General features: G+C 72.3%; 49 protein-coding genes (1 of these 49 cut by a window edge). 34 read left to right on the forward strand and 15 right to left on the reverse strand.

What is annotated here, in order from left to right; genetic code table 11:
* The 3 genes in view from VHW64_RS06915 to alr are tightly spaced (each overlapping or abutting the next) and all read right to left on the reverse strand, a layout consistent with a single transcriptional unit that may run on beyond the window.
* A protein-coding gene (locus VHW64_RS06915) for a sensor histidine kinase (protein ID WP_329649788.1) crosses the window boundary here: on the reverse strand, positions 1-398 show its 5' end (the start). It extends 886 nt beyond the left edge of the window; 398 of the gene's 1284 nt are visible here — the first part of the coding sequence; its start codon is at positions 396-398; its stop codon lies off the left edge, out of view.
* Positions 358-1350: a D-alanine--D-alanine ligase gene (locus VHW64_RS06920; protein ID WP_329649789.1), complete on the reverse strand. Its 993-nt coding sequence runs from the start codon at positions 1348-1350 to the stop codon at positions 358-360. The genes VHW64_RS06915 and VHW64_RS06920 overlap by 41 nt, the downstream gene beginning before the upstream one ends.
* Positions 1347-2516, reverse strand: a complete 1170-nt coding sequence (gene alr, locus VHW64_RS06925; RefSeq protein WP_329649790.1) for an alanine racemase — start codon at positions 2514-2516, stop codon at positions 1347-1349. Before alr ends, VHW64_RS06920 begins: the two co-directional genes overlap by 4 nt.
* A 107-nt stretch (positions 2517-2623) precedes the next feature.
* On the opposite strand from alr, the gene VHW64_RS06930 reads away from it, so the two are divergent.
* The 8 genes from VHW64_RS06930 to VHW64_RS06965 all read left to right on the forward strand — a co-directional run bounded on the left by VHW64_RS06930 (position 2624) and on the right by VHW64_RS06965 (position 7327).
* Positions 2624-3043, forward strand: a complete 420-nt coding sequence (locus tag VHW64_RS06930; RefSeq protein WP_329649791.1) for an HIT family protein — start codon at positions 2624-2626, stop codon at positions 3041-3043.
* Positions 3044-3075: 32 nt separating this feature from the next.
* Complete coding sequence (locus VHW64_RS06935; RefSeq protein WP_329649792.1) at positions 3076-3285, forward strand: RNA polymerase subunit sigma-70; 210 nt, start codon at positions 3076-3078, stop codon at positions 3283-3285.
* A 41-nt stretch (positions 3286-3326) separates the two neighbouring features.
* Positions 3327-4043 (forward strand): Clp protease N-terminal domain-containing protein, encoded by a 717-nt coding sequence (locus tag VHW64_RS06940; protein ID WP_329649793.1) that lies wholly within the window; start codon positions 3327-3329, stop codon positions 4041-4043.
* Between the two features lie 396 nt (positions 4044-4439).
* Positions 4440-4565, forward strand: coding sequence for a hypothetical protein (locus VHW64_RS06945; RefSeq protein ID WP_329649794.1), 126 nt, complete (start codon positions 4440-4442; stop codon positions 4563-4565).
* Positions 4565-4843, forward strand: coding sequence for a hypothetical protein (locus VHW64_RS06950; RefSeq protein WP_329649795.1), 279 nt, complete (start codon positions 4565-4567; stop codon positions 4841-4843). The genes VHW64_RS06945 and VHW64_RS06950 overlap by 1 nt, the downstream gene beginning before the upstream one ends.
* 134 nt (positions 4844-4977) lie before the next feature.
* On the forward strand, positions 4978-5748 hold the full coding sequence (gene fabG, locus VHW64_RS06955) for a 3-oxoacyl-ACP reductase FabG (RefSeq protein WP_329649796.1): 771 nt from the start codon (positions 4978-4980) through the stop codon (positions 5746-5748).
* Positions 5738-6223 carry a hypothetical protein gene (locus VHW64_RS06960; protein WP_329649797.1) on the forward strand — a complete coding sequence of 162 codons (486 nt, stop codon included), beginning with the start codon at positions 5738-5740 and terminating at the stop codon, positions 6221-6223. Before fabG ends, VHW64_RS06960 begins: the two co-directional genes overlap by 11 nt.
* 96 nt (positions 6224-6319) lie before the next feature.
* Entirely contained in the window at positions 6320-7327 is a 1008-nt protein-coding gene (locus VHW64_RS06965; RefSeq protein WP_329649798.1) for a DUF3048 domain-containing protein, read from the forward strand.
* On the opposite strand, the gene VHW64_RS06970 is transcribed toward VHW64_RS06965, so the two are convergent.
* Complete coding sequence (locus VHW64_RS06970) at positions 7317-7943, reverse strand: TetR/AcrR family transcriptional regulator (protein WP_329649799.1); 627 nt, start codon at positions 7941-7943, stop codon at positions 7317-7319. The two genes, VHW64_RS06965 and VHW64_RS06970, sit on opposite strands and share 11 nt — an antisense overlap.
* A 74-nt stretch (positions 7944-8017) precedes the next feature.
* Between VHW64_RS06970 and modA the strand changes: the two genes are divergently transcribed.
* The 8 genes from modA to VHW64_RS07010 are packed head-to-tail and all read left to right on the forward strand — an operon-like array spanning position 8018 to position 14251.
* On the forward strand, positions 8018-8782 hold the full coding sequence (gene modA, locus VHW64_RS06975; RefSeq protein WP_329649800.1) for a molybdate ABC transporter substrate-binding protein: 765 nt from the start codon (positions 8018-8020) through the stop codon (positions 8780-8782).
* Positions 8779-9579, forward strand: coding sequence for an ABC transporter permease (locus VHW64_RS06980; protein WP_329649801.1), 801 nt, complete (start codon positions 8779-8781; stop codon positions 9577-9579). The genes modA and VHW64_RS06980 overlap by 4 nt, the downstream gene beginning before the upstream one ends.
* On the forward strand, positions 9561-10547 hold the full coding sequence (locus VHW64_RS06985) for an ABC transporter ATP-binding protein (RefSeq protein ID WP_329649802.1): 987 nt from the start codon (positions 9561-9563) through the stop codon (positions 10545-10547). Before VHW64_RS06980 ends, VHW64_RS06985 begins: the two co-directional genes overlap by 19 nt.
* A 41-nt stretch (positions 10548-10588) precedes the next feature.
* The gene (locus tag VHW64_RS06990) at positions 10589-10966 is read left to right on the forward strand and encodes a TOBE domain-containing protein (RefSeq protein WP_329649803.1); all 378 of its coding nucleotides are present in this window, start codon (positions 10589-10591) and stop codon (positions 10964-10966) included.
* Positions 10967-10987: 21 nt separating this feature from the next.
* The gene (locus tag VHW64_RS06995) at positions 10988-11563 is read left to right on the forward strand and encodes an HAD family acid phosphatase (RefSeq protein WP_329649804.1); all 576 of its coding nucleotides are present in this window, start codon (positions 10988-10990) and stop codon (positions 11561-11563) included.
* A gap of 31 nt (positions 11564-11594) precedes the next feature.
* On the forward strand, positions 11595-12152 hold the full coding sequence (locus VHW64_RS07000) for a YqgE/AlgH family protein (RefSeq protein WP_329649805.1): 558 nt from the start codon (positions 11595-11597) through the stop codon (positions 12150-12152).
* A gap of 30 nt (positions 12153-12182) precedes the next feature.
* Positions 12183-12458 carry a DUF3039 domain-containing protein gene (locus tag VHW64_RS07005; RefSeq protein ID WP_329649806.1) on the forward strand — a complete coding sequence of 92 codons (276 nt, stop codon included), beginning with the start codon at positions 12183-12185 and terminating at the stop codon, positions 12456-12458.
* Positions 12455-14251, forward strand: coding sequence for a DEAD/DEAH box helicase (locus VHW64_RS07010; protein WP_414690466.1), 1797 nt, complete (start codon positions 12455-12457; stop codon positions 14249-14251). Before VHW64_RS07005 ends, VHW64_RS07010 begins: the two co-directional genes overlap by 4 nt.
* A 145-nt stretch (positions 14252-14396) precedes the next feature.
* Here VHW64_RS07010 and VHW64_RS07015 read toward each other — a convergent pair whose 3' ends face one another.
* Positions 14397-14864: an Lrp/AsnC family transcriptional regulator gene (locus VHW64_RS07015; protein ID WP_329649807.1), complete on the reverse strand. Its 468-nt coding sequence runs from the start codon at positions 14862-14864 to the stop codon at positions 14397-14399.
* 81 nt (positions 14865-14945) lie between these two features.
* On the opposite strand from VHW64_RS07015, the gene hppD reads away from it, so the two are divergent.
* Positions 14946-16187 (forward strand): 4-hydroxyphenylpyruvate dioxygenase, encoded by a 1242-nt coding sequence (hppD, locus tag VHW64_RS07020; RefSeq protein ID WP_329649808.1) that lies wholly within the window; start codon positions 14946-14948, stop codon positions 16185-16187.
* 19 nt (positions 16188-16206) lie between these two features.
* Here the strand turns inward: hppD and VHW64_RS07025 are convergent, their stop codons facing one another.
* The 4 genes from VHW64_RS07025 to VHW64_RS07040 all read right to left on the reverse strand — a co-directional run bounded on the left by VHW64_RS07025 (position 16207) and on the right by VHW64_RS07040 (position 19493).
* Positions 16207-17484, reverse strand: coding sequence for a metal-dependent hydrolase family protein (locus tag VHW64_RS07025; protein ID WP_329649809.1), 1278 nt, complete (start codon positions 17482-17484; stop codon positions 16207-16209).
* A gap of 10 nt (positions 17485-17494) precedes the next feature.
* Complete coding sequence (locus tag VHW64_RS07030; protein WP_329649810.1) at positions 17495-17635, reverse strand: hypothetical protein; 141 nt, start codon at positions 17633-17635, stop codon at positions 17495-17497.
* Between the two features lie 46 nt (positions 17636-17681).
* The gene (locus VHW64_RS07035; RefSeq protein ID WP_329649811.1) at positions 17682-18968 is read right to left on the reverse strand and encodes an MFS transporter; all 1287 of its coding nucleotides are present in this window, start codon (positions 18966-18968) and stop codon (positions 17682-17684) included.
* A 108-nt stretch (positions 18969-19076) separates the two neighbouring features.
* Positions 19077-19493 (reverse strand): MarR family winged helix-turn-helix transcriptional regulator, encoded by a 417-nt coding sequence (locus VHW64_RS07040; RefSeq protein WP_329649812.1) that lies wholly within the window; start codon positions 19491-19493, stop codon positions 19077-19079.
* A 53-nt stretch (positions 19494-19546) separates the two neighbouring features.
* Between VHW64_RS07040 and VHW64_RS07045 the strand changes: the two genes are divergently transcribed.
* Positions 19547-20086: a DUF1697 domain-containing protein gene (locus VHW64_RS07045; protein ID WP_329649813.1), complete on the forward strand. Its 540-nt coding sequence runs from the start codon at positions 19547-19549 to the stop codon at positions 20084-20086.
* A gap of 26 nt (positions 20087-20112) precedes the next feature.
* On the opposite strand, the gene VHW64_RS07050 is transcribed toward VHW64_RS07045, so the two are convergent.
* Entirely contained in the window at positions 20113-20688 is a 576-nt protein-coding gene (locus tag VHW64_RS07050) for an isochorismatase family protein (RefSeq protein ID WP_329649814.1), read from the reverse strand.
* Between the two features lie 295 nt (positions 20689-20983).
* On the opposite strand from VHW64_RS07050, the gene VHW64_RS07055 reads away from it, so the two are divergent.
* Positions 20984-21919 carry a hypothetical protein gene (locus tag VHW64_RS07055; RefSeq protein ID WP_329649815.1) on the forward strand — a complete coding sequence of 312 codons (936 nt, stop codon included), beginning with the start codon at positions 20984-20986 and terminating at the stop codon, positions 21917-21919.
* A 73-nt stretch (positions 21920-21992) separates the two neighbouring features.
* Here VHW64_RS07055 and VHW64_RS07060 read toward each other — a convergent pair whose 3' ends face one another.
* The gene (locus VHW64_RS07060; protein WP_329649816.1) at positions 21993-23276 is read right to left on the reverse strand and encodes a nicotinate phosphoribosyltransferase; all 1284 of its coding nucleotides are present in this window, start codon (positions 23274-23276) and stop codon (positions 21993-21995) included.
* 63 nt (positions 23277-23339) lie between these two features.
* Here VHW64_RS07060 and clpS point away from each other — a divergent pair, with 63 nt between their 5' ends.
* From clpS to VHW64_RS07075, 3 genes are all read left to right on the forward strand, one after another.
* Positions 23340-23636: an ATP-dependent Clp protease adapter ClpS gene (gene clpS / locus VHW64_RS07065; protein WP_329649817.1), complete on the forward strand. Its 297-nt coding sequence runs from the start codon at positions 23340-23342 to the stop codon at positions 23634-23636.
* Positions 23633-24214 carry a DUF2017 domain-containing protein gene (locus tag VHW64_RS07070; RefSeq protein ID WP_329649818.1) on the forward strand — a complete coding sequence of 194 codons (582 nt, stop codon included), beginning with the start codon at positions 23633-23635 and terminating at the stop codon, positions 24212-24214. Before clpS ends, VHW64_RS07070 begins: the two co-directional genes overlap by 4 nt.
* A 76-nt stretch (positions 24215-24290) precedes the next feature.
* The gene (locus VHW64_RS07075; RefSeq protein WP_329649819.1) at positions 24291-25169 is read left to right on the forward strand and encodes an HAD family acid phosphatase; all 879 of its coding nucleotides are present in this window, start codon (positions 24291-24293) and stop codon (positions 25167-25169) included.
* 113 nt (positions 25170-25282) lie between these two features.
* On the opposite strand, the gene cofE is transcribed toward VHW64_RS07075, so the two are convergent.
* Positions 25283-26257: a coenzyme F420-0:L-glutamate ligase gene (gene cofE, locus VHW64_RS07080; RefSeq protein WP_329649820.1), complete on the reverse strand. Its 975-nt coding sequence runs from the start codon at positions 26255-26257 to the stop codon at positions 25283-25285.
* Positions 26258-26275: 18 nt separating this feature from the next.
* Complete coding sequence (cofD, locus tag VHW64_RS07085; protein ID WP_329649821.1) at positions 26276-27286, reverse strand: 2-phospho-L-lactate transferase; 1011 nt, start codon at positions 27284-27286, stop codon at positions 26276-26278.
* Positions 27287-27581: 295 nt separating this feature from the next.
* On the opposite strand from cofD, the gene VHW64_RS07090 reads away from it, so the two are divergent.
* From VHW64_RS07090 to VHW64_RS07100, 3 genes are all read left to right on the forward strand, one after another.
* Positions 27582-27860 carry a WhiB family transcriptional regulator gene (locus tag VHW64_RS07090; protein WP_329649822.1) on the forward strand — a complete coding sequence of 93 codons (279 nt, stop codon included), beginning with the start codon at positions 27582-27584 and terminating at the stop codon, positions 27858-27860.
* 77 nt (positions 27861-27937) lie between these two features.
* Positions 27938-30829 (forward strand): glycosyltransferase family 2 protein, encoded by a 2892-nt coding sequence (locus tag VHW64_RS07095; RefSeq protein ID WP_329649823.1) that lies wholly within the window; start codon positions 27938-27940, stop codon positions 30827-30829.
* A complete protein-coding gene (locus VHW64_RS07100) occupies positions 30826-32283 on the forward strand; it encodes a DUF5719 family protein (protein WP_329649824.1) in 1458 nt (485 codons plus the stop codon). The genes VHW64_RS07095 and VHW64_RS07100 overlap by 4 nt, the downstream gene beginning before the upstream one ends.
* A gap of 30 nt (positions 32284-32313) precedes the next feature.
* On the opposite strand, the gene VHW64_RS07105 is transcribed toward VHW64_RS07100, so the two are convergent.
* Positions 32314-32763: a metallopeptidase family protein gene (locus VHW64_RS07105; RefSeq protein ID WP_329649825.1), complete on the reverse strand. Its 450-nt coding sequence runs from the start codon at positions 32761-32763 to the stop codon at positions 32314-32316.
* A gap of 67 nt (positions 32764-32830) precedes the next feature.
* Between VHW64_RS07105 and VHW64_RS07110 the strand changes: the two genes are divergently transcribed.
* The 7 genes from VHW64_RS07110 to VHW64_RS07140 all read left to right on the forward strand — a co-directional run bounded on the left by VHW64_RS07110 (position 32831) and on the right by VHW64_RS07140 (position 38903).
* A complete protein-coding gene (locus tag VHW64_RS07110; RefSeq protein ID WP_329649826.1) occupies positions 32831-33223 on the forward strand; it encodes a DUF3499 domain-containing protein in 393 nt (130 codons plus the stop codon).
* Positions 33224-33247: 24 nt separating this feature from the next.
* Complete coding sequence (locus tag VHW64_RS07115) at positions 33248-34645, forward strand: phosphomannomutase/phosphoglucomutase (protein WP_329649827.1); 1398 nt, start codon at positions 33248-33250, stop codon at positions 34643-34645.
* A gap of 17 nt (positions 34646-34662) precedes the next feature.
* Positions 34663-34806 carry a Trm112 family protein gene (locus tag VHW64_RS07120; protein ID WP_414690467.1) on the forward strand — a complete coding sequence of 48 codons (144 nt, stop codon included), beginning with the start codon at positions 34663-34665 and terminating at the stop codon, positions 34804-34806.
* Between the two features lie 18 nt (positions 34807-34824).
* Entirely contained in the window at positions 34825-35856 is a 1032-nt protein-coding gene (locus VHW64_RS07125) for an SIS domain-containing protein (protein ID WP_329649829.1), read from the forward strand.
* A 161-nt stretch (positions 35857-36017) separates the two neighbouring features.
* A complete protein-coding gene (locus tag VHW64_RS07130; RefSeq protein WP_329649830.1) occupies positions 36018-37190 on the forward strand; it encodes a hypothetical protein in 1173 nt (390 codons plus the stop codon).
* A 98-nt stretch (positions 37191-37288) separates the two neighbouring features.
* A complete protein-coding gene (locus VHW64_RS07135; protein WP_329649831.1) occupies positions 37289-38239 on the forward strand; it encodes a cation diffusion facilitator family transporter in 951 nt (316 codons plus the stop codon).
* 49 nt (positions 38240-38288) lie between these two features.
* Positions 38289-38903 (forward strand): hypothetical protein, encoded by a 615-nt coding sequence (locus tag VHW64_RS07140; protein ID WP_329649832.1) that lies wholly within the window; start codon positions 38289-38291, stop codon positions 38901-38903.
* Positions 38904-38912: 9 nt separating this feature from the next.
* Here the strand turns inward: VHW64_RS07140 and VHW64_RS07145 are convergent, their stop codons facing one another.
* Entirely contained in the window at positions 38913-40127 is a 1215-nt protein-coding gene (locus VHW64_RS07145; protein ID WP_329649833.1) for a hypothetical protein, read from the reverse strand.
* 208 nt (positions 40128-40335) lie between these two features.
* Here VHW64_RS07145 and VHW64_RS07150 point away from each other — a divergent pair, with 208 nt between their 5' ends.
* Positions 40336-41547, forward strand: a complete 1212-nt coding sequence (locus tag VHW64_RS07150) for an MFS transporter (protein WP_329649834.1) — start codon at positions 40336-40338, stop codon at positions 41545-41547.
* A 52-nt stretch (positions 41548-41599) separates the two neighbouring features.
* The coding region (gene ahcY, locus VHW64_RS07155) for an adenosylhomocysteinase (RefSeq protein WP_329649835.1) at positions 41600-42894 on the forward strand (1295 nt) is incomplete at its 3' end.

The following is a 42894-nucleotide window of genomic DNA, read 5'->3' on the forward strand; positions in this document are numbered from 1 at the left end:
CCGACCGCGCCGCCGACCGGGATGGAGAGGCCGCTCATCGCCACCGTCTCCGGGCGGCCCCAGCGAGCGCAGCCGAACGCCACGATCGTCACCGAGAGCTCGACCGTGATCATCGGCAGACCCGTCACCACCTGGAGCGCGCAGGTGACCCACACCAGGCCGAGTGCCGCCAGCGGAGCCCGCCGGCACAGTCCGCAGGCGACCGCGAAGGCCACGACCACCGGCACCCACCGGGTCGTGGAGTCCCGGGAGACCGGCGCCCGCTCCCAGAGCTCGAGGACGCCCATGCCCAGCACCACCAGGCCGACCAGGATGTCCGGGGCCCACTCCCGTAGCCGATCGGTCACCGGCGGCGGCTCATCGGCGCGCGACGACGCGACGGGATGCCTGGACGCCATGGCGGAAACCTACGACAGCGTCGCGCACCAGCATGTCCACCAGCTCGGGGTAGGAGACGCCCGCCGCGGCGAACATCTTGGGCACCTGGGACTCCTCGGTGAGACCCGGCATGGTGTTGACCTCGTTGAGGACGGGTCCGCCGTCGGTCAGGAAGAAGTCGATGCGCGCGACGCCGGCGCAGCCGAGCGCGTCGTACATCGTCTTCGCCGCGCCGACCAGGGCCTCGTGCTCGTCGTCGGTCAGCAACGCGGGGACCCGGAAGTCGGCCCCGCCGCCGTACTTGGACTCGGTGTCGAAGACCCCGTCCGCCACGATCTCCAGCGCCGGGGCGACCACACGCGCCCCGTCCGGACGGCCGAGCACGGCCAGGTCGATCTCGCGGCCGAGCACGACGTCCTCGACCAGGACGCGCGGGTCCAGGGCGAGGGCGGCCACCAGGGCGGCGGGGAGCTCCGCGGCCCCGCGGACCAGGGTGACGCCGTGGCTGGAGCCCGCGGTCACCGGCTTGACCACCACCGGATGGCTGAAGGTGTACGCCGGCACGGTCGCGGGGGTGAGCAGGACCTCGGGTGCCACCGCGATGCCCAGGCTCCGGGCCACCAGCTTGGTGGCCCACTTGTCCATCGCCAGGGCACCCGCGCCCAGCCCGGAGCCCACGTAGGGCACCCCGGCCAGGTCGCAGAGCGCCGCCAGCGTGCCGTCCTCCCCGTGTGGTCCGTGCAGGACCGGGATCACCACGTCGCAGGCCTGGAGCGTCCGCACCGCACTCGGGAGGGCGAGGCGCTCGTGGTCCTCGTCGCACCAGTCGCCGTCCGGGTCGATGGTGAGCCGCACGACGTCGTAGCGCCCGACGTCGAGGGCGGCGGCGACGCCGGCCGCCGAGGCCAGGGAGATCTCGTGCTCGCTGTTCGCTCCGCCCCCGACCACGGCTACTCGCGTCCTGGTGCTCATCGGGTCCTCGCGCCCAGGCGCGTCACGATCTCGTGCTCGATGGTGTCAGCCCAGCCCGCCCACTCGGCCGTGGTGGGCTCACCCGCGCGTCCGGGGCCGAAGACGACGACGTCGTCGCCGGCCACCGGGCTGTCCGGACCGGCCGGTCCCAGGTCGACCACCGCCATGTCCATGGAGATCGCGCCGACCAGCGGTCGCCGCCGGCCGCCCACGAGCACCTCGGCCCGCCCCGATGCGGCCCGGGGCAGGCCGTCGGCGTATCCCAGCGGCAGCAGGCCGAGAGCGGTGGCCGAGGGGGCCGACCAGGTGTGGCCGTAGCCGACCGGGGTTCCGGCCAGGACCCTGCTCACGCTCACCAGCGGTGCCGTCAGGGTCAGCGCGGGGTGGAGGTGGGTGCTGCCCGAGGGGTCGATGCCGACCAGTCCGGCGCCGACCCGGCACATCGTGTGGTGACTGAGGGGGTCGGTCAGGGTGGCCGCCGTGGCGGCGAGGTGTCGATGCGTGGGCCGCAGACCTGCCGCTCGTGCCGTCATGACGCCCCAGCCGAAGCGCGCGCGTCCGATCGCGTTCGCCGGGTCGCCGGGCACGTCGGCGCACGCCAGGTGACCCATCAGCCCGGTCACGCGCACCAGCCCCAGCCGCTCGGCGCGGCGGGCCGCCCGGCACAGGCCAGCCCACTCCGAGACCGGTGCGCCGTCGCGGGCCAGACCGGTGTCGAGGTGCAGGTGGACGGCGGCACCGGGAGCGGTCGAGGCGATGGCGTCCAGATGTGAGCGCGAGGGTACGGCGAGTTCGATGAGGTGGCTGCGGGCCGCGGCGAAGTCGGCGTCGAGGGGGTTGAGCCAGCTCAGCACCGGCGCGGCGATCCCGTCGGCGCGAAGGGCGAGCGCCTCGGCGAGGGTGGCGACGCCCAGCCGGCTGGCACCGTGGGCCAGCGCGGTCCGGGCGACGGAGGAGGCGCCGTGGCCGAAGCCGTCGGCCTTGACCACCGCCATCAGCTCGCCGGTCGCCCGGCGGGCGAGCAGCTCGACGTTGGCCGCGACCGCGTCGAGGTCGACGCCGAGCCGCGGCCCGGCGCCGGTGCCGCCGGACGGCGGCTGCTGGGCTCGGGCCGGTCGTGAGGCCGGTCGCGAGGCCACGCGCGGGTCGCAGAGCAGGATCGTCATGTCACCCACGGTGCCGGGCGGGCCGGTCCGGCACCTCCGCCTGAGGTGCCGAGCACCTGTCCTCGAGGACGAGACCGCTGGTCGGCACCTCACTAGATTGGGTGCTCGTGGCGGCCGACTGCGTGTTCTGCTCGATCGTCGCGGGGGCGACCCCGGCCGACCTCGTGCTCGACGAGCCCGACGTCGTGGCGTTCCTCGACGCCCGCCCGGTCTTCAAGGGCCACGTTCTGCTGGTGCCGCGCGCGCACGTCGTGACCCTCCTCGACCTGCCCGGCGTCCTGCGCGACCCGTTCCTCGAGGCCGCGCAGCGACTGGCGCGCGCGGTGGTCGAGGGGCTCGGCGCCCAGGGCAGCTTCGTTGCGATGAACAACGTCGTGAGCCAGTCGGTCGCCCACCTGCACCTGCACGTCGTGCCGCGGACCAAGGGCGACGGCCTCCGCGGCTTCTTCTGGCCGCGCACCAGGTACGCCGACGGGGAGGCCGCGAGCTACGCCGACCGGCTCCGGACGTCCGTCAGGAAAAGTTGACAAAAGCGGGCATGTCAGGTTAACTTGACATCGTGAACGACGCTGCCGAGCTCTCCGAGGGTGCGGCGAGCAACGACCCCGAGCAGGGGTTGGCCGCCGTCCGGGCCCTGCGCGCGCTGGCCGACCGTCTCGAGGCGGTGCAGGTCCACAGCGCGCGCGAGCAGGGCTGGAGCTGGCAGGCGATCGCCGACGTGCTCCAGGTGAGCCGGCAGGCCGTTCACCAGAAGCACTCCCGCGACTGACACATCCCAAGACACATCCCAAGAACCTGAGGAGAACACCCATGCACAGCCGATTCGACACCGAATCCAGGATCGCCGTCACCCAGGCGGCAGACATCGCCCGCGAGCTCGGCCACCGGGAGGTCGGCCCCGGCCATCTCCTGGCCGGCCTGCTCGCCAACCCACGGGGGACGGCCTACGCCGCGCTCCGTGACCACGGCCTCGACCTCGACTCCACCCGCGACCTCGTCGCGGCACACCACGTCGACGCGCAGTCGGACCGCGAGACCCAGGCAGACCACTACGAGGAGGACCGCGAGGCCCTCAGGGCCATCGGCATCGACCTCGACCGGGTGCGCGAGGCGGTGCGCAGCAACCTCGGCGCCGACCTGGCCGACGGCTGGGCCGCCCGATCCGAGCGCGGCTCGCGCCGCGAGGGCGGGCGCGGCCGAGGCGGCCGCGGCCGGCACCACCACGGACGGGGCCACGACCGCGGCCGCGGCCGTCGCGGCCCCCGCAGCCGGCGCGAGGACGTGCGGTTCTCGCGCGAGCTGCGCGCGGTGCTGCGCGACGTGCGCCGGTCGGTCCTGCGCGACCAGCTCGACCTCGAGACACGCGAGGAGACGAGGCGCGTGCCCGGCATGACCGGTGCGCGGATGCTCGTGGCGCTGACCCGGTCCGACGACCCGGCCGTGCGGGCCGTGCTCGCCTCCTCGACCGGGGCCGAGGGTCTGCGCGCCCAGGCCGAGGCGGCGGTCAAGCCGGCGGCCGACGCCTGACCCGGCTCCGAACCTCATCTTGCGACGGACATCCGCAACCTGCGGGTGTCCGTTCGCATCGAACCGGCATGACACACACGCGCATCGCCTCCGCCGCGCTGGCGGCCCGAACGGGTCGAGCCACCGGCACCTGACGGACTGGTCGACCGACGGGGACCGGGCGGTCGAGCTCGTCGACACCACCAGCTCCCACCAGAAGGCCGTCGTCGACGACCTCAAGGCGCCGGGACACATCGCAGCACCGGCCTCGGCAGGGGCATCACCGGCGCCACCTTCGCCGACCACGGCTCCCTCTGCCTGACCAAGGCAGGCGGCCGGAAGGGCTCGCCCCTGCTGCGTCTCGACGACGACGGCCCCGCCCAGGTCCTGCTGGCATCGCCGTCGGGACGGCAGGTCGTGACGGGCACCGCCAAGAGCAGCGACCACCGGCTGCTGGTGATCGGGCGCGGCGGAAGCCTCGCCCGCACCCTCCAGACCCCGGCCGAGTGCACGGCCCCGCTGGTGGAGCGGGGGGCGTCGTGATGGCCAGCTGCCTGGTCGGCAGGCGACCGGCGCAGCGGCTGTACGCCGCGCCGCTCGACGGCGGCGCCGGCCACTGGACCACCCTCGCCCATGGGCGCAGGAGCACCGACCCGGGCGACCTCGACGCCCGCAGGCTGCACGGGACGACGCACATCGAGGCGGCCGGGCCGTGCGGCGTGGTGCTCCTGGCCCGTCAGCATCGCAACGGCGCCGCGACGAAGGTCACGCTGCCCAAGGCGACCCAGAAGGTCTACCTGATCGGAGGGCGGGGCGCCTGACGAGGCCTACGCCCGGCCTACGCCAGGTTCCTCGGGCTCGACGAGCACCCGGTCCCGGTCGGCTGACGTCTCCACCCGGCCTCTACAGTGGCGGGTGCCGTAGGGACACCAGTCGAGCCGCGAGGAGTCAGCACATGGGCCGCTTCGACGGGCGCGTCGCCGTCGTGACGGGCGCCGCGCGCGGGATCGGGCTGGCGATCGCCACCCGTCTCGCCGACGAGGGCGCCTCGGTCGCGGTGCTGGACCTCGACGAGGCTCAGGCCGGCGCCGCTGCCGAGCAGCTGCCGGCCGAGGCGGGCCGCCCTCATCTCGGGATCGGGTGCGACGTGAGCGACACCGGGTCGGCGCGGGCCGCGGTCGAGCGCGTGGTCGGCGAGCTCGGAGCCCTGCACATCCTGGTCAACAACGCCGGGGTGACCCGCGACAACCTGCTGTTCAAGATGACCGACGACGACTGGGACACCGTGATCGCCGTGCACCTGCGCGGTGCGTTCGCGATGACCCGCGCCGCCCAGCAGCACTTCGTGCAGCAGAAGTACGGCAAGGTCGTCTGCCTGTCCAGCGTCTCTGCGCTGGGCAATCGAGGGCAGGCCAACTACGCCGCGGCGAAGATGGGCATCCAGGGCTTCGTGCGCACTCTCGGCATCGAGCTGGGCCCCTTCGGCGTCACCGCCAACGCGATCGCACCGGGCTTCATCGCCACCGACATGACCGATGCCACGGCCGCCCGGGTCGGGATGCCGGTCGAGGAGTTCCGGCAGGCCGCCGCGGACCGCAACCCCGTGCGCCGCGTCGGCTACCCCGAGGACATCGCGGCCGCCGCCGCGTTCCTGTGCAGCGAGGAGGCGTCCTACATCACCGGCCAGACGCTGTACGTCGACGGAGGAGCCAAGCTTGTCTCCTGACGCGGCTCCCGCCCCCGACTACATCCACCGCACCGGCGCGCCTCCGGGCTTCAAGACCCGGCACATCTGGATCGGCGCTGTCATCTTCATCGTGTGGTTCGGCGTGCTCGGCTTCGTGCTGACCCACGGCCGCAACGAGGCGTCGTCGGTCGACGTCTACTCCGAGCTGCCCAGCGGCTTCACCGGCAGCCTGGAGGCCCAGGGCCTGACCTACCAGGGGCTGTCGCCGGTCGACCCGACCACGCAGCAGCAGGCGCTGGCCCATGTGCCCTCGACCGGCACCGACAACGGCGGGAAGCCGCTGGTCTTCCGCACGTCGTACACCAAGTCCCATGGGTCGGGGCAGCCCGGCGTCGCCACGCCCGCGCTGATGATCGTCGTCCCCCACACGAATGGGACCGGCTTCCACGTCGACTTCGTCGACCCCACGAGCTACCAGGAGCTCGCCTCCGCGGACATCACCGGGAGCGGGTGACTCGCCTCACAGCCACGGCGTGGCCTTCCCGGAGCGGTTGTGGCCATCCCTCACACTGGAGCCGATCGAAAGTCAACATCATCGATGGAGATTCGCGTGCGACGCTATGCCCTGACCTTGTCCGCCATCACGGCCGCCGGCCTGATGCTCACGGCGTGCGGCGGCTCGACAAGCTCGACCGCCGAGTCCGGCCCGCAGAAGGTCGAGGGCGGCCAGTCGATCCAGCAGTTCTGGCCGCTGACCGGGCTGAAGGTCTCCTCCGGGAAGACGGCGTCACTGGACCACCCGGTGCTGGTGGCGAAGATGGACAACACCGTCGCGAGCCAGCCGCAGGTCGGCCTGTCCAAGGCCGACATGGTGGTCGAGGAGCTGGTCGAGGGCGGTCTGACCCGGCTGGCGGCGTTCTACTACTCCGAGATCCCCGGCAACGTCGGGCCGGTCCGCTCGATGCGCGCCAGCGACATCGACGTGGTCTCGCCGGTGCACGCCTCGATGGTCACCAGCGGCGCGGCTCCGCGCACGATCGCGCTGATCAAGGGCGCCAAGATCCCGTTCTACGGCGAGGGCTCGCCCGGCATGTACCGCTCGACCGAGCGCGCCGCGCCGTACAACCTGTTCGTCCACCTCAACGAGATCGCCAAGGCCACCAAGACCAAGGCCGCGACTCCACCCGAGTACCTCCAGTTCGGCACCGGCAGCGATCTGCCCAAGGGCCGCAAGGTCACCTCGATCGGCGCGCAGTTCTCCGGTGGGCACACCACCGAGTGGCAGTTCGAGAACGGCAGCTACCACAACCTCAACAGCAACGCGCCGGCCGGCGACCAGTTCCCGGCCACCAACGTGCTGGTGCTGCGCGTGCGCGAGGGCAACGCCGGCTACCTCGACCCCGCCGGCAACCCGGTGCCCAAGACGCTGCTGACCGGCAAGGGCAACGCGCTGCTCTTCCACGACGGCCGGATGTACGCCGCCACCTGGCACAAGGGCGCGTCCGCATCGCCGATCACCTTGACCTCCAAGAGCGGCCAGAAGCTCGAGGTCCCCGCCGGCCGCACCTGGATCGAGCTGGTGCCGCAGGTCGGCGGCAACGTCACCTTCAAGAAGTAGGGGCCGGCACGGCCTGGTCGGAGAGCGCGCGCAGCCCGGCCAGGATGAAGCCGATCGCGGCCTCCACCCGCTCGGCCTCCTCGTCGGGGTAGTCCGCGCGGGAGACCGTCGTCCCCGCCGACGACATCGCCCCGAAGAAGATCCGGGCGAACGTGTGCACCATGGCGTCGTCCGGTTCCCAGTCGCCGGCGCCGAAGACCGCGCGCACGATGTCCAGCACGTAGACGAAGGTCGGTCGCTCCTCCTGCTCCCGGAATCGCTCGTAGCCCAGCACCGACGGGCCGTCCTGCACCACGATCCGGCTGTACGCCGGCTGCCGGACGACCTCGAGGAACGCCCGGAGCCCCGCGACCGCCTTCTCCCACGGGTCCGGATGACCCTCCAGGGCCGACCGGATCTGGCGGGCGCCGGCCCACTCGACGTTCTCGAAGGCGGCCTCGAAGAGGGCCTGCTTGCCGGAGAAGTGGTGGTAGAGCGCGCCCTTGGTGACCTCGGCGCCGGCCACGATGGCGTCCAGCGACGTCGCGGCGTAGCCGTGCTCGGCGAAGAGCCGCTCGGCGACCTCGACCAGTGTCCGCCGGGTCGAGGCGGAGAACTCCGCGCGGCTCGTGCCCATCGGCGCAGTGTAAAGCCGCGAGCGCCGGCCGGATCGGAACCTAGAAAATACCTAGGATGTGCTAGAACTGCCGAGTGCTTTCACGAACCAAGGCCCCCGTCGTAGCCGGCGCCGCTCTCGCTCTTCTCGCTCCTCTTCTCGCCGGCTGCGGCGGCGGTGGCGGTGGCGGCAACACCACGATCACCGTGCTGGCGGCGTCCTCGCTGACCGGCTCGTTCACCGATCTGGGCCAGGCCTTCGAGAAGGCGCACCCGGGGGTCGCGGTGAAGTTCGCCTTCGACTCCTCGGCGACTCTCGCCCAGGAAGCCACTCAGGGCGCGCCGGCCGACGTCCTCGCGACCGCCGACACCAAGACGATGGCCAGCGCGAAGGCCGCTCAGGCGGCGAGTCCCCAGGTGTTCGCCACCAACGTGATGGTGCTGGCGACGCCGGCTGCCAATCCCGCCGGCATCACGGGCTTCACCGACCTGGACAAGCCCTCGGTCAAGTTCGTGATGTGCGTCCCGACGGCTCCCTGCGGTGTGGTCGGGCAGGCCTTGCTGGACCAGGACCACATCACCGGTAAGCCGGTCAGCCAAGAGGTCGACGTGAAGTCGGTGCTCGCGACGCTGACCGAGGGCGAGGCCGATGCCGGGATCGTGTACACGACCGACGCCGTCGCGGCCGGCTCCGCCGTCAAGGCCCTGCCGATCCCCGGCAGTGCACGACAGACCACGTCGTACCCGATCGCGCCACTGACCCAGTCCAAGCACTCCTCCCTCGCCCGGGAGTTCATCGACATGGTCCTGTCGACCCGAGGTCAGGCCGTCCTTCGCAAGGCCGGGTTCGGGGCGCCGTGACCCCCGGCTCCGTCCGGCTGGGGCGTCCCCCGGTCGTCCTGCTGGTGCCGGCCCTGGTCGGGTCGGCGCTTCTCGTCGTCCCGCTGGTGTCGCTCGTGCTCGACACGCCCTGGGCCGGCTTCTGGGGCCAGCTGACGTCCTCCGCTGTCCTGGAGGCGCTTCGGCTGACCCTGGTGGCCTCCTTGTCGACGGTCGGACTCTGCATCGTTCTCGGTACGCCGTTGGCCTGGCTGCTCAGCCGTACGTCGTTCCCGGGACGAGCTCTGCTGAGGGCGCTCGTCCTGGTGCCGTTGGTGCTGCCGCCGGTCGTCGCCGGAGTTGCCCTGATCACGGCCCTGGGCAGAACCGGTCTGGTGGGACACCTGCTCTACCAGTGGTGGGGGATCACGATCCCCTACACGACGACGGCCGTGGTCATCTCGCACACCTTCGTGGCCCTGCCGTTCTACGTGCTCAGCGTCGAGGGATCGCTGGGCTCGGTCGGGGACCAGTTCGACACCGTCGCTGCGAGCCTCGGTGCCGATCGCTGGACCACGTTCCGCCGGGTGACGCTCCCCCTGGTGGTCCCCGGGATCGTCGCCGGCGCAGCTCTCGCGTGGGCGCGCTCCCTGGGCGAGTTCGGCGCCACCATCACGTTCGCGGGGAACTACCCGGGGACCACCCAGACGATGCCGTCCAAGATCTACACCGCGCTCCAGGACGATCCCGGCGTTGCGCGCACCCTCAGCATGATCCTGCTCGTCGCCTCGATCGGCGTGCTCGTGGGCCTGCGTAGTCGATGGCTGAGCACATCGTGAGCGGCCTTCGCGCGACGATCTCGGTCAGGGGTCGACTGGAGGCGGAGCTGACGGCCGAGCCGGGTGAGACCGCAGCGGTGATCGGCCCCAACGGCGCGGGGAAGAGCACGCTGCTGGCGGCCCTGGCAGGGCTGGTCGCCTGCACCGCGTCGGTCACGGTGTCGGGCAGGTCTTGGAGCGACCCTCCCCGGCCCGTTCGACAGCGGGACGTGGGGCTCGTCTTTCAGGATCAGCGGCTCTTCCCTCATCTGTCGGCGCTGGACAACGTCGCGTTCGGGCCGCGCGCGCGAGGCGTTGCGCGCGGGGAAGCCGAGCGTCGCGCCCGAGCCTGGCTGGACCGGTTCGGCATCGCCGACCTCGAGGCGAGACGCCCAGGGACACTCTCGGGGGGGCAGGCGCAGCGCGTGGCCCTGTCGCGGGCCCTGGTCCTGGATCCGGCGCTGCTTCTTCTCGACGAGCCGTTCGGCGGGCTCGATGTGGGTGTTGCGACGACCCTGCGCATCGAGCTGGCCCGTCACCTGCGGGCCTTCGCCGGCGTCACGGTCCTGGTGACCCACGACGCCATCGACGTTCTCACGCTGGCCGACCGTGTTGTCGTCCTCGACGCCGGGAGGGTCGTGCAGACCGGAACCCCGCTCGAGGTCGCAGCCCGTCCGCGGTCAGAGCATGTGGCGCGGCTCGTCGGCCTCAACGTCTTGCGCGAGGGGACTCGGTTCGTGGCGTTCAGCCCGACGGTCGTGACGGTGTCCCTACGAGAGCCCGACGGCTCCGCTCGGAGGCGCTGGCCGGGAGTGATCGCCCACGCCGCCCCGCACGGCGAGTCGGTGCGCCTCCTCGTCAACGGAGAGCACGATCTGCTCGCCGACGTCACGCTCGCGTCGACCGTCGAGCTCGGGCTGGTTCCCGGGCGCGATGTCTGGCTCTCGGTCAAGGAGTCGGCGGTCGACACCTACGCCGAGGGCGCTTGAGCGTCAGGGTCGGCCACCAGTGTCAGTCCTATGCTGAGCCCGTGGCTGACTACCTGCGCATCGGCGAGGTCGCCCAGCGTCTCGGGGTCAGCGTCGACACCCTGCGCCGGTGGGAGACCGAGGGCCGGATCACCTTCGAGCGCCGCGGCAACCAGCGGGTCCTGCCGGCCGCGGACCTGGCCGGCTTCCTGCACGCGCTGAGCGGACCGGACCGCACCTCCAGCGCCCGCAACCGGTTCACCGGCGTCGTGGTCTCCGTCGAGCGCGACGGCGTGATGGCCAAGGTCGAGCTGGCCTGCGGCGACTACCGCGTCGTCTCGCTGCTCAGCCGCGAGGCCGCCGACGAGATGGAGCTGGCCCCCGGGGTCGCGGCCACCGCCGTCGTCAAGGCCACCAGTGTCATGGTCGAGCGGGCCTGAGGGATCGCGTACCGTCTGCGCATGCTCTCCTCCGGACCCGTTCGGGCGCGCGCCGGCCTCGCCGCCGTTCTGCTCGCGCTCGTGGTGGGCGCCCTGCCCTCCTCGGCGAACGCCGCACCGCTGCCGTCGCGGCGGCAGTGGCACCATGACGTCGCCGCGGCGATGACCGGCTGGCGCGACTACCTGCGCGCCGCCGTCTCCGTCGCGGGGCCGAGGTACGCGGTCAACCTCGACATCGACAACACCTCGCTCGCGACGCACTACCAGCCCGGGCACCCGGTCAAGCCGGTGCTGCGGCTCGCCACGTGGGCGGCCAACCACGACGTCGCCGTGCTGTTCAACACCGCTCGCTACGGCCCTGGCATCAAGGCCGGCAAGAAGCTGCTGGTGAAGGCGGGGTACGCCGTGACCGAGATGTGCGGCCGGACCGGCGTGCGTGTCGCACTGCGCCGCGGCAAGGTGCGGTGCCGCAGGCACTTCGTCGGCGAGGGGTACACGATCGTCGCCAACATCGGCAACAACCGCACCGACTTCTCCGGGGTGAAGGACTACGGCCGCGCCTTCCGGCTGCCCAACTACGGCGGCCGGCTCGGCTGACGGTCCCCGCGCCGGGGGGCATGATGGGTGCATGGCCGAGATCCGGGCGGGGATGCTGCTGCTGGCGTCGCCCGAGCTGGTCGACCCGAACTTCGTCGATGCGGTCGTCCTCCTGCTGGACACCGACGAGAACGGCGCCATGGGCGTGGTCATCAACCGCCCCTCCCCGGTGCCCGTGGTCTCGGTGCTGGCCGACTGGGGCGAGATCGTGGCCGAGCCCGAGGTGCTGTTCCGCGGCGGTCCGGTCTCCCCGGAAGGGGCCCTGGCCGTCGCGCTCCTGCGCGACCAGGGCGCCGTAGGCCCGGGGCTCCGGCCGGTCACCGAGCGGCTCGCCATCGTCGACCTCGAGGGCACCGCGGACGACATCGACCCCGCGGTCGACGGGGTCCGGATCTTCGCCGGGTACGCCGGGTGGGGGGCGGGCCAGCTCGAGGGCGAGATCGAGGGTGGCGACTGGTACGTGCTGCCGTCGCTGCCGCCGGACGCCTTCCAGGCCGACCCCAGCGACCTGTGGCGCGAGGTCATGCGGCGCCAGCCCGGCGAGCTCGCCTGGCACGTGAACCGACCCGCCGACCCCGAGCTGAACTGAGCGTCCGAGGGCTGTCGTAGGCTTGGCGGCGTGGCTCCCACCGGCTTCTCGCCCCTGACCGACACCGCCGTCGACCAGCGGGTCGACGAGCGCACGGTCCCCACCGACGAGGGTGACCACGAGCGCTTCAGCCACTACGTCGACAAGCACAAGCTGACCGAGGCGATGGTCATGGGGACGCCGGTCGTCGCGCTCTGCGGCAAGGTCTGGGTGCCGAGCCGGGCGCCGGAGAAGTTCCCGGTCTGCCCCGAGTGCAAGGACGCCTGGGAGTCGATGAAGCCCGGAGCCGGAGACGACGGCGAGTGACGGGACGCCAGCTCCCGCCCGCCGATGCTCCCGACAACCTCTCCACTGCACTGACCCCGGCCTGGCCGGAGCGGGCCGCCTGGGGCACGGCGCCGTCCCTGCGCGCCTGGCAGTCGGCGGCCTTGACCGACTACGCCGTGCGGGCGCCGCGCGACTTCCTGCTCGTCGCGACCCCGGGTGCCGGGAAGACGACGTTCGCCCTGTCGGCGGCCGCCGACCTGCTCGGTCGCCGGGTCGTCGACCGCGTCGTCGTGGTCGCGCCCACCGAGCACCTCAAGCTCCAGTGGGCCGAGGCGGCCGCCCGGGCCGGGCTCCCCATCGACCCGGCGTACTCCGCGGGCTCGGGGAAGACCTCGTCCGACTACGTCGGCGTCGCGGTGACCTACGCCGGTGTCGCGGTCAACCCGCTGGCGATGCGGATCCGCACCGAGCGGTTCAAGACGCTGGTGGTCCTCGACGAGATCCACCACGCCGGCGACGCCCTCACCTGGGGCGAGGCGGTCCGCGAGGCCTTCGAGCCGGCGACCCGTCGGATCGGGCTCACCGGCACGCCGTTCCGCTCCGACGTCAACCCGATCCCCTTCGTCACCTACGCGCCGGGCCCGGACGGCGTGCCCCGGTCGATGGCCGACTTCAGCTACGGCTACGCAGACGCGCTGGCCGACCATGTCGTCCGCCCCGTGCTCTTCATGGCCTACTCCGGCGACCTCGCCTGGCGCACCCGCGCCGGGGACGAGATCTCGGCCCGGCTGGGCGAGCCGCTGACCAAGGACCTGACGGCCCAGGCGCTGCGGACCGCGCTGGACCCGGCGGGGGAGTGGATTCCCTCGGTCCTCGCCGCGGCCGACCGGCGGCTGACCGAGGTACGCCGTCACGTGCCCGACGCCGGTGGGCTCGTGATCGCCTCGGACCAGGAGTCGGCCCGCGCGTACGCCGCGCTGTTGAAGAAGGTCAGCGGCGAGACCCCCACGCTCGTGCTCTCCGACGAGAAGGCCTCGTCTCGCCGGATCGCGACGTTCACCGAGTCCGAGAAGCGCTGGATGGTCGCGGTGCGCATGGTCTCGGAGGGCGTCGACGTCCCGCGGCTCGCGGTGGGTGTCTACGCCACCAGCACCTCGACCCCGCTGTTCTTCGCCCAGGCCGTCGGCCGCTTCGTGCGCGCGCGAGCACGCGGCGAGACGGCCTCGGTCTTCGTCCCGTCGGTCGCCACGCTGCTGAGCCATGCCGCGCAGATGGAGCTGGAGCGCGACCACGTCCTGGGCCGGACCATCACCGACGAGGGTGACATCCTCGCCGCCGAGCAGGACCTGGTGGCCCGGGCGAATGCCGACGAGGGAGCCTCCGACGAGCTGCTGGGCAGCTACGAGGCGCTCGGCTCGCAGGCGCGCTTCGACCAGGTGGTCTACGACGGGTCCGCGTTCGGGCATGCCGGCGAGGTGCACGTCGGCTCGGAGGAGGAGATGGACTTCCTGGGCATCCCCGGCCTGCTCGAGCCCGACCAGGTCCGCGAGCTGCTCCACCATCGCCAGCGCTCGCGCCGTACCGCCCCGGCCGGAGAGCGGCACGCCCCGGTCGAGCACGCGCCGTCCACCCACGAGCAGCTTGCCATCCTGCGGCGCGAGCTCAACGGCCTCGTGGCGGCGTGGCACCACCGCACCGGCCAGGCCCACGGGGTGACCCACGCCGCCCTGCGCAAGGAGCTGGGCGGCCCGCCCGCCGCCATCGCGGGCGTCGAGCACCTGCACGCCCGGATCAACCGACTCCGCGAGTGGGCGTCGCGGCCCTTCCGCTGACCTCGATCGGAGTCGCCCCGGCCGGCGAGCCGGTTGCTCAGCACGGCGCGGGCCCAGGCCCGGCTCCACGATGCCGCCGGCCGCCTCGTCGCCCATGCCACCTCCACCTGCATGATCTTCCCCGCCCCGGAACGGTCGACACCGACTAGCCGGAGTGGGCCAACGGCAGGACGCGGTAGGGGATCTGGGTGGCCAGGGCGATCACGGTGGAGGAGCGGACGATCGCGGGATCCTGGAGGACCAGGTCGATGACGCGCTGGAGGTCGGCGTTGGAGCGGGCCACGACGCGTGCCCACAGGTCGCCGGCCCCGGTGATGGTGTGGGCCTCGAGCACCTCCGGAATGGTGGCGAGGTGGCCGGCGACCGCGTCGTGACCGCCGAGCTCCACCCGGTCCTGGCGGATCTCCAGACTCAGGAACGCCGTCACCGGAAAGCCCAGCGCCTCCGGCGACAGGTCCGGCCCCCACCCGGTCACGACCCCGCTGTCGGCCAGCTTGTCCAGGCGCGCCTGCACCGTCCCGCGGGCGACGCCGAGCTCGCGCGAGGCCTGGAGAACGCCGATCCGCGGGTCGGCGGCGAACAGGGCGAGCAATCTGCGGTCGAGATCGTCCATCGCGTCTCCCGTGGTGTGCAGTTTGACTAGTGAATCCCAGTACTGTTGCGCAGGTTGTCACCACCAGGCAAGGTGAAGCTCATGACGACGACCCATGAGACCCCGTCCACTGGCGGTGCCCTCACCGCCGACGAGCTCAAGGCCGACCTGACCCTCGACCAGCTCAAGCAGCTGGTCGGCCTCGTGGAGTACGACGCGACGAACGACCCGTTCCCGGTCACCGCCCAGGACTACGTCGGCTTCGTGGTCGGCAACGCGACCCAGGCCGCGCAGTTCTACCAGCTGGTCTTCGGGATGGACCTCGAGGCCTACTCCGGCCCCGAGACCGGCAACCGCGACGCCAAGTCGTTCGTGCTGCGGTCCGGCAGCGCGCGCTTCGTCTTCACCGGTGGCGTCGCCACCGACAGCCCGATCCTCGACCACCACCGCAAGCACGGCGACGGCGTCGTCGACCTGGCGATGGAGGTGCCCGACGTCGACCGATGCGTCGAGCACGCGCGGTCGCAGGGCGCGACGATCCTGGCCGAGGCGCACGACGTCACCGACGAGAACGGCACGGTCCGCACGGCCGCGATCGCGACGTACGGCGAGACCCGGCACACGCTGGTGGACCGCTCGCGGTACGACGGTCCGTTCCTGCCCGGCTACGTCGCGGCGTCCACGCGGGTCACCCGTCGCGAGGGTGGGCCGGCGCAGGCTCGCGGCCAGCGCCTCTTCCAGGCCATCGACCACTGCGTCGGCAACGTCGAGCTCGGCCGGATGGAGGAGTGGGTCGACTTCTACAACCGGGTCCTCGGGTTCACCAACATGGCGGAGTTCATCGGCGACGACATCGCCACCGACTACTCCGCCCTGATGTCCAAGGTCGTGGCGAGCGGCAACCACCGCGTCAAGTTCCCCCTCAACGAGCCGGCGATCGCCAAGAAGAAGTCCCAGATCGACGAGTACCTCGAGTTCTACGGCGGCGCGGGCTGCCAGCACATCGCCCTGGCCACCGGCGACATCCTGCGCACCGTCGACATGCTGCGCGACAACGGCGTGGAGTTCCTCCAGACGCCCGACGCCTACTACGACGACCCCGCGCTGCGCGCTCGCATCGGCGAGGTCCGGGTGCCCATCGAGGAGCTGAAGAAGCGGGCCATCCTGGTCGACCGCGACGAGGACGGCTACCTCCTCCAGATCTTCACCAAGCCCATCGGCGACCGCCCGACGGTCTTCTACGAGTTCATCGAGCGGCACGGGTCGCTCGGCTTCGGCAAGGGCAACTTCAAGGCGCTCTTCGAGAGCATCGAGCGAGAGCAGGAGCTACGCGGCAACCTCTGAGTCAGCGGAGTCAGCGGAGTCAGCGGAGGGGGCGGACGACCTGGCCGCCCTTCATCACGAAGCGCACGTCCTCGAGGAGGCGGACGTCGGCGAGGGGGTCACCGGCGACCGCGACCAGGTCGGCGTACCACCCGGGCTCGAGCCGTCCGATGCGCTCCTGCCACCCCATCAGCTCGGCGGCGCGGGTCGTCGCCGACCGGATCGCGTCCAGCGGCGACTGCCCGTGCCGCACGTGGTAGGCCAGCTGGCGCGCGGCGAACTCGTGCGGATAGATCCCGCTGTCGGTGCCGTAGGCGATGCGGACCCCGGCCGCGAGGCACTTCTCGAACGCGGCGCGCTGGGTCTGCGTCGTGTCGTCGTTCTTGCGGAGCACGTCGGCCCGCCACCCGTCCCGCCGGCCGATCTCCGCGATGTAGTCACCGCCGTAGATGTCGGCGACCAGCCAGGTCCCCGACTCGGCCATCATCGCCACGCCCTCGTCGTCCATCAGCGACCCGTGCTCGATCGAGTGCACGCCGGCCCGGACCGCACGCTTGATGCCCTCCGCGCCGTGCGCATGGGCCGCGACGTGAGCACCGTGGAGGGCGGCCTCCTCGACGGCGGCCCGGATCTGCTCCTCGGTCAGCTCGGGGACGCCGGGGTCGCCGTTGTCGGACATCACCGACCCGGTGGCGATCAGCTTGACCAGGTCGGCGCCGCCGTAGAGGATCCGCCGCACCACGCGGCGTACGTCGTCGACCGTGCTGACGACTCCGACCCGCAGCTCGGCCGGCACGAGGTGCTCGGCGTCGGGGGCCAGGCCCGCGATGTCGCCGCCGCCGCCGTAGCAGCTCACATAGGCCCCGGCGACCATCATCCGCGGCCCCGGCGTCCACCCCGCGTCGATCGCGTCGCGGAGCGCGACGTCGACGAACGCCCGGTAGGTCCCGACGTCGCGCACGCTGGTGAAGCCGGCCTCCAGGGTGGCGCGAGCGTTGCGCACGCCGCTCATGGCCTCCTGGGCGCCGGTCCGGGTGAGCAGCTCGGTGTAGCCGTGCCCGCTGTCCTCCTCGCCGATCTGGTGGGAGTGGCAGTCGACCAGGCCCGGCAGCACCGTGTGCCCCGGCAGGTCGCGCACGGGCAGGTCGCTGGGGAGGTCGGACGCCGAGACGACGCCGGCGATCCGCTCGCCCTCGACCACCAGCGCCACGTCGGTCAGGGTCTCGCCCGTGCTCACGTCGAGCAGGTGGCCGGGACGAACGGCGTGCCGGGCGGCCCGGCCGATGGGGGCGCCGCTGGCGGGGCTGTCGTCTGTCACGCCTGGGAACCTACTGGTCCTGCGGCTCCCGCGTCGTCACGGGAGCCGGCAGCGGCGCACCGTCGCAGCAGTTGGCCTTCATGTGGCAGTGGGGGCACAGCCATCGCGTCGCGATCGGGTCGAACGCGCGGCCGCAGTAGTCGCAGGGCACGGGTGCACGCTACGACCGCCGACGGCGGCCGTGGCCGGACACGCCGTCAGTCCAGGTCGCCGACCAGGATCGCCTCGGCCTCGTCGGCCGAGGTCTCGTGGCTGCCCGCCAGCGCTCGGGTGAGGACGCCGGCGCCGCTGGTCATGATCACGATGCCCACCGCGACCATGACCGCCCCGAAGACGAACGGCGCGTGCACGTGCTCGTGCGGCGGCAGGCCGAACAGCTTCAGCGCGACATAGGGGCCGATGGCGCCGCCGCAGAAGCGGACGAAGGAGTACGCCGCCGACGCGACCGCGCGCTCGACGGGCGCGACGCCCATCACCGCCTCGGTGATCAGGGTGTTGTTGTTGCCGATGAAGGCACCCGACGCCACGATGCCGACGATGACCACCGTCTGGTGGTCGGCGAAGACCGCCATCATCAGCAGGTCGAGCATGAACAGCACGAGCGTCCCGATCACGGCCGGGATGGTCCCGACGAGGCGCTGCACCCGGGGGGCGACGAACACCGACACGACGGCCACGAGCAGGCCCCAGCCGAAGTAGATCCAGCCGATGGCGATGATCCCCGAGCCCGGCAGGGCGAACGGGCCGGCGGCCAAGATGGTGAAGAAGCCGATGTTGTAGAAGACGGCGGTGAGCCCGGTGAGCAGCAGAGGCCTGTGGCGCAGCGCCCGGAAGGGGTCGGCGAGCGACGTGTGGCGACCGCTCGGGGGAGTCGCCGGCAGGAAGAACGTGGTCGCGACGAGCGCGATCACCATCAGCGTCGAGACGCCGTAGAACGGCGCGCGCCAGGAGTGCTCGCCGAGCAGCCCTCCGACCAGCGGCCCGGACGCGATGCCGATGCCCAGCGCGGCCTCGAAGAGGATGATCGCCTGGGCCGTGCCACCGGTGGCCGACATCACGATCGTGGCCAGCGCGGTGGCGACGAACAGCGCGTTGCCCAGACCCCAGCCGGCCCGGAAGCCGACGACGGCGCCGACGCTGTGGGAGGAGCCGGCGAGGGCCGCGAAGACGATGATCAGCACGAGCCCCGAGAGCAGGGTGCGCTTGGGGCCGATCCGGCTGGAGACCACGCCGGTGACCAGCATCGCCACGCCCATGATCGCCATGTAGCTGGTGAACATCAGCGAGACCTGGCTGGGCGTCGCCTTCAGCTGGACCGCGATGTCCTTGAGGATCGGGTCGACGAGTCCGATGCCCATGAACGCGATCACGCAGGCGAACGCGACGGCCCACACCGCTCGGGGCTGCGCGAAGAACGACCCGGACGTGGTCTGGTCGGCCTGTCGGGCGGATGGCGGCTGGTGGTGGGCGGCGTGCGTGGACACGGACTTCCTCTCGACGGGTGGCTGGATTATAGATAGGTAACCTATGGATTGTGGCGGTTGTTCCCGTGTGAGCTGGCGCACCCTCGCGCCGGGAGCGCTTCCCTAGCCCTAGAGGCGCTCGGACAGGATGTCGCGCAGGACGGCGACCGCGCGGGCCACGTCGGTGACACCGTGCCCGGTGCGCGCCAGCCGCTCGGCGACCGCGGCGCCGTTGTCGCGGCGGGCCTCGGCGAGCCGCGCGCGCCCCGCCGGGGTGAGCTCGACGACCGTGCGCCGCGCGTCGACCGGGTCGGGGTCCTTGGCGACCCAGCCCTCCTCGACCAGCTGCCGGACCGCTCCGGAGATCGTGGGCTGGGAGGACCGGTCGGCGTCGGCCAGTGCCGTCACCCCGATCGGCCCGAGGTCGTCGAGCAGCGCCAGGATCCGGATGCCGGCCGGATCTCCGACCCGGCGACGGATGGCCCGCACCAGCCGGGCGGCCTGGACCACGAGCTCGCTGCTCTGCTGCTCGAGGTCACTGGGCACCCGGGCAGGATACCGATCCCGGTCCCGGGCTCCGCGGACCGGTTCGGTGCAGGATGGACACCGTGCCGACCTACATCGCGTTCCTGCGGGCCGTCAACCTCGGGGCGACGCGGAAGTTCTCCAAGGCGGCGATCGTGCGTGCCTGCGAGTCGGCGGGGTTCACCGACGTCGAGACCTACCTCAACACCGGCAACGTCAAGGTGACCACGCCGATGCGGAGCACCGCCAAGGTCGAGGCGGCCCTGGAGTCGGCCTTCGCCGAGGAGGCCGGCTTCGAGGTGCCGACGGTGGCGCTGACCCAGCAGGAGCTGCGCGACATCGCCGCCGACGCGGTGGAGCTGGGGGAGGGGCACGACGGGCGCTACTACGTGTCGCTGCTCAAGAAGGCGCCGATGAGGGCGACGGCGCGCCGGCTCGACGACGCGGGCAGGGCCGGCGAGCACGCGGTGGTGCGCGGTCGCGGTGCGCACCTCCTGCTCGGCGCCGACTACCACACCGCCAAGCTGTCCAACGCCGTGGTCGAGAAGCACCTCGGCGTCTCGACCAACCGCAACCTCAACGTCGTCCGCACCCTCGCCGAGAAGTGGGGCTGAGGGGCCACCCCCCTCTCCCGAAGCGCTCAGGCCAGGACGATGCCCGCCGCGGCCATCTCCGCCAGGGCCCTCGCGCTCGACTCGGCCGCGACGCCGACGCACAGGTGCCCGATCACGCGGGTGGCGAAGCCGGCCCGGCAGGCGTCCAGGGCGGTCGCCCGCACGCAGTAGTCGGTGGCGATGCCGCAGACGTCGAGCTCGTCGACAGCCTTGGCCCGGAGCCAGTCGGCGAGTGCGTCGCCGTCGACCGTGCGGCCCTCGAACGCGGAGTACGCCGCCTGGTGGTCGCCCTTGAGGAAGACCGCGTCGAACGGCTGAGGATCGAGGTTGGGATGGAAGGCCTCGCCGTCGGTGCCGACCCGGCAGTGCACCGGCCACGACTCGGCGAAGTCGGGTTCGGTCGACCAGTGGGCACCCGGGTCGACGTGGTGGTCCTTGCTCGCCACCACGACGTCGTACGCCGGTGCCTGGTCGTCGCCGCGGACCCAGTGGTGCAGCAGCTCGCCGATGTCGCTGGCGACCCGTGCTCCGCCGTCCACCGCGAGCGAGCCGCCCTCGCAGAAGTCGTTCTGCACGTCCACCACGATCAGCGCCCGGGTCATGGCCCGAGGGTATCGGCGCCCCGCCTGCCCGCCCCCGCCCCGGCCCCGACCCCCGCCCCCGGCCCCGGCCCCGGCCCCGGCCAGCCTTTAGAGGAAAACGCGGAAGAACGACACCCCGCGTCGGCGTGTCGGTGTCGTTCATCACCGGTTTCTTCGGCGGTGGCCGGGGCGGGCCGGCCCGAGCTGGATGGGGCACGGCACCGGTGTGCGTCCACTGTCGGCGCCGGAACGCGATATTCCCCAGGCCAGCGCCCGGCGGGACCGGTCGGGCACCCGACGGGCAGAGGCTCGGGCGATGGAGGACAGGGTGACGATCGGGCGCGAGCGCCGACGCGGGTGGGAGCGCGTGACGCACGGCGTCCACATCGAGACGGCAACCGCCGACGACGTCGCAGCCAGGCTGCGGGCGTGGCAGTACGCGCTTCCCCTCTGGTCGTCGTTCACCAGCCTCACCGCGGCCGGTCTTCGCGGCTGGTGGCTGCCGCCGCTTCCGAAGGGGCTCCCGCTCTTCGTCGCGGCGGGTCGGGCCGGTCGCATCGCGCGCCCGGGCCTGCGTGTATGCCGTCATGACACGCTGCCGCCCTGGGTGCTGGTCGAGGGTGTGCGAGTCGCGAAGCCCGCCGAGACAGTGCTGGCCTGCGCCCGCGACCTGTCTCTCCTCGACGTCGTGCTGGTCGGCGACGCTGCCTTGGCCCGGGGAGACGTCACGCTCGCCGAGCTGGTTGCGGAGTCACGACTGCGACGACGGGGTGCGCCCTTGCTCCGCAGGGCGATCCCACTGATGGACCCCCGCGCGGAGTCGATCTTCGAGAGTCTGCTCCGGGTCCTGCACGTCGTGTGCGGCATCGAGGTCGAGCCGCAGCACGTCGTCGTCGACGCTCAGGGTGAGTTCGTGGCTCGGGCTGACCTCATCGTCGTCGGCACCACGAGTATGCACGAGGTGGACGGGAGCGATCACCTCGAGCAGCGGCGGTACCGCAAGGACCTCGGCCGCCAGCGGCGCATCGTGGCCGCCGGCCATCAACGTCGTGGCTACACACCGCGCGACGTCCTCACCACCCCTGCCGCCATCGTCCGGGACGCTGACTTCGCTCTGGGCCGGGCACACGATCCGTCGCGACTCCAGGCGTGGTACGCGCTCCTCGGGGACTCGCTCTGGTCCGGTTCGGGGCAACGACGCCTCGAGCTGCGGCTCGGCCTCCGGGTTGAAACCGCGGAGGAACGACACTGATCCCGGGCATGTCGCTGTCGTTCTTCCGCGTTTTCTTCAGAGGGGGGCCGGAGGCAAGGCGGGTCGGGAGAGGTCATAGGAAGAGCGTCGGGATCACCGGCTCGCCGCGCGACATCTGCTGCGCGGCCTGGGGGAGCTCGGCACGCGAGGCCAGGTGTCGCTCGCGAGCGTCGTCGAGCGGCTCCCGGCCCACCACCTCGCCATCGCGCACGAGCGGCACGAGCAGCGCCCGGTCGTCGCCGTCGTCGACCGGCTCCTGGCCGATGCCGATCACCTCCGCCTCGGCGACCCCCGCGGGCGTGCGTCGGCGCAGGGCGTACTTGCGGCCCCCGACCGAGACCTTGTCGGTGCTGCGCTTGGCCACCCCGACCAGCTGCCCGTCGTCGCCCTCGCGGGCGACCAGCTTGTAGACGAAGCCGCAGGTCGGGTGTCCGGACCCGACCACCAGCTGGGTCCCGACGCCGTAGGCGTCGACAGGAGCGCTCGCGAGGGCAGCGATGGCGAACTCGTCGAGGTCGCTGGTGACCACGATCCGGGTCTGCGTGGCGCCGAGGGCGTCCAGCTGCGCGCGCACCTCGCCGGCGAGCGCGCCGAGGTCGCCGGAGTCGATCCGGACGGCGCCGAGCTCCGGGCCGGCGACCTGCACGCCGAGGGCGACGGCCTCGCGGATGTCGTAGGTGTCGACCAGGAGCGTGGTCCCGCGTCCCAGCGACGTCACCTGTGCCCGGAACGCGTCGGCCTCGCTGTCGTGCAGGAGGGTGAAGCTGTGGGCGCTGGTGCCGGCCGACGGCACGCCGTACCTCTGCCGGGCCGCGAGGTTGGACGTCGTCGCGAAGCCCGCGACGTAGGCGGCGCGGGCACTGGCCACCGCCGCCTCCTCATGGGTACGACGCGACCCCATCTCGATGCACGGCCGCTCGCCGGCGACCTGGGTCATCCGCGACGCGGCCGAGGCGATCGCCGAGTCGTGGTTGTAGATCGACAGCAGCACGGTCTCGAGCAGCACCGCCTCGGCGAAGGAGCCCTCGACGATCAGCAGCGGCGAGTGCGGGAAGTAGACCTCGCCCTCGGCGTACCCCCAGACGTCGCCGGTGAAGCGGTACGACGAGAGCCACGCGCGGGTGGGCTCGTCGACCACGCCGTCGAGGGCGTCGAGCACGTCGTCGTCGAAGCGGAACGCCGCCAAGGCGTCCAGCGCCCGGCCGACGCCGGCCACCACGCCGTAGCGCCGACCCTCGGGGAGGCGGCGTGGGAAGAGCTCGAAGACCGAACGCCGCTGGGCGGTGCCCGACCCGAGCGCGGCCTGGAGCATCGTGAGCTCGTAGTGGTCGGTCAGCAGGGCGGTCGACGCGGGCACGCGGCAAGCGTAGGGGTCGTGGCGGCGGCCGGGACGGCCGCGCCGCTGTGCCACCATGGGCGGATGGCGACGACGAGCCCGGTCGAGGCCGAGCCTGACCTGACGCCGGACGCGATCACGCTCGTCGACCGTCCCTGGGTGACCATCGTGTGGAACGACCCGGTCAACCTGATGAGCTATGTGACCTACGTGTTCCGCACCTACTTCGGCTACGCCGAGAAGAAGGCCGAGAAGCTGATGCTCGAGGTGCATCGCGACGGCAAGTCGGTGGTCAGCAACGGCAGCCGCGAGGAGATGGAGCGCGACGTCCAGGCGATGCACGAGTACGGCCTGTGGGCGACGCTGGAGAAGCAGTCGTGAGCGGGTTCACCCGCCATCGCCGCAGCGGCCGGGTCATCGCGACGTTCTCGGGCCTGGAGGCCGACCTGCTCCGCTCCTTCGCCTCCCAGCTGATCGAGCTCCTGCGCAACGAGGCCGCCGTCTCGCGCAAGCACGAGGACCCGCTGGAGGCGATGCTCAGCTTCGACGGGCCCACCACCGAGCCGGAGGATCCGGTGCTCGCGCGGCTGTTCCCCACCGCGTACCCCGGTGACGTCGAGGCGGCCGGGGAGTTCCGGCGCTTCACCGAGGGCTCGCTGCGCGACGGCAAGGCCGCCGGGGCCGCCGCCATCATCGACAGCCTGGAGGAAGCCGGCCTCCCGCCCCAGCTCGGACCCCAGCGAATCGTGATCGACGTCGAGCTCGAGCCGGCCGAGGCGCTGGTGTGGCTGAAGTCGTTCACCGACCTGCGGCTGGCCCTGGCGACCCGGCTCGGCATCGAGCAGGACGACGACGACCGCTGGCAGGCGCTGCCCGGCGACGACCCGCGCTCGCCGGCCTACGACGTGTACCAGTGGGTCGGCTACCTCCAGGAGACGCTGGTCGACGCGCTGGGCTGAGCCGTCGGGCTCCCTTGTCGAATGTCGGGGGGTCGTGTTTGGGTGAGGCCACCTGTCACCCGAACCGGAGGATCTCGTGAAGTCACCCTTCCACCTCAGCAAGAGCGCCGCGCGCACCACCACCGTGGCGATCGCGTCGGCTGCCGCCACCGCGGCCCTGACGATCCCGGGCCTGGCCCTGGCCCACGGCGGCCACGGCCACGGCGGCGCGGTCCCGGCGCCGCCCACCAACCCGACCAGCGACAGCCAGATCCAGAACATCGACCAGGTCAAGACCGCGATCAAGGCGTACTACGGCGACACCCTGACCACGACGCCGGACCCGGTCGACGCATCGACGATGCTCCACCAGTTCTCCGCGGACGGCGCCTACGCCCACCAGACCGAGCGGATCGCCGCCCGGGCCGGGCACTTCCTCGCGCACCGCGCCCACCACGCGAAGGGCCACAAGCACGGGCACGGCAGGCCGGCCGTCGTCTTCGACATCGACGACACGACGCTGAACACCTACAGCTACGAGATCTACAGCAGCTTCGTCTACGACCCGGCGTCCAACGCCGCGTTCGTCAACGCCGGCTCTGCGAGCGTCTTCCCGGCCGTGCCGGGCATGCCTGCCCTTGAGCGCAAGGCGATCAAGAAGGGCTACACGGTCTTCTTCCTGACCGGGCGCCCGATCACCCAGCTCACCGGCACCGAGGCCAACCTGACCGACGCGGGCTACACCTACGACGCCGCCGACCTCTACCTCAAGGACGCGAGCGGCGCCACGGAGCCGTGGCTCTCCTCGTGCGCACCGAGCTGCACGACCGTCCAGTACAAGTCGCTGACCCGCCAGCACATCGAGTCCCTGGGCTACCGGATCGTGGCCAACCTCGGTGACCAGTTCAGCGACCTCGAGGGTGGCTTCGCCAAGCACACGGTGAAGATGCCCAACCCGATGTACTTCCTGCCCTGACCCTCAGCTGAGGTCTCACCGCGCGCGGAGCCGAGGATCGCGCTGCCGATCCCGGACTTCATCCTCGAGCTCCGCGCGATGGTGGGCAGGCGTCCCCTGTGGCTGCGGGCGGCTCAGCCGCCGGCGGACGGGGGCGGTGACGGGACGACCCGAAGGGTGAGGTCGTCGACGACCCGGGTCGTCCAGCCGTGGGCGTATGCCGCCACCTCGGCCACCCATCGGGCGCGAGGGTCCCTGCCCGAGACGACCAGGCGCTCGCCGTCGTGCGACACCTCGGCACCCGTCAGGGCGGCCAGCAGGTCGCGAAGGTCGGTTGCCTCCGCCGGGGCGCCGTACGCCGCGCGGTCCTGGACCGAACCCCGCAGGGCCGCGACGACCGCGTCGCGGGCGCCGAGGCCGAACAGGTCGGCTGCCTCGGGACGAAGCAGCGCGGCGGCACCCGGCCCGTCGTCGCCGCGGGCCAGGACCAGGTCTCCGCGGCCGCGGACCACGACGAACGGCCGCCGGCCGAGCTTGCCCGCGGCCAGCTCGGCGGCCCCGGCCAGCTCGTCGGCGACGGCCGGTGCGGTCACGGCCAGGACGTTGCCGTAGGGGTCCACCCTCCCGACGTGGTCGTCGAGGACGCGGAGGCCGGCGGCGCCGATCGCGATGTCGGTCTGCCCCTCGCGCCAGGCTCGTCCCGCCGTGTCGCTCACGACCACGGCGACGTCGACCCCCGCTCGCTGACCGATCTCCAGCCGGAGGCCCCGTGCGGTGCGGTCGGGGTCGTCGGGGAGCAGCAGCACCCGACCGGGCGCGACGTTGGAGGCGTCGACCCCGGCCGCCGCCATCGTGAGCCCGAGCCGGTTGACCACGATGGACAGGCTCCCGCGGCGGGCGACCAGCCGGCGGGTCTCGCGGGCGACCGCCTCGGCGCGGTCGACGGCCACGGCGCGCCCCTCGGCCTTGCTGACGACCTTGCTGGTCACGCAGACCACGTCGCCGTCGGCGAGGTCTGCGCCATCGTGGGTGACGGCCAGCAGATGGGCGGCGAGGTCGTCGCCCTCGCCGACGTCACCGACCCCGTCGGGGGCCCAGATCGTGATCACAGGGGAGCCACCGCGCGCTCACGACACCAGGGAGACGGCGGCCGCCGCCATCGCGGCAGTCGCCTCGGGACTGGTCATCAGCAGCGGGACGGCGTGGCAGGCGATGCCGGCCGCGCGGACACCGGCGACCTCGTCGGCGTCCACCTCGTCGACCAGCCAGCCGTCGAGGAGGCCTCCGTCGGACCGGGGTCCGTAGTGTCGCGCCACCGCTCCGGCGCTGACCTCCACGCCGATCGAGGTGAGCAGCTGGTGGGCCATGCCGCGCACGTGGGTGCCGCCGACGATGGGGGACAGGCCGACGACCGGCGCCCGGGTGGCGACGAGCGCCTCCCGGACGCGGGGGACGCCGAGGATCGTGCCGACGCTGACCACGGGGTTGCTCGGGGGGATGACGACGAGGTCGGCGGCGGTGACCGCGTCGATCACCCCCGGACCGGGCGTGGAGTCCTCCAGGCCGACCACGACGACGGCCTCGGCCGGCACCTCGGCGTGCAGCCGCACCCAGTACTCCTGGAAGTGCACGACCCGCCGGCCGCTGGGCGAGTCGGGGTCGGAGATCGCGATGTGCGTCTCGACGCGGTCGTCGGTCATCGGCAGGAGGCGCAGCCCCTCGCCGTGGACCGGAGCCAGCCAGCGCCGACACAGCGCCTCGGTGACCTGGGAGAGCGGATAGCCGGCGTCCAGCAGCTGGGTGCGGACCAGGTGCGTCGCGAGGTCGCGGTCGCCCAGCCCGAACCACGTCGGCTCCACGCCGTACGCCGCGAGCTCGTCCTTGGCGTTCCACGTCTCGTCGCGCCGTCCCCAGCCGCGCTCGACGTCGATGCCGTCGCCGAGGGTGTACATGACGGTGTCGAGATCGGGGCAGATCTTGAGCCCGTGCAGCCACAGGTCGTCGGCGGTGTTGGCGACCACGGTCACCTGGGCGTCCGGGTCGACACCGGGAACCCGCCCGTGGCGAACGCCGTGCAGGAGCCCGCGCAGGAACGTCGCCCCGCCGACGCCACCGGAGAGCACGGTGATCTGGTGCATGCCGGTAGCCTGCCGCACCGGCCGGCCGGGGACGCCAGCGGGTGCTCGCGACTGTGGATCGGCGATGGCTGGGCGATGGCCAGGCGATGGCTAGGCGATGGCTGGGCCGTCTCGGCCCGTTCCCAATACCAGATCCTGCCTTGACTTCCGGTGTACGACAGGCGTGTAATTCCAACAGCGTGCTTCGGGCGGCCGGCTCGATCGAGCATCAGGTGGCCGGCCGGACACCAGTCTCATCACCGTCAGGGTCGACTACCACCACCAGGGTCGCAGCACCACGAGAGCCGCGACGCTCATGAAGGTTGAAAGGGCGAGCACCGTGAGGGAACTGTTTCTCCTCGACGCGGATGCCGAGGAAGCGGGATGGCAGGAGCGCGCCCTGTGCGCCCAGACCGACCCGGAGGCGTTCTTCCCCGAGAAGGGCGGCTCGACGAGGGAGGCCAAGAAGGTCTGCCTCACCTGCGACGTCCGTGACGACTGCCTCGAGTACGCCTTGATGAACGACGAGCGCTTCGGCATCTGGGGCGGCCTGTCGGAGCGCGAGCGCCGCAAGCTCAAGAAGCGCGCGGTCTGAGGCCTGCCTGACCGGCGGCCCCGACCGCACCGGTCCGGATTCGGGGAGCCCTTCGGTGGCCACTAGGGTGGGCCACCGTGCATCCGGCAGTCGTGGCTCTCGTCGTCAGCCACGACGGGGCCCGGTGGCTGCCCGCGGTCATCGACGGGCTCCGGTCCCAGACCGTCCCCGTGCGGCAGGTCGTCGCCGTGGACACCGGGAGCCGGGACGAGAGCGTCGACCTCCTGCTCGATGCCTTCGAGGAGGTCGTCACGCTGACGGGCCGTGCGGGCTACCCCGAGGCGGTGCGCACCGGCCTGGCGCAGGTCGCCCCCGAGGACGCGGAGTGGATCTGGCTGCTCCACGACGACAGCAACCCCGCCCCCGACGCCCTCGAGCGTCTGCTCGCCGTCGCGACGGTGGGTCACCGCGCCGACCACGGCGCCGACGTCCTGGGCCCCAAGCTCCGCGAGTGGCCCTCCCTGCGCCGCCTCCTCGAGGTCGGGGTCACGATCTCGGCGACCGGCCGTCGCGAGACCGGGCTCGAGCCCGGCGAGTACGACCAGGGCCAGCACGACGACGTCCGCGAGGTGCTCGCCGTCAACACCGCGGGCATGCTGGTACGCCGGCGGGTGCTCGACGACCTCGGTGGCTTCGACGAGAACCTGCCGATCTTCGGCAACGACATCGACTTCGGATGGCGGGCCGCCGCGCACGGGTACCGCACCGTGGCGGTGCCCGATGCCGTGGTCTTCCACGCCGAGGCCGCCCACCGCGGCACCCGGCGCACGCCGCTCACGGGCCGGCACACGCACTACCAGGAGCGCCGGGCGGCGCTCTACACGCTGCTGGTCAACGCCCCCGTCCGGGCTCTGCCGTGGCAGGTGGTGCGGCTCTTCTTCGGCACCCTGGTCCGGATGGCCGGCTTCCTCGTGGTCCGCTCGGCCGGCGAGGCGCTGGACGACCTCGCCGCGCTGTTCTCGGTCTACCTGAGCCCGGGCGAGCTCCGTCGGGGGCGCGCCACGCGAAGGGCGGCTCGCACCGACGGCGGGCCCGCGTCCGACCCGCGTCCGCTGCTCGCTCCCTGGTGGCTGCCCTACCGGCACGGCCTGGACGTCGTCGGAGACATCGTCAACGCGGCGTCCACCCAGGCCCAGGACGTCGCCGACCGACGCCGGGCCGCCAAGGAGACGGTGGCTCCGGTGTCGACCCGGCGCCCCGCCGTCGTCGACGACGAGACGCCCGAGGACACCGGGCTCGTCGCCCGGTTCTTCACCAACCCGCTCGCGCTGGCCCTGACGGTCGTGGTGGTCCTCGCGATCGTCGGTGCGCGCGAGGCGTTCGGACACGTCACCGGCGGCGGTCTCGCGCCCGCGCCGGAGCATGCCACCCAGCTCCTGGGGCTGTGGACCGAGTCGTGGCATCCGCTGGCGACCGGCACCGCGGTCCCGGCTCCGGCGTACGTCGCCGTGCTGGGCGTCCTGGGCTGGCTGCTCCGAGACAGCGGCGCCGCCGCGGTCTCGGCGGTCCTGCTGCTCGCCGTCCCGCTCGGTCTGTGGGGGGCGTGGCGGATGCTCCGGGTCGTGGGTCGCCTGGTCGACCCCGGCGGCTCGCCGCGGTGGCTGGTGGCTCTCGGGGCCGTGACCTACGCCCTGGTCCCGGTCACCTCGGGCGCCTTCGGCGACGGCCGGCTGGGGCTGGTCGCCGTCGCGGCGATCCTGCCGTTCCTGGCCCACGCCGCCCTGGGGTTCGGCGACCCCGAGAGCGAGCGCCGATGGCGCGCCGCGTGGCGCACGGGGCTGCTGCTGGCGATCGCGGCCGCCTTCGAGCCGGTCGCCTGGGCCTTCGCCCTGGTCCTGTCCGTGGTCGTGCTCGGCCTCGCCGCGGCCGTCACCCGGCGCCTGCCGCGCGGTCGCGAGGTCCTCGGCCCGCCGCTGGTGACACTCGGGGTCGCGCCGGTGGTGCTGCTGCCGTGGTGGCTGCCCGCGATCGCGCACCACGCCTGGTCCCTGCTGCTGATGGAGTCGGGCCGACAGCCCTACCCGTCGCTGGGCTCGACCGACCTGCTGGTCGGCCGCCTCGGTCCCGGCGTGGGCGGGCCCGGCTGGCTGGGCGCGATGCTCGTCGTGCTCGCCGCCCTGGCCGTCGTACCCCGGGCGACGCGCATCCCGGTGCTCGTGGCCTGGCTGGTGGGCGCCGTGGCGGCGATCACCGCGACCGGGCTGTCCGCGGTGCGCCTGCCCCTGCCCGGGGGCTCGGTCGCGCCCGGGATCGCGGTGCTGCTGCTCGTGCTGCACGGGTGCTTCGTGCTGGCCGCCATGCTGGGCGCCCAGGGCCTGGTGTCGATCCTGCGCCGGTCTCGTCGTGAGCACCACGAGGTGCTGCTGGTCGGGCTGGCGCTCGTCGCCGCGGTGATCCCGGCGGTGGGCCTGGGCTGGTTCGTGTGGCAGGGTCCGGGCGACCTCGCCAACGGCGAGAGCACCGGGATCCCGCCGTTCATGACCGACGAGGCGACCAGCGCGAGCGCCAACGGCATCCTGGTGATCCGCGGTGACGTCGCCCAGGGCCTCACCTACACCGTCCGGCGCGGAGCCGGCGACACCCTGGGGGAGAGCGAGATCCTCTACGCCGCGGCTCCCGATCCCGGCTTCGACGCCGACGTGCGGGCCCTGGTCTCGCGGCCGACGCCGACGGTGGTCCACGGCCTGGCGGAGGCCGGGATCCGCTACCTCGTCCTGCCGGCGCCGTACGACGGGTCGGTCGCGGCCGGCCTCGACGCCACCGACGGGCTCGGACAGGCCGGCACCGAGAGCCAGTCCACCCGGACGTGGCAGGTGGAGACCCCGGTCGACCCGCGGGCCGTCGCCGGACCGGGCTCGCTCCTGCGGACCGTGCTGCTCCTGGTCGGCACGGCCGGTCTGGTCGTCGTCCTGGTACTGACCCTGCCGACGCTGCGGGCCCGCCGCAGCTCCGACGAGGACGAGTCGTGAGCGCCGACGGGCGCGGCAGCGCCGGCCGGAGCGGGCGACGGGTCCGCGACGCCGAGGTCGTCCGGCGCCGGCGCACACCGCGGCTCGACCTGGTCAGCGCTCTGGCGGTCGTGGTGCCGCTGGTCACGGTCGGCGCGCTCGCCGGTGTCCGCCACCCGCCGGTGCACGACCAGACCCACCCGCCGTCGCTGACCAGCCTCACCGACTCCGCCATCGTCTGTCCCGGTGCCGTGCCGGCCGCGCCGGATGCCTGGGTGTCGACCGCCAGCGGGCACCAGGGCTCGGTCTCGGTGACCGCTGACGGTCGGCAGTCGTCGACTCCGGTGCGCAACGGGGTCCTCGCGCCGGTGCCCGCGGCCGGAGCCGTGGTGGTCCGGGGCAGCGATGCCTTGGCGCCCGGGCTGCTGGGCCTGCGCGCCGGGACGGCACCCCTGACCACCCAGACGTGCAGCGTGCCCGCCTCCGAGCAGTGGTTCACCGGCATCGGCTCGGGTCCCGAGCACGACTCGGTCATCGAGCTGGTGAACCCCGACTCCGGGCGAGCCGACGTCGACATCACGTTGTACGGCCGGCGCAGCTTCTCGGTCCGCAAGCTGCGCGGCATCACGATCCCGGCCCACCGCACGGTGAGCCTCGACCTCGGGGCGATCGTGCCCCGCCGGCTGGTGCTCTCCGCGCAGGTGCAGGTCTCGCGGGGCCGGCTCGCCGTCCACGTCCTCGACCGCCGGACGGACCTGACCACGCACAAGACCACCAGCGAGTGGCTGCCGCGCCAGGACGCGCCCGCCCTGGACAACCGCCTGATCGGGCTGCCCGCCGGCGTGGGGCGACGTACGCTCCAGATCGCCAACCCCAGCGAGGACCAGGTGCGGGCGCAGATCAAGGTCGTCACCGGCGACACGACCTTCGCGCCGGCGGGGCTCGACACCGTCAGCGTCCCACCCGGAACGACCGTCGAGGTGCCCCTGACCAAGGTCCTGGGCAAGGCGCTCCAGGACGGCGCGCTGGGGATCCGGGTGCTCGCGGACGGGCCGGTGACGGCGTCGGTGGCGACCCAGCTGGCCGGCGACGAGGCCCTCACCGTCGCCGACCCGGTGGTGCGCCACGAGGCCGCGACGCTGCTCCCGGTCGCGCCGGCGAAGCCCGTCCACGGCGGCGGGAAGCCGAGCCCGGTCACGGCCACCCTCTACCTGGCCGCGGACTCGGCGGGCGCCGCCCAGGTCACGGCCTACGACGCGAGCGGCAAGCAGCTGCTGAGCCAACGCGTCGCCCAGGCACTCGGCCAGACCGTGCGCGTCGCCCTCCCTGCCGAGACGGCGTTCCTGACAGTGGCGCCGCAGGGCACCGAGCTCCGCGGCTCGGTCGTGCTCACTGGCGACGGCGCCTCGGTGGTCCCGCTCAGTGAGCTGCTGACTCAGGGCCTGGTGCCCCAGATCGGCCCCGGTCTCAACTGAGCCTGTTGGGCTGAGCCTGTCGGGCTGGGGTCAGTCGTCGCGCCGGTAGCGCGGGTCGACGTCGTCGGCGTCGATGCCGAGCAGCTCGGCGACCTGCTCGACCAGCACCGTGAGCACCATCGCCTCGAGGTCGGCACGGGTCTCGCAGCGGTGCTCGATGGGACGCCGGAAGATCACCAGCCGCGTCGCGGTCGTGCCGTGCCCACGCACCAGGGAGGCCAGCGGCACGGTGTCGCCGGTCCAGTCTTCGGGCAGCTGGGGCGTGTCCTCGACGGCGTACTCGACCAGCCCGAGCCGCTCCTGCCACCGCGTGTCGATGTCGCGCACCGTCTCGAGCACCAGCTCGTCGAACCGCTCGCCGCGCGTCGGCAGCTCCGGGCGGCCCGGCTGGGTCGGCGTGATCGCGGGTCCGCGCATGCCCCGGCCGCGGCGGTCACGAACGCGCGAGCCGGCGGAGTGGGCGGGGGCCGGCGAGCTCACCCGGGTCAGGGTAGTCGACCGGCGCGCCGGGACGCCGTAGCCGCGAGCCGGGGGTACCGTCGGCGCCGTGACTCCCAGCCGGCGTTGCTCGCGCACCGCGTGCGACCGACCCGCAGTCACCACCTTGACCTATGTCTACGCCGACCAGACGGCCGTCGTCGGCCCTCTTGCGACCTACGCCGAGCCTCATTCCTACGACCTCTGCGAGGTCCACGGGGAGCGTCTGTCGGCACCCCGCGGCTGGGAGGTCATGCGCCTGGCGCCCGACCCGAGCAGCCTGCCGCCCTCGCAGGACGACCTGCTGGCCCTCGCCGACGCGGTCCGCGAGGCCGGCCGGCCCGCGCTCGCCGACGAGCCGGGGCTGGTGCACGCGACCCGTTCCCCCAGCCAGGTCGTGTCCGCGGGCGCCGGCCGCGAGACCGGCCGGCGCGGGCACCTGAGGGTGCTCACCTCCGAGTGAGCCGAGTACACCTAGGCTCGTCCCGTGCCGACCACTGACCGGGCGAACGTGCACGCCGTCTTCAAGGCCTACGACGTGCGCGGCACCGTGCCCGACCAGCTCGACGAGGAGCTCGCGCGTCGTACCGGCGCGGCGTTCGTGGCGGTGGCGGGCGCGTCGACGGTGGTCGTCGGGCACGACATGCGTCCGAGCTCGCCCTCGCTCGCGGCCGCGTTCGGGGAGGGTGTCGCCGCTGCCGGTGCCGACGTCGTGATGATCGGTCTGGCGTCCACCGACGAGCTCTACTTCGCCTCGGGCAGCCTGGGTCATCCGGGCGCGATGTTCACCGCGAGCCACAACCCCGCGGCGTACAACGGCATCAAGCTGTGTCGTGCCGGGGCACGGCCCGTGGGCGCCGACACCGGCCTGCACGCGATCCGCGACGCCGTGTCCGGCCCGCCGCCGGTGGCGGCCGCGGTTCGCGGAGCGGTCTGGCAGCGGGACGTGCTCGGGGCCTACGCCGACCACCTCGTCGGGCTCGCCCCGGTCGCGGGGCGCCGGCTCAAGGTCGTCGTCGACGCCGGCAACGGGATGGCCGGGCTGACCGCCCCGACCGTGCTCGGCCGACTGGACGCCGGCCCGGGCGGCGGGGTCGAGCTGGTGCCGATGTACTTCGAGCTCGACGGCACCTTCCCGCACCACGAGGCCAACCCGATCGACCCGGTCAACCTCGTCGACCTCCAGTCGCGGGTGCTCGTCGAGGGGGCCGACCTGGGGCTGGCGTTCGACGGAGACGCCGACCGCTGCTTCGTGGTCGACGAGCGCGGGCGCGCCGTGTCCCCGTCCACGCTCACTGCCCTGATCGCCGCCCGAGAGCTGGAGCGCGAGCCGGGCGCGACCGTGATCCACAACCTGATCACCAGCCGGTTCGTGCCCCAGCTCGTCACCGACCTGGGAGGGACGCCGGTCCGGACCAGGGTGGGACACTCGTTCATCAAGACGACGATGGCCCAGACCGATGCCGTGTTCGGCGGCGAGCACAGCGGCCACTTCTACTTCCGGGACTTCTGGCGGGCCGACTCCGGGATGCTGGCCGCCCTGCACACGCTTGCGGCGCTGGCCGCGACGGAGGCTCCGCTCTCGCAGCTCCTCGCCGACTACGAGCGCTACGTCGCCAGCGGTGAGGTCAACTCCGAGGTCGGTGACCCCGCGGCCGCCCAGGCCACGGTGGAGACGGCGTACGCCGACGTGCCGGGCGTCGAGCTCGACCGGCTCGACGGGCTGACGGTGACCGCCGCGACCTGGTGGTTCAACCTCCGGGCCTCCAACACCGAGCCGCTGCTGCGGCTCAACGTCGAGGGCGACGACGAGGCGACCATGACCCGGGTGCGCGACGATGTCCTCGCCCTGATCCAGAGCTCACCCAAGGAGGCGGCCGAGTGAACCTCGACCCCACGCTGATGGAGATCATCCGCTGTCCCGACGACCACGGGCTGCTCGAGCCGGTGGGCGAGGAGCTGGTCTGCCAGTCCTGCGGGCTGGCCTACCCCGTCCGAGACGACATCCCGGTCCTGCTGGTCGACGAGGCCCGCAGGCCGGGCTGAGCGCGAGACCCACCCACGATGGCCACCTGGTTCGACGAGTCCCGGCTGGACGACGAGGACGTCTTGGCGCGGTTCGACCTGCGCCTGCGCGAGCTCGCCGAGTCGGGTGCCCGGGTCCGCCGCGAGGCGGCCGAGTCCGAGAGCGGCATCGCCGCGGCGGTGGTGACCGCCCGCGATGCTCCGCGACCACGCGCGATCGTCGCCGCCGGCCCCGACTCCAGGCTGCTGCGCGCCGTGCTGGAGCCGTGGTGTCCGGTCCCCTTCGTCGCCTGGCCCGGCCCGGCGCTGCCGGGGTGGGCCGGCGGGCTCGACCTCGTCGTGGTGCTCGCGCCCGACGGCTCCGACCGGGCGACGGCGGCGGCGGTCGCCGAGGCGGTACGCCGTGGCTGTCAGGTGGTGGTGGCCTCGCCGGAGGGCTCGCTGGTCGCCCAGCACGCCGAGGGTCGCTGGTCGGCCATCGTGCCGACCGTGACGCGTGACCCGCTGGCCACGGCGGTGGTCGTCCTGGAGTACCTCGACCAGGTCGGTCTCGGCCCGCGCGCCGACCACGCCGACGTGGCCCGTGCCCTCGACGAGGTGGCCGTGGCCTGCTCGCCCCACCGTGACCTCGCGGTCAACCCCGGCAAGATGCTCGCGATCGCCCTGGCCGACACCAACCCGGTCGTGTGGGGCGGCTCGAGCCTCGCCGCGCGCGCCGCCCGGCGCGTCTCCGAGACGATCCGCCGGGCCTCGGGGCGCTCGGCGATCGCCGGAGATGCCGAGCACCTCCTGCCGCTGGTCGAGGCCGCTCGCCCCCGCGACGTCTTCGACGACCCCTTCGCCGAGGACGGCGGCGATGCGCGCCCGATGCTGCTGGTCTTCGACGACGGCGCCGACGACCCGGTCGTCCGCGAGGACCGCGACCGGCTCCTGGGGGCCGCAGCGGAGCACGGCGTCCGCGTCGAGACGCTGACCACCGATGCCGCGACCGAGGTCGCGAGATACGCATCGTTGGTGCTCAGCGGCCGGTACGGCGCGGAGTATCTCCGCCTCGGCCTCGTCGAGGAGTGACCCGGAGCCGGGCCAGGAGGCGGCGGACGCGTCCTTCCGGGGCGGTCCGACCACCCATCCGGGTAGTTGTCGGCCAGGGCCCTTCGGTGCTGGACTGCCCACAGGCGCGGGGGGTCTGCGCCGGGGGAGAGGGAAAAATGAAGCTAGGCAGAGGTTCATCGATGCTGGCCGGTGTCGCCGGTCTCGCGCTGGGTGCGGCCCTGGTGACCGCCGGCCCGGTGCAGGCGCTCGGTGCCCACCAGGGTCACCACCAGGGTCACCACCGGGGTCACCACCACGGTCGCGCCGTCTTCGTCTCGTCGAAGGGTGAGGCCCGCAACGGCGGCCGGGGCTGCCGGCACGCGGCGTACTCCGACATCCAGTCGGCGATCGAGGCGGCTCCCGCCGGCGGGAAGGTCGTCGTGTGCCGGGGCGTCTACGCCGTCAGCGTGACCGTCGACAAGCCGCTCACGCTCGCCGGGCGGCCGGGTGCCGTGATCGACGCCACCGGCTTCGGCTACGGCGTCGGCGTGACCGCGTCGTGGACGACGATTCGCGGCCTGACCGTCCGCAACGCCTCGGGCGACGACTCGACGATGCCCTACGACGGCATCATCACGGCCGGCTTCACCGACGCCGGCCCCGTTCCTGCCGACCACGTCACGATCGTCCACAACGTGGTGCGTGGCAACGCCGGCTCGGGCATCGACCTGAACAGCACGTCGGACTCGGTGGCCCGCGACAACATCGCGGTCGAGAACGGCGTCGGGATCAACGTCGCCGACGACCTGGGCGCGCCGGCACAGGGCAACCGCGTGGTGCACAACATCACCGACCGCAACTTCGGAGGCTGTGGCATCGCCCTGGCCGACCACACGGGCGCGGGGGTCATCGGCACCCTCGTCAAGGGCAACAGGTCCGACGACAACGGGCTCAGCACCGCGACGGCGCCGGACGCCTCGGCCGGCAGCGGGGTCATCCTGGCCAGCCCGATCCCGGGTGGAGTCGTCAAGGACAACGTCATCGTGGCCAACGAGTTCCACGGCAACGGTCACGGCGGCGTCGTGGTCCACTCCCACGTGCCGCACGTCGACGGCGTTCCCGACAGCGACTTCAGCGGCAACAAGGTCGTGCGCAACCTGATCGGGACCAACAACGTGCGCACCGACGAGTCAGACCTCGAGACCACCGGGATCTACCTCGGCAGTGCCACACCCATGCAGATCGCGATCCACGGCAACCTCATCCACGACAACACCTACGGGATCTTCACCGCGGGCGACGTCACGGTCCGCCATTGGCGCAACCACTTCGTGCGGGTGACCACGCGGCAGACGGGTGTCGCCACCTTCTGACCCGACCGAGCCGGACGGCCGCGCCGGCCTGAGCACCCTCAGGCCGGCGCGGCCCGTCCGGAGGTCTCGGGTCGGGAGGTCCCAGTAACGTTCGCGCCATGGCCACCGAGGGGAGCACCAAGGCAGTCGTCGCCGCGCTCCTGGCGAACTCCGGGATCGCCGTCACGAAGTTCCTGGCCTTCCTGCTCACCGGTGCCTCCTCGATGCTGGCCGAGTCGATCCACTCCGTCGCCGACTCGGGGAACCAGGCGCTCCTGCTGCTCGGCGGTCGCAGGTCGCGACGGGCGCCGAGTGAAGAGCACCCGTTCGGCTACGGCCGCGAGCGCTACGTCTACGCGTTCATCGTCTCGATCGTGCTGTTCAGCGTCGGCGGGCTGTTCGCGCTCTACGAGGCCTACCACAAGGCCCACGAGCTCCACCGAGCCCACGGGCACCCCCACGACTCGCTGCTGGACAGCCGGTGGGCCTGGGTCCCGATCGTCGTGCTGCTCGCCGCGATCGTGATGGAGGGCCTGTCGTTCCGCACCGCGATCCGCGAGGCGGACCGCGTGCGCGGCGAGGCGTCGTTCGTCCAGTTCGTACGTCGTGCGAAGGGGCCCGAGCTCCCGGTGATCCTGTTGGAGGACTTCGCGGCGCTGTGCGGGCTGGTCTTCGCGCTCCTGGGCGTGGGTCTGTCGCTGCTGACCAGCAACCTGTGGTGGGACGTCGTCGGGACGGCGCTGATCGGGCTGCTCCTGGTGGTGGTCGCGGTGGTGCTGGGCGTCGAGACCAAGAGCCTGCTCCTCGGCGAGGGCGCCTCCGCGGCCGCGGTGCGCCGCATCGTCGACGCGGTCGACTCCACCGACGGCATCGACGGTGTCGTCCATCTCAAGACGATGCACCTGGGGCCCGACGAGCTCCTGGTGGCGGCCAAGATCGCCGTCCCCCCGGAGGCCACGGCGCGCGCGATCGCCGAGGCCATCGACGCCGCCGAGGCCGCGATCCGCGCGGTCGAGCCGATCGCGCGCGTCATCTACCTCGAGCCCGACATCGCCCGCGTCCCCTCCTGACGTCCGCCGACCGTCGCTCGCGGCGTGGTCGGGCGTGCACAATGCGATCGTGAGCAGCAAGCGCCCTCCTCGATGGGCCCTCGCCGGCGGCGGCGTCGTCGCGGCGGTGGCCTTCGCGGTCTACGTCTGGGGTGGGTACGCCGGCGGGTGGTCGTGGACCGGTCTCTCGTCCCAGGTGACGCTGTGGGACTGGCTGGAAGGCCTCGCGCTGCCCGTCACGGTCGCGCTGCTGCCGCTCATGCTCCGTCATCGCGAGCGGCTCCACCGTCGGCACAAGGCCGCGGCACTGCTGGGGCTCGTCGTCTTCGCCGCGCTCGTGCTGGCCGGCTACCTCGTGCCGATGTCGTGGACGGGGTTCACCGGCAACACCCTGTGGGACTGGCTCGGTCTGGCCCTGCTCCCGGCCGTGGTGGCGACCTCCACGCTGTGGCACGCGCCGCCACGATGGACCGCACGGCACGTCGGGCTGTTGACCAGCGGCACCGTGCTCGCGGGCGTCCTGGTGGCACTGGGCTACCTCGTCCCCTGGACGTGGACCGGCTTCACGGGCAACACCGCATGGGACTGGATCAAGCTCCTGCTGCTTCCGATCCTGCTCCCGATCTTCGTCGTGCCGCGCCTGGTGCGAGCCTCCGAGCGCTGGGCGACCGCACCACCACCGTGAGCCCGCCGGTCAGCCGAGGAGCTGCTGGACCATCGCGGCGAAGGCCCTGTCGACCGCGGAGTCGGTGGGGATGTAGTTGTGGCTCCCCGAGTCGTCACGGAACCAGATCACCGAGCTGATGTCGTCGCTCTTCATCGCGGCGGGGACGCCGTCGAAGAAGTTGACCTGGGTCTGCGAGTCGAACGTCTTGCCGTCGGAGCCCTTGTCGGTCTTGATCCCCGTCTCGAGGATGTGGCGCGAGATGTTCCCGTAGCCGTAGGGCACGAGCACGTTGTTGATGAAGCGGGAGAACAACGCCGTCGCGGTCTCGGTGGGCGCGTACGAGCCGGTCATGTAGGGATCCCAGCCGACGTTGTCGAGCTTGGACACCGCCGGCAGGAACGACGCCTCGGTGGCCGCGTCCTTGAAGCCCGCGAGCCAGACCAGCGACTGGACCCGCTTGGAGTTGGCGTGGATCAGGTCGGCGAAGTGGTTGGCCGCCGCCACGTACTGCGCCGGCGTCTGGCCGGCGGCGACGCCGCCACCGCCGGTGTAGTTGGCGTCGGGCTCCACGTCGAGGGAGAGCAGCACGCGGGTGTTCAAGGCGTCCAGAGACTTGACCAGGGTGACGATCTGAGAGTCGTAGGTGCCCTTGGCGATCGCGGTCCAGGTCGCATACGACCCGCTCGAGATCTTCGTCTGCAAGGCGACCTGGATCTGCCGGCCCTGGGCCGCGTAGGTCTTCATCAGGGCCGGGACCTTCTGCTCGAAGTTGAGGTAGAAGGACGCGGCGTTCGGCTGGACCCGCCAGCTCGAGGTGTAGGCGTCAAGACCCGAGTTGTTCCCGGCCATGTAGACACCGATGTCAGGCTGCGTCCCGGCCGGGCTGCTGGTCGAGCTGGTCGGCCCGGAGGGGCTGGTGGGAGCCGTCGTCGGACCCGTGGTCGGATGCGTCGTCGGCCCGCTGGTCGGCTGTGTCGGCCGGGTCGGAGCAGACGTCGGAGTCCTCGTCGGGGCGGTGCGGGTCGGCCGACCCGTGATCGGCTTGCTGGGCCCGATGGGTCTGATCGGGTGGTGCCGGTGGTACCGGTCGGTCAGGGCGCCGGTCTGGGAGATCACGCCTCCGGTGACGACCAGAACCACCGTGACCAGGACGGCGGCGGTCCCGAGCGCGGTGAGCCCGGCGCTGATCTGGGCACGACGAGGGCCAGGGGCCCGATGCTTGCGGCGGGGGTACTGAAGCATGTGTTAGTGAGGTCCCTTCCACACCGGAAAGTGCGTTCCCGGCTTCCCTTGCCCCCGCTCCGGTCTTTACCTCTATCACAGACCGTGATCGTTTTGTGATCTCAGGGAGCAACACCTGGTTCGTGTCTCGCCACAGGACTAACCTGCCGTCATGCGTCACCACTCTGGCCACATATGAGTCGGGGCCGAGGCCCGGCGCCGCCGCTTCGTGGCGCACGTCCTCGGCTACCACGCCTCGCGCGACTTCGTGCCGCTCTACGCGGTGTACGCCCTGCTGTTCGCCGACCGTGGCATCGGCGCGGCGCAGATCTCGGTGCTCTTCCTGGTCTGGTCGTTGACGGGCTTCGTGTGCGAGGTGCCGTCCGGCGCCTGGGCCGACACCTACGACCGCCGTCGGCTCCTCGTGGTCTCGGCTGCTGTCTACGCCGTCGGCTTCTCCCTGTGGATGCTGTGGCAGACCTTCACCGGCTTCGCGCTCGGGTTCGTCTGCTGGGGCCTGTCGAGCGCGCTGGTGTCGGGCACCTTCGAGTCGCTGGTCTACGACGAGCTGGTCGAGCGCGGCGAGCGCGGTGACTACCCCCGGCTGATCGGGTGGGCCCAGTCCACCGCGATGCTGGCCAACCTCGCGGCCACGGCGTCCGCGGCGCTGCTGCTGCACGTCGACGGCTACCGCGCGGTCGGCTGGGTCTCGGTGGGCTTCGCCGGAGTCCAGGGTCTGCTCGCCGCCACGCTGCCCGTCTCCCAGCGGGCGCGCCACGCGGCGGATCCGGTCGAGGCGGGCGAGGCGGCCTCCCGGTACCTCCGCATGCTGCGGGCGGGCCTCGCCGAGTCCCGGCGGCACCCCGATGTTCGGCGGGTCCTGCTCCTGGCCTCGGCCATGGTCGGCCTCACCGCCTACGACGAGTACTTCCCGCTCGTGGCCAGGGCCCATCACGTCGAGACGACCGTCGTGCCGGTGCTCGTCGCGGTGACCGTCACCGGCCAGGCGGTCGGCACCGCGCTCACGGGGCGCTCGGCCCGGCTACGAGCCGGGGCCGTCGGGGCCCTCCTCGGAGCCGGAGCGGTGCTGGTCTCGGTCGGCGCGCTGGTCACGCCGTACGCCGGCTTCGTCGCCATCGGCGTCGGGTACGGGATGCTCAACAACGCGATGCTCGTCGGCGAGACGAGGCTCCAGGACGCCATCACCGGACCCGCTCGGGCGACCGTCACCAGCGTGCTCGGCCTGCTCGAGGAGGTGGTCGCGCTGTCGGTGTACGCCGCGTTCGCCCTGGGATCGCACCTGCTCGGCTTCCCCGCGCTGGTCGCCCTGCTCGGGGTTCCGACGGCGATCGTGGCGCTGGCCGTGGCCCGCTGGCTGCCGGCACGAGACGACGTCGTCGGGGTCGTCGGGGATTCTTCGGCTGGCGTTTCCCAGTTCTAGGCTCGTCGTGCGCGGCCGCACACCAGCGGCCGGGAGCACGGGAGGCAGTCACATGGACTACAGGGTCGCGGACCTGAGTCTGGCCGAGTTCGGCCGGACCGAGATCACTCTGGCCGAGCACGAGATGCCCGGTCTGATGGCGATGCGCGCACGCTTCGGTGACAGCAGGCCCCTGGCCGGCGCCAGGATCGCCGGATCCCTGCACATGACGATCCAGACCGCCGTGCTCATCGAGACCCTGGTCGCCCTCGGCGCCGAGGTGCGCTGGGCCTCCTGCAACATCTTCTCCACCCAGGACCACGCGGCCGCGGCGGTCGTCGTCGGTCCCCACGGCACCGTCGAGGACCCCGCGGGCGTGCCCGTCTTCGCCTGGAAGGGCGAGACCCTGGAGGAGTACTGGTGGTGCACCCAGCAGATCCTCGACTGGCCGACCGTCGACGGGCAGAGCACGTTCGCCACGATGATCCTCGACGACGGCGGCGACGCGACGCTCCTGGTCCACCTCGGTCTCGACATGGAGAAGAACGGCGTGGCCCCTGACCCGGCGTCCGCCACGAGCCACGAGCAGCAGGTCATCTTCGGGGTGCTGAAGCAGTCGCTGGCCCAGAGCGACGACCGCTGGACCAGGATCGCCGAGCAGATCCAGGGCGTCACCGAGGAGACCACCACCGGCGTGCACCGGCTCTACGACATGATGAAGGAGGGCTCGCTGCTCTTCCCGGCCATCAACGTCAACGACTCGGTCACCAAGTCGAAGTTCGACAACAAGTACGGCGTGCGGCACTCCCTCATCGACGGGCTCAACCGGGGCACCGATGTCATGATCGGCGGCAAGATGGCCGTCGTGCTCGGCTACGGCGATGTCGGCAAGGGCTGTGTCGAGTCGCTGCGCGGCCAGGGGGCGCGTGTGGTCGTCACCGAGATCGACCCGATCTGCGCGCTGCAGGCGGCGATGGACGGGCTCGAGGTCGTCACGCTCGAAGACGTCGTGGGCAAGGCTGACATCTTCGTCACCACGACCGGCAACAAGGACATCATCATGGCCGAGCACATGACCCAGATGAAGCACCAGGCAATCGTCGGCAACATCGGCCACTTCGACAACGAGATCGACATGGCCGGGCTGGCCAAGGTGCCCGGCGTGCAGAAGATCGAGGTCAAGCCGCAGGTGCACGAGTGGCGCTTCGCCGACGGCCACTCGATCATCGTGCTGTCCGAGGGGCGGCTGCTCAACCTCGGCAACGCCACCGGTCACCCGTCGTTCGTGATGAGCGCGTCGTTCTCGAACCAGACCATCGCCCAGATCGAGATCACCAAGAACCCCGACGCCTACATAGTCGACGGCAA

The sequence above is a fragment of the Nocardioides sp. genome, from assembly GCF_036267815.1.
Lineage (GTDB): Bacteria > Actinomycetota > Actinomycetes > Propionibacteriales > Nocardioidaceae > Nocardioides.

Coding starts and splice junctions, on each gene's coding strand:
- VHW64_RS06970 (WP_329649799.1), bottom strand. CDS start 7,943: ATGGGCACGAGCCGCGCGGAGTTCTCCGCCTCGACCCGGCGGACACTG.
- VHW64_RS07050 (WP_329649814.1), bottom strand. CDS start 20,688: ATGACCCGGGCGCTGATCGTGGTGGACGTGCAGAACGACTTCTGCGAG.
- VHW64_RS06995 (WP_329649804.1), top strand. CDS start 10,988: ATGCTCTCCTCCGGACCCGTTCGGGCGCGCGCCGGCCTCGCCGCCGTT.
- clpS (WP_329649817.1), top strand. CDS start 23,340: ATGGCGACGACGAGCCCGGTCGAGGCCGAGCCTGACCTGACGCCGGAC.
- VHW64_RS07000 (WP_329649805.1), top strand. CDS start 11,595: ATGGCCGAGATCCGGGCGGGGATGCTGCTGCTGGCGTCGCCCGAGCTG.
- VHW64_RS07125 (WP_329649829.1), top strand. CDS start 34,825: ATGGCCACCTGGTTCGACGAGTCCCGGCTGGACGACGAGGACGTCTTG.
- VHW64_RS06940 (WP_329649793.1), top strand. CDS start 3,327: ATGCACAGCCGATTCGACACCGAATCCAGGATCGCCGTCACCCAGGCG.
- VHW64_RS07055 (WP_329649815.1), top strand. CDS start 20,984: ATGGAGGACAGGGTGACGATCGGGCGCGAGCGCCGACGCGGGTGGGAG.
- VHW64_RS07145 (WP_329649833.1), bottom strand. CDS start 40,127: ATGCTTCAGTACCCCCGCCGCAAGCATCGGGCCCCTGGCCCTCGTCGT.
- hppD (WP_329649808.1), top strand. CDS start 14,946: ATGACGACGACCCATGAGACCCCGTCCACTGGCGGTGCCCTCACCGCC.
- VHW64_RS07045 (WP_329649813.1), top strand. CDS start 19,547: ATGGACACCGTGCCGACCTACATCGCGTTCCTGCGGGCCGTCAACCTC.
- VHW64_RS07015 (WP_329649807.1), bottom strand. CDS start 14,864: ATGGACGATCTCGACCGCAGATTGCTCGCCCTGTTCGCCGCCGACCCG.
- VHW64_RS06920 (WP_329649789.1), bottom strand. CDS start 1,350: ATGAGCACCAGGACGCGAGTAGCCGTGGTCGGGGGCGGAGCGAACAGC.
- VHW64_RS06950 (WP_329649795.1), top strand. CDS start 4,565: ATGGCCAGCTGCCTGGTCGGCAGGCGACCGGCGCAGCGGCTGTACGCC.
- cofD (WP_329649821.1), bottom strand. CDS start 27,286: ATGCACCAGATCACCGTGCTCTCCGGTGGCGTCGGCGGGGCGACGTTC.
- fabG (WP_329649796.1), top strand. CDS start 4,978: ATGGGCCGCTTCGACGGGCGCGTCGCCGTCGTGACGGGCGCCGCGCGC.
- VHW64_RS06985 (WP_329649802.1), top strand. CDS start 9,561: ATGGCTGAGCACATCGTGAGCGGCCTTCGCGCGACGATCTCGGTCAGG.
- VHW64_RS07135 (WP_329649831.1), top strand. CDS start 37,289: ATGGCCACCGAGGGGAGCACCAAGGCAGTCGTCGCCGCGCTCCTGGCG.
- VHW64_RS07130 (WP_329649830.1), top strand. CDS start 36,018: ATGCTGGCCGGTGTCGCCGGTCTCGCGCTGGGTGCGGCCCTGGTGACC.
- VHW64_RS07090 (WP_329649822.1), top strand. CDS start 27,582: ATGAAGGTTGAAAGGGCGAGCACCGTGAGGGAACTGTTTCTCCTCGAC.
- VHW64_RS07120 (WP_414690467.1), top strand. CDS start 34,663: ATGGAGATCATCCGCTGTCCCGACGACCACGGGCTGCTCGAGCCGGTG.
- alr (WP_329649790.1), bottom strand. CDS start 2,516: ATGACGATCCTGCTCTGCGACCCGCGCGTGGCCTCGCGACCGGCCTCA.